Source organism: Paenibacillus litoralis (assembly GCF_046244365.1).
Classification (GTDB): domain Bacteria; phylum Bacillota; class Bacilli; order Paenibacillales; family NBRC-103111; genus Paenibacillus_V.
The window spans coordinates 4,400,168-4,457,838 of record NZ_CP176395.1; the positions used below are offsets into that span (position 1 = coordinate 4,400,168).

Consider the following 57,671-nt stretch of genomic DNA (forward strand, 5'->3'; position numbering starts at 1 on the left):
AGGTCACGTCCACATGCTGCTGCGCAGTACCGAAGGATCGATTTATCGCAGCGATTCATCAGATGGCGGAAGTACGTGGAGCGAGGCTTATGCGACGCCATATCCGAACAATAACAGTGGCATCGATCTGGTGCGGCTGTCGGACGCCAGTTTGGTACTTGTGCACAATCCTGTCCCTGGCAATTGGGCATCTCGATCGCCGCTGGTTGTTAGTCTGTCCGCAGACAACGGTGTGAACTGGCGCGAAATGCTGACGCTGGAGGGGGATCCTGGTGAATATTCGTACCCTGCCATTGTTGCGCAGAGGAACCGGCTATTCATCACATACACCTGGAATCGGGTGCAGATCGCTTTTTGGGAGCTTATACTCGAATAGATAACAGTTCGGCTGGGGTCATGCTATTTGTCGGTATGTACCTTTGGCAGCCATAGCTCCAAAAAGCTCTGTCGGACGACAAGAACATAGCCCGATTAAAACCCGCATAACTTGCGGGTTTTTGATTTTAAAGGGTCAAGTTCTTGTCGCGGACGAACGACAAGAACTTGACCCTTTTGTCGAAGTAAAGTGCGGGAGCAGAAGAGTACTAAAAATTCCTTGTAAGTGATTGCCAAGGTTTTTGTTGTTTTGCTTGATTACATATTCACAAAACCCGTATTTTATACAGATGTCAGAAAATCTAATATATCAATTGTTACATCTACATGTCCCGCTTGTGTCTCATGATGGCAAAGCACTTAACTATTTTGAAGTTACTAACTTTGGCTTCGAACTCTCTCCGACGACCATCGCTGAAGCTGAGAAGTCTCTAACAACCAATCCTGAAAAGTAGAGGTACTTATGTCCGAAAAAGTGTATTTTTTAACTATCTGCCTCCCGCTCGCAACGTTGTTACTCATCTTCGGTATGAGATATTTCTCAGCCATCCAACAGGCAAAGTATCGCTTCGCCAGTGATGAGGCCTACCGACAGATCGCGGAAAAAGCCGTTGCCGCCCAAACTCAGGCAGCGAACGCACTCTCTTCCCTCGACGCCACACTTGTTGACGTCAATAATCGATTGACAGTGATCGAGAAGGTATTGAAAGAAGTCGAATAAATTGATCAGTGGCCTGTACGATCAGAAGCCAATTGAATCTACCAACCAAAAGGAGCTACCAAATGAACGAAGTATCGTTGTTTCGACTATATTTACTCAGAGCTGTGTATCTTTTCATTGCCGTTGGTCTCGTTATTTTCCAATTTCCAGCGGTCATCCATCAAGCGATCTATCAGGATAAACCATGGGAGTTTATGGAAGGAGTAGTAGCTTGCATGCAGGTGGCCTTTGGGCTGCTGGTGATCATCGGAATCCGCTATCCGTTGCAGATGCTGCCTGTGCTTATGTGGGAAATGATTTGGAAGTCGATTTGGTTGTTAATTGTCGCGCTACCACTGTGGTTATCCGGCCAGATGGACGATTCAATCGTCGCGAATGTTTTTGCCTGCACCTTTGCGATTGTTATTCCAATTGCTATGCCTTGGTCTTACGTCTTTGCAAAGTACATAAGGACAGCAGGAGATCGTTGGACAAATACGACAGTACGGGGATCAGTTATGGTTAATCAGGAGAAGGCCACAACATTATAGCAGTGATATTCCAGAATGAATTAGAAAACGGAGCCCGCAATCCTGCGTGGCTCCGTTTAGGTAGTTCCTGAACTCGTTACAATGATTTCTGCGGAGCAGTCTCCTCCTCCGTCCATACGATACGGCCTGACAAATCAATGTACCTCTCTGTTGATTCCCCGATGCTTACCTCCGCCATACCGTCTTGAAAATTGTCCGCCCATGTATAGACAGCAGGGATTACAAGCGTCCCAAGCTTATTTACGTACCCCCAGTACTTTCCGAGTTTGACAGGAGCAAGGCCTTGGCGGAAATCATGGGCACTGTCGAAGATCGGTTCGATGACCATATCGCCGGATTTGTTAATGAAGCCCCATTTCGCTTCCCGGTCATTTTGCTGAACCTTCACCGCAGCCAGTCCCTCTGAAAAAGAGGACACATCCGAATATCGCGGCTCTATGACAAATGTCCCGGAAAGATCAATGAATCCCCACCTACCCTCAGGATCGGAAAATGCAGATGCTCCGGCAAGACCGTCCTGAAAATATTTGGCTTTCGAAAAGTTAGGGGGAATGACGGTCTTCCCCTGTTTGTCGATATAGCTGTAAGTCTCGCCATCTTTCGTTACAGGAGATAAGCCTTCAGAAAAGTACTGGCCAAATAAGAAATTCCCTTGATAAGAAGGAGAAACGACTTCGTTCCCCTCTCGATCGATAAATCCTAAACGCATAGTTCCTTGAAAATTGCCGGTTAATACAGCTGCAAGCCCTTCGTTAAAAGAGAAACCGTACGTATAACGTTTGGGAATAGCAGGTTTTCCCGATTTATCGATGTAAGATGTTACAATCTCGCTTCCTTGAACATTCGTAACCACCCCCAAGCCTTCGTGGAAGGAGGATGCCACAGTAAAGGTCGGATCAATGACACTTTTACCTGTTTTGTCTATGTATCCCTCCAGATTCCCGTCCGGGGTATCAACGGTCACAACAGCCAGACCTTCCGAGAACCCGTGAATGCTTCTATATTGCGGATCAATCACCCAATTACCGGATCTATCGATAAATCCGTATATCCCCTTATGACCGGCAGGCCATAGAGGCCGATTATCTTTTTCTAATCTAGATGAAGTCGCATCAAGCAGCCCCTTAATCGAAGTGGAAACCGAGCCGTCCGCAACCATAGCGATGGGAGTTTTTCCTTCCGCATTGGGCAGCCATGGATCAGCTTTTGCGTCCAACAACAGTTGAACCAATTCCTTGTCATCTAATCGTATCGCTTGATGCAGTGCCGAATCTCCTTTTCCGTTCCTTGAGTCGGGATCCGCTCCGGCTTTCAGCAACGCTCGTACGGCATTAGGATCACGGGCTTCAATCGCCCTCTCCAGCAGCGTCATGCCAAAACCGTCCTCATAGTGGGGGTACGCCCCCGAGTCCAGCAACTGTCGGATCAAAGCGTCACTCCGGCGAATGACCGCCCTTCTGAGCTTTCCCTCGGCTGACGAAGCAATCTCAACTGTTCTCGTGGTACCATTCCAATCCACTTCTCCTTTGACATTCTCGGTAACAAAGCGCAAAGGAACATAAGTTACCCCGTCGCGGATCGCAGGCGGAGCCGTGAGCTCAACCGATTGTCCGTTCACCTTGGCTTTCCGGCTTCCGATCGAAAGCTCCATTTCCACGGATTTGCCCTTCCCCAGAACCGTCCGGGTTTCGTCGATCCAGAAAATTTGCAAACCAAGCTTCTCGAAGAACGGACGAAAAGGAACATAAACGCTATCCTCCAGAAGCTGTGCCCGCGGATCAAGCGGCAGTGGCCTCCCGTCCATGAGAACCTGGATTGGTTCCTCACTTTTGGAATCCGCATATAGCGTTGAGACTGGCGAGCAAAGCGTAACCGTAAGGAGAGCGGTGAGCAAACACGTTTGAAATCGTCTATTTCTCATCACTATGGTTTTCCTCCCGCAGCATTTCCGAATATGGATGTCATCTGAAACAAATCGCTGTCCTTCAGCTTCCACTGGCCTTCATCCGTACGTACGACCTGATACCAATTCTCTTGCACCTGATCGAATATTTCCGCGAAGTCATAGCTTCGGTTGCGCTGTTTGGTTTTCACCATATAAGTTGAAGTCCCATATGCCTCGGCTTGTATTGAGGTAACATCGTTTTTCCACTGCTTTCGCATAAAATAAGGCGCCAAGGCGGGCGAACGCTCGACGATGGATAATCCGGATTCAGACAAGTCATGAGTAGCTTTATAATCGTCACCTTGTTCCAGATGCATCAGAAAACGCAGCACCGCCTGCTTGGCCAGCTGCTCCGGCCGCCCGACCCGAACCTCCCGATTCACGCCGTCCCATTCGACCTCAAGCTGCATCGCTTCCCCGACAAATCGCAAAGGCACATAGAGAGAATCTTCAAAGATCTGCGGTTCAGCAGGTAATGAAATTTCCATATCGTTAATAACTGCCAACGTACTGTCGACACTCAATCGGATTTCGGTCCCTTCCTTCCGGCCCGTGACCGATCGCTCCTGATCATTCCATTCCACTTGAAGTCCGAGCTTTTCGAATAGCGGGCGGAAAGGGACCAATAAATGACCTTCCCGGATTAGTGGCTTTCGTTCAAAACGCAGAGGCTCTCCCTCCACCGCAATGCCGATTTCCTTTTTGCCGATTTTAAAAAGTCCGATATCCTGCGTTTCGGCTAGAATACCTCCCTCGTTCACAACTGTTAAGCTGCTTGAGGTCTGATCCTTGTTGTTCCGAATGATTCGAAACAACTCGTTGCCCTCACGATCAAGCCCATAAAATTTACTTATTTATTTTTTTTAAGAAACCATACTTTAGTAGGTAGTGAGGCCTTACACAATTCGTTATGTTTAATCTATGTTCAGTGGAAGGAGAGTCAATGAAAGCAATTATACAAGAAATATATGGACCTGCTAGTGTGTTAAAACTAGTTGAAGTGAAAAAGCCTACGCCTAAAGACGATGAGGTGCTTGTGCATGTGAAGGCAACATCCCTTAATGCTCCGGATTGGCGTCTTCTAAGGGGTAAACCGATGATGATGCGCTTAAGTTCAGGGATCTTTCGCCCTAAGCACATCATAAAGGGCACAGATGTCTCTGGGATTGTTTCTAAGATGGGCAAGGGTGTGACGCGGTTTAAAGTTGGCGATGAAGTGTATGGAGATTTAGCGGATGCAGGGTTTGGCGCCTTTGCAGATTATGTCAGCGTCAAAGAAACACTATTGGTCCATAAACCAAAGCGCTTAAGTCACTTAGAAGCAGCGTCGCTACCTCTAACTTCCGTGACAGCCCTTCAAGGACTAAGGGATCTCGGAAAGTTGCAAAAAGGGGAGCGGGTTCTTATTGTCGGTGCTTCTGGTGGTGTAGGGAGTTATGCACTGCAGCTAGCTAAATATTTCGGCGGTTATGTGACGGCGGTGACAGGTACAAAGCATGTCAAACAAGCAAAAAATTTGGGAGCTGATGCCGTTATAAACTATTCGGTGGCGCCTCTTGACACCCTAAAAGCTCAATTTGATCTGATTATAGCCATAAATGGCTATAATAGTCTGTCAACGTATCGTAAGCTTTACTTGAATTCTTCGTAGGATATGCGAAAATATCGAATTATTATGGTTATCGTAAAATGACGTGGAATATAGGGATTACAACTTTTAATTTATGAATGGAGATTAATATGAATACACAAAATAAAGCACAAAATGCACTGGAAGACATCAAAGTCAGTTCGAAACTGAAGATTGCTACGCTGTGGGCGAGTTTTATGTTTCTCTATATTTATGTTGATTATTTCGCCTTATATATGCCGGGCAAAATAGAAGGTATTCTGGCAGGAAAAATATTTATATTTGACATTTCATATGTCTTTCTATTGATAGCACTGATTTCGGTAACAATTCCAGCTCTTATGATTTTCCTTTCTGTTGCCCTGCCGGCAAAAGTAAGTCGCTGGGCAAATATCATTATTGCCGCGGTGTATATTCCCTATACATTGTTTAATTTGACAGGAGAGGCTTGGGTGCACATGGTGTTTGGCGCTGTTGTAGAAGTCGCTCTTCTTTGTCTAATTATCTGGTATGCATGGAAATGGCCTTCTTCGTTGGCCAAATAGAAACAATAATAGCGGGTCTAAGGGGCCACTGAAAAAGTTCAAAAGTACGAAAACATGCAGGCTGTCGAGATTGTTTCGGCAGTCTTTTTTAATTGTTCAAAAGTTTCATTTTAAATATCAAATTACCCGCATCAGATCTCAAGGTAGACCACTAAATGTTCACGAATAATGGAGCGGTTGCCGCGGTAATCTGCCAGTTAGCTTAATCCATTTCCAGTTTAAGGTATCCCTGCCCCTCCCTCAACCGTTTTTTGTTCAGTCGCGGCTAAGGATGGTATGTTCTTGTCCTCCAAGAATGTCAACCATGGCCTGACGGCCACAACGTAAGAATTCAGAAACAAAATCAACTGTGGAGTATGTTGTCATGTTCTTGTCACCTGTGGGGCATGTTGTCGAGTTCTTGTCATTGACCCAAGACAAGAACATGACAACATAAATGAAAAGAGCCGCGATATACGCGACTCCTAATGTTATAATTTTCTTGTCATCCGACACTCACGTCTGCGGCTTTTGACCGAGATTCCAAGCCGTCATCCGCGCGCTGATAAGCTTCAGTCGGATAAAACGAATGCACGATATGTACGCTCCGAAGAAGCAATACATGGGCTACGCTTTCTCCGCAACGACTGCGGTCCCGTAAGCGACGATTTCGGACATCGTGTTGCCGATTTCCCCGGAATCGAAACGCATCATGATGATCGCATTGGCTCCCATCGCATGCGAGCGTGATTGAAAAAAGCATCCGGAGGAACGGCTTTCGCCGCTCTCCCGGATGCTTTTCCATACTTGGGCCTTTGTCAGGTCGTGCTTTCAACGTCGGCCCCATCGGACCACGTTTTTATTAACGCATTGGCATCCACCATCAACGCTGCTTTCGCGCCTTCGGAAATCGTCTCTTTATTGCCCGGCTTGCTCATCTTCTTCACGAACTGTTCCATCGCATCGGCTGCGTTTTTCCATTTGCCTTTGCTTTCATGCTTCCGGGCAGTCTTCAAGCTGTCGGCCAGCTTATCTCTCAGCGAATCGCTCAGATCGCCGGATGCCGCATACTGGTCGAGGAGACGCTCCATTGAAGCGATGCTAGTTTGAACCGTAATCGGGATAATCGTTTGCGATTCATTACCGGCAACATCCGCCGCCACAATCCGGATTTCGTGAGTACCCAGCCAGCCGGCCAAAGGCAACGGCGTTCCTGCGGCGTACGGAATACCGTCTATAGTGACCGTCGTTTCGGCGACCCCCGACCCAAAATCGGAAACTTGCAGCTCGAGTACGAACGCCACACTGTCCTGGAAAACGGTTCCGGCGGAGAGCGGCGCTCCATTGACGATAGTCGTCACTGTAGGTGCCTCCCGGTCGATTCGGACGGGGAGCGTCTTCGACGCTTCCCTATTGCCAGCTTGATCCGCAGACCGGTAACGCAATTCATACGTTCTGTCTACGCCAATGGCGAACGGCGCTGCGTACGGCTGCCAGCCGCCGCCGTCCAAGCTATATTCCGTCGAAGCGACGCCGGAAAGATCGTCTTGCGCGGACAAGGTCACCGTTACCGGATGTACGTACCATCCATGCAGGCCGTCCGGCTCGGAAGGCGCAACGAGAGCCGTCGTCTCCGGAGGCGCCGTATCGTTGCCCCGATCGATCGATTCTTGAAGCTCCCGGATCAACTGTTGAAGCTGCGGGAGGGTCGAATCGTAAACATACGGGAAATTGTTTAACACATCCTGAAGACGGCTCCGAATCGCGGCATCCCCTTTACCCGTTGTAAGCATGTCATTCGCTTGTTTGACGAGCGCCAAATAGCTGCCAAGAACGCCCGGTCCGTACACTTCGAATTCAAAAATCGAGTACCCGTAATCCGTCGCTCGCTTGATGCCTTCCATTTTGACATATCTTGCGTTTGCGGTCGGGAATGTGATCGTCTCCACGCCACCATGGCCATCGATCGTCCCATCGCCAGCCTTCACGTTCGTCCAGTGTTCGCCGTCGGCGGAAATATACAGCTTATAGGATTGGGCATATGCCGTCTCCCACTTGATGACGGCGCTGTTGATCGGCTGCTCGCTGCCAAGATCGACGGCGAACCAGGCATCGTCCGTGAACGGACTGGACCATCTCGTTCCCATATTGCCGTCGACCGCCTGATCCGGCGATAAATGAGGGGCTTCATTCGACGACGATTGCGCCGACTTGTGCAGAGCCAGATTGTCCCCGTCAAATTGGACCGCCTTGTTGAACACCATCACATTATCGACGACGCCTTTAAAAGCGTTCGCTTGGCTGCCGATTCGGGCGAGCGGCAAAACAAGGGTATCGATGCGTGGAGACGAGCCGTTTCGAACCCATAATTTTTCGACGTACTCATCGCCATTCACAAAGAGCGACACACCCTTGTTGTCTCCCGTCAGCAGCAAGTGCGTCCATTGCCCGGCGGGCACTTGGTATTGAAAGAGGCTGGTGTAATGCTCCTTCGTAAATCCAAGCAGCCCCGTATTCCCTTGCTTCAGCAGAAGCTTACCGGCGGGCGACTCCATCAGCACGGCGTCATCGGGATTGTCGGCATCCGGCTTGATCCACATCGATACGGTCCATCCGAAGCCTAACGATTGCAGCGGCGTTTGCAGATAGCTTTCTCCCCCGTTGAATCGCAGGCCTTTCCCATACTTCCCGTCCGTTATCGTCACTTGTCTGCCCGATCCGTCGAATCCGTTTCCGGAGGAATCGGCAAAGCCGTTCTCGAACAGGTACTTGAGTACGCTTCCGTCCGGATTACTCACTTGCAGCTTATGAGAAATGTTAGCGTTCGGCGCTTCTCCGACCGCGGCGGCCGTAGCGTTGTAGGACGCGTAGTTCCGGTCTTCCCTGGATCCCGACCACATTTTCTCGGAGAGCACCTGTACAGCCGGAAACATCCTGTCGTGAGAATCGTCCATCGACAATCCGCTTGCGTCCGATATATCGTTCCACAGCGCTAGCATGGCGCCTTTCAGCTTCGGATGCCCAGCCGGGATCGTCATATCGGAAAACATGTTCGGCTCCCAATTGTTGTACATATATTTGGTGTCCATGTAGTCCTTGTACAGCCTTGGAACGAGATACATGTAACTGTTCTCGGTGTTGATGATATCAAAACCTTGATCGATCGCTTGTTGCGCGTTTCCGTACGGCACATGCCAAATATTCATCGTCGACTGGGTGCTTATCGGCGTGACGCCGTTGTATTCCGCCAAACCGCCCCATATTTCCGGATGTTTACCCTTATCGTTAATGTGGTTTATAAGCGTATTCATATAGCCGCGGAAAACTTCTTTGTCGCTGCCCCAATATTCGTCCGTTCCGATATGAACGTCGGGACCGATAAAGGTCGGATTATCGCCGCCGATATATTCGTCGAACAAGCTTTTGACAAACTCGACGGTAGCCGGCTTCGTAATATCGAGATGAGGCCCCGTTCCCAACGTCGGATCGTATGCGGTAAACGCCCGCGAATGTCCCGGCGTATCAATCTCTGGCACGATATTGACGCCGTAGTCGATGCCAAGCCGAACAAGGTCGCGGAACTCCTCCTTCGTATAGAAGCCGTTCTTGCTCGTAAGGCCGGGGTACTGCGTGCTTTCCAAACGAAATGCGGAATTCGTCCCGTCTTTGAAAGGTGTCCCTACGTCGTCGTTCAGATGGATTTGCAGTTGATTCATTTTATACCAGGACAACAGCTTCACATAATCGCGCAAGAAATCAATCGTATAAAACTTTCTCGCCACGTCGATCATGAGGCCCCTGATTTCGTACTTGGGATAATCCCGCGAGGTCCCTTTGGGGATCCGCGCATGCTGCGCGTCTTGCTTCAACATTTGAAGCACCGACCGCGTCCCGAAAAATACGCCGACGGCATCCGCCGAGGCAATGGAGACATAATTGTCGGTATCGAGAAGATAGCCTTCCCTGCCGAGCTGCGATAACGTATCGTCCAAGGACAAATAAATATCGCCCGTGTGCGGAGCTCCGTACACGATTTCCGGGACAAAGCCTCCGATATCGTTCAAATCGTCTTTCGTTTGCTCCGCCGCCTTGCTCAAAGCCGACTGATTGGCGGGGTTTACGACGATTCTCGATCCGGATGTCAGAAGAAAATCGCCTGTCCGGCCATGCCATTCCCGAAGCGAAGGCACGACCATCGGTTCTTTGTTCAAATCCGCGGTTTGCGTATAGGCGCCTGGGACCATGACCGGTACGCTGCCGGTAATCCCCTTATCGCCCGGATCGGCTATGTTTTCAACTTGGAACAGCAGATTGACCTTCGTATCCACGAGCGGCGTATGGATGACGCCCGCTTTGTCGATCACGGGCTGCCTGTCGCTGCCGTAAACCGAAACCATATACCCTTGCGGCACATCGGGTAGCTCGATCTCGGTCTGTCCCTTTGCGATAGGCGGTATTTGGGTAATGCCTTTCACGATCTTGGGCAGGATGCCGGCATTGTATACTCCGAACTCGAAGAAGGAATAGCCATAGAAGATGCCGTCAACAGGTGCTCTTTGCACGCCTTGAAACTTCACGTACCGGGCTTGTACGTCATCGAAATCGGTCGCTTCCGTCCCGCCTTTGCAAGCGATTTCACCATCGCCTGCAAGAACGTTCACCCAATGCTCCGCATCGCTTGATACCAAGAGCTTATAGCGGCTGGCCGGTGTTTGCCATTTGATCGTAATCCGATTGATGACATACGCTTCGCCGAGATCCACATAGAACCACTCGTCGTCTGCCTTCGCGGATGACCACCTGGTGCTGCCGTTACCGTCCACGGCGTTGGCCGGGCCAAGCCAGTCCACTTCGTTACCCGAAGCATAGACCGCTTTATGAACCGACAGGTTGACACTAATCGGCGTATTCGTGTCGGCAGGCGGGATCTCGCCGCTGTAAACGGAATCATTTACCGACAAGGAAACGGGATGCGAATAATCCGCATTTGCCTGCGCCGCTGCGGCGACCTTCTGCGGCTTGGTGGCCGGGACAATAAGGGAAAGCAACAGGGCAACCGACAAAAGAATGGATAAGGGTCTTTTACTCATGTTCTCCTCCTTGGCTTGTTAGATCGATGCCGGCTTCTTGGTGCGCGTCCTCTCCTCTTCCATACTAGGGAACCTGTTCGGCCATTCAAAGCAACAGTTGATGACATTGGATATACTTTTGTTTACATGCCGCTTAGCAATACCTTTTGCGCATATAAAAAAGCCGCTAACAACGCGGCTTTAACGGTTTTTGAGCTTCTTTTCATTCTTGCACCTACCAGAACGTATTTGTCATGCCGCGCAATTCGCAGATTGCTTCCGCAAAGAAAAAATCGCCGTAAATCTGCGGCGCGTTCTGAATCATTCGGTCGATCGCCGACTTGCGGGTGTCTTTAATCATCTCGGTATACTCCTTTATTTCGCCTCCGAACAAGCTGCGCACGCCAGCTGTAATATTGCCGCCGAGCCCGCGGCTTAAGGTAGGATAGCTGTTTGGATCGTTTATATCACATACTAGGGTTTCTTTACCTTCCGTTCTCCACTCCGTTTGGGTTAGTCCTAATGGTTTCAACACTCGTTCATCAATGATTTCAGCAACCGTTTTTCCTGTTGCATTCTTAATAATCGCTGCAAGTACCTCAGGTTTTTTCCCTTCAAAAGAAGTACCCTCTTCATACTTACGTACTACGCTGCCATTTCCTAGAAATTGTAACCCTGTTGTTCTTGTAACAAGATGTCTTATTGTAGTGTTACCGAGAATATTATTGTCATAATTAGAAAGGTATTTACTAATTGGATCGTCTAGGCCTTTTATTGCATTATCGTTAATAGCTATTGCAGCGGCAAGCCCAACATAGGTAACCCGCGTTGAATTAACGTTAAACTGTGAAAATTCATCTACTTTTCTGGCGCCGTTATGGAATATGTGGTTTCCTGAATACCATTCATGAATGATTTCATCGTCTTTCATAACGTATACTGCTGCTGCTGATGCAGCAATGCGATCTTTTATTTGTTTAGTATACTGGTCTAGGTTGTTAAAGATATCCACGCGAATCACCCCAAAAAAAAGAATGTTTGTTCGCATTCCATGATAACACTTATTGGTAATATCTGAAAAGGGGCTGGGAGCTAAACTGCCCGTTACTTCAATGAACAAGAGGAGCTACATCACTGCAAGCTCCTCCACTATCGTGTTGTTGCGTTATCCTCTTCAGTTCCAAGTCCAAACACATCATGAATTGTGGCAACCGGTGTGAATCCGCTTTGTCCGTAAACTACGCCAAACTCCCCGAAAGTGCCGGGCAGTAGCGAAATCCACTGCAGGCCGGCACCGGACAAGGGTTCATCCAGTGCCCCATCATAAATCCACCATAAAATATTAGTACGAGTTTTTATATAACAAGCCAAATTTCGGGACAACAAAATGTATTGTATACTGAATATTGGTACCTCAATCTATATCGTTCGCTGTTTGTGGAAAGCACATCATTTTCTTGTCCATTTACGGAAAACATTATAACTTCTTGTCTTATGAAAAAGACAAGAAGTTATATCCATAAAAAAATAAAACCGCGCTCTGCGCGGCTTTAAATGGATATATGTTCTTGTCCTCCGACACGATGTCGCTGCTGCGAAATTCTGGTTTTTAGCGAATTTTCGAGCATTCAACAAACCGTAATTAACTCTTGATTTTATTAATGATATCTTGATAATATTGTTTACCGTATTCATTGTTAGACGCTTCTACTTTTTTATTAAAATATTCGATGGCCTCTTTTTTATATTGTTCCGGAATTTTTTCTAAATACAAATCCATAATCGTTTCAAAAGAACTTTCGGCTACTTTTTTGGGTGACATTTTTTTAATATTCATAATATATTCCCATTTTCTATCATAAATATCAAAATATTTTAATTTAGGCAGGAATATCGCAACATAAGGTCCAATGTTACTTTTATCTGAATTTTCCAGCATGAATTCGTAAATTTCCTTTGTTTCCGGAAGATCATATCTCTGAATCATATTCCCAATTGCTGAAACAAGCAGAACTACAAGCTTAGTATTATCCTTATGCCTAATATAGATATCAAGAAGGATTTTAGAAAACTTCGGATCATTAAATAAATCTTGATAATAAATTGAAACCTCTAACCTGGGCGTTTTCTCAAACTCTTTAACAGCAAGAAACAGCTCTTCTTCACTCAACTTATGCCAATCAGATATTTTCTCTTTTAATAGGCTGATATTTTCAATATTTTTTTTAGTGTCCATATTGTTCTATCATCACCATTTTCCTTTATACCGCAGTTCGGGTATTGCCGAAAGCGGAGATTTTCTGTATTACCGTCAGCCAAAGATTTCAACCGTCTATTGTGTCCACAATAACCATATCAATCGCAAGAAAGGTCTTAACTTATGTATTACTTACCACAATTATTTACATGGTATCTGGCCCCAATTGTACGACTTCTCGCAAAAGTTTTCAATTGCACGTTATAAAACGTAAAAGTTCATATTTCTGAGTTATCTACTGTAACTCAAAAATACGAACATGAAGTCAAAGAAGTGCCGATATGACTGAATTGTCACACGGCACAAAGTTCGGAGCTTTATGTTACTGCACAATTTTCCTGATCTTTTATTGTGAGTCGTCTTATCGTTCACCTGCGACAAGAACTTGCCCCATTAATCTAAAACCCGAAAGTTATGCGGGGGTGATTCGGGTTGTGGCTTGTCGTCCAACAGCGGATTTGGTGGCCTCTCCAGCTTGATCGTCATATACCGTGCCCACCGTAGAATCCAGATCCAGATCAATCGGGTTGCATTTCATCTAACCGCGGTAAAGCCCGTTATAGACCTCTAATTTTAGAAAAGTGTACAAAATATTCACACGACGGCGAAATCGCGTTTACCGAGAAGTCGAAAAATCAGCGGAGGATATACTTTCTGAGACTTTAACTAACTCCACAAAGTGACGTGTGGCCTTCGAAGCTTATTCCGATTACTTTGCGGGGAGCCCCGAAACATCAAAAAAACGGCCGGATGATCGATGATCACCGGACGTTTTTTTGCCATGCAAGGCGGACGTAAATAGTTATTCCCACATTTGCCGCAGCGCCCCGATATCCGCCGCCAGAGCGGCTCTCGCCTGTGCGGTAATTTGACTCTGATGCGCCGTGTTGTCCATATGCTTTAAGAAATCGTCCAAACTTTTAAGAGCCTGCGTTTTCTGGCCGGCGTACCAATGATGGACGGCTTGCATCATATTGTTGCGAAGCTGCGAAGCAATGGCGTGGCCCAGCTCGCCGGCTGCCTCGTAAGCGTCAATGAGCTTCGTGATGGAAGCGGGACTTGTCGTCACTTGAACGGTTACCGTTACCTGTATCCGGTTTCCGGCATGATCCTCCACCCATATGCCAATCGTATGGGTACCCAGCTGTCCTGCCCAAATTAGCGGCACCCCTTCCTGATACGCTTGACCGTCAACGGTCATCCCTTGCGAAGCAACGCCGGATAGTCCGTCAGTCGCCTGAAGAGAAAGGACGACAGGCCGGCTGTCTTCGATAACGGCCCCGTTCGACAAAGCTTCGCCTCCCGCCAGCAGCGTGAATGAAGGGACCGTTTTATCTACGGCGATCTCAAGGGTTTGCTCCGTCATACCAAACCACTTTTAAACAAAAACTGCTCGACACGCGCATAGAAGTGGCTAAAAATTTACTCGCCACAACCGAGCTTTCCGTTCAGGAAATTTTGGAACGCGTCGGTTACTCGCTGCATCGCAGTTTCGTCCACGTTTTCAAGCAGAAAACCGGATTCGCGCCTGTTGAATACAGAAGAAGCATGCAAACCGGAAAGAAGGGTTAAAGCAAATCGTGCTGACGATGATAATCTGAAAACTCGACAGGCTTTCAAAACCCAATCATAAAAAAAGTGCCGACTACCACTTGAACTGCATGGATATCTCCTATCATCGGCCATCTTGCCGGTCGGAGTACGCTCGACGTAATTGCTGAGGAATTCCTTCTTCCGAATCTCGTTCTATGGCAGGATAAGTAAATCTGCGGCGTATAGGCGTAGATGATGACTTTGGTGAAGTATATTAAATGTACAAAAAAACCGGTCCTTTCGTATGTGTAAAAGAGGGGCTGCTCAGTAGGTCAGTTTATGACCTTCTGGGACAGCCCCTTGTTATTTCGATTTAAACTCCATGTTCAAATTAACCGGAGCTCATGTACCCGTGCATAAGCTCGATTAACAGTTCGTGATCCTTCCAAGGGATATAATGCCATTTTCAATTCAAATGCCGGCAAATCCGTTCAATCGTCGCCGCATATTCCTCGTCGGTCAGAAATTTCTCCTTGCCCGCTCCCGCCGTCAGCTCGAACGGCCAACCCCAATTTTTCGAATGCTTATGTTTAGGCACGACGTGAAAATGGATATGCGAATCAATATCTCCGTACACCGCATAATTGATTTTCTCCGCTGCAAATTCCTTCTTTAATGCCGCCGCCACCTTCGCCACATCGCTCATATATTGATTGCGTTCCTCGTCGTCTAACTGGAATAGCTCGGTTTTGTGAGTATTCAACACCACCGTACAACGGCCATGATACTCTTGTTCGTTGTTCAAATATACCGTCGAAACCTGAAGTTTGCCTATTTCCTTCATATAGCCCTTATATGCTTCTGTACAATAGAAACAATTGTGAAGATCGCTCATATCGCTGCCCTCCTGAATATCCTTGTCTCCTTTGGGGTTTAGCCTGAAAAACAATCGCCGGAGCTTCATCGACGAAGCTCCGCGGATCGCTGCGGCTCCTGCGTTACAATCGCAATCCTCAATTCAGCGTTATGCCAAGCTCGTCAAAGTAGGCAACACCGCCTGAAACGTTAGGGTCGTTGTGTTCCAAAGAAATTTGAACTACATCGTCAGCATCGGCAGGCGCCGTAAAGCTGATCGTATACTGTCCCCATGAGGCGCTAAACTACCCCGTAATGCGCTTGACCGATCCCCCCTCCAGGCAAGAAGCCGTCCCATCCAACTGTTAACTGATCTCGCTCGCAGCGAGCGCGCGATCGAAGAGCTTGACCTCGCGTATACGTCCGGAGTAATGGCATTGCGGTCCTTTGCCCAGCACGAACGGGAAACCGCTCGCCGACAGCGCGGAGGCGCGGCCGGATTCGTCGCTTGCCTGCGGCGGAACCGCGACGGTAGACGCGAGCTCCCCGTCGATATAGAGCGAGAGCCGCTCCCGATCATACACGGCTGTCGCCCGGTGCCACCCGTCGGACAGGCTCGCATCCGCGGTCGCCAGCGGGTCATGCGTCAGGCTCCATACGTTGCCGCCCGGCAGCGTTCCGGCAAACAATTGCCCGTCGTACACCGCCATCGTCCAAACCCGGCGGTACAGGATATTGGGGTCCGGCTGCTCCAGCACGCCGATCAACTCCCATTCATGGCCGCCGCCGGCATAGCGGTACACATGGCCGCCCGGCAGCGTCCCGCCGTACAGCTTGCCGTTAAAGACAGAGATGCCCATGACCTCTTTCTCCTTGCCCATCAGGCCGAAATCGCTCCAGTCTTTTCCCTGCTCATACCGCAGCATTCGCGCCTCCGGCCAAATGCCCGTCAACAGCTCGTTATGGAAAACCGAGAAGCAGTAGACCTGATCGCATTTCGCCACGGCGCCGCTGTCGGCCCACGGCTCGTCAAGCGTTCTCGCCGATACGCCTTGCTTCTCGTTGCAGCCGATGAACAATTGGCCCCGGAACGGCGACAGTGTCATCGTCCGCGTCTTGCCTTCCGGCCCCGGAGAGCCGAGCGATTCGCAGGAACCGTCTTCACTGAATGCAAAAATACCGTGCGGGTAGAACGACATGGCGATCAGCTTGCCGTCATAGACGGTGAGCGCGCCGACGCTATCATTGTTCTCGACAGGCAACCGGCCGAACAGCGTCCATTTCTTGCCGCCTTCATACCGGTAAATGCTGCCGCCCCGCTCCTGATTGGGCGATTCGGGCAGCGCCGAGCCGGATGCCCGGTACTTCATCGTGCCGACATACAGCTTCCCGTTGTACTCCGCCATCGACCAGACCGAGTTGCTGTTGTCGGGAGTGCCACAATCGGTCCAGACGCCGTCCTTGCCGAGACGGTACACATGGCCGCGATTGTCGGAAGCGTCGTCGAACGTCCCTACGTACAAACTGTCCTTGTATACGCACATGGAACAGATATACCGGCAGTCGCCTGGACTCCCCCAATCTTTCCAACGGATCGGCGACCTTCCGCTGCTCCAGCCGAACTGCGCGTTGCGCAAGTTCGGCTGACTCGACGTTACCCCTGCCTGGCTGAGCACGGACAGATGCCATCCTTCCATCGCCGTTTCCGAATAGCGGCTCGCGAGTCCGCCGGGGAAAAATCCCCGCCCGTCGTTGACTTCGAACTCTAGCGACAAGGTGAACGGTCTACTTCCGTCGGTTTCCGGAATATCCGGCAGCTCCACCGCCGCCGAAACGCCGTCAAACACGGCCCCGTCTTCGTACGTCACATCGCCTTTGGCCGCGCCGTGCCGCCCCAGCCCGCTATAGTCTTCGCTATCCGTTCTTAGCGGCCAATATCCAATGAATCCGGCATTTTTCTCCTGACTCTGACTCATCCCAGTCCTCCATTTTCCGCCTCATGCTGCGGCAGGAGCGGCACGGCCGCAGTTTTGCGTTACGGACCGCCCCCTAGCCTCGCAATTCAGCAATCCTTCTAGCTTCCTTCGCCTATCCTTCCATTCCGCTATCCCTTCACGCCGCCGAACGCTATGCCTTGAATAAAATGCTTTTGCATCGCAATAAATACAATCAGAATAGGCAATGCGGCGCTTACCGATCCGGCCATCACTCCCGCATATTGGACAAAGTATTTGTCCTCCGACATCATTTTCAGCGCGAGCGGCAACGTATACAACTTAGGCGACCGCAAATAAATGAGCGCGCCTTCATAGTTGTTCCAATACCCGATAAAGTTGAAAATAATCATCGTGGCAATAACAGGCTTCGCCAGCGGCAGCATAATACGGGTAAAAATCCGAAAATGCCCCGCTCCGTCGATCTCCGCCGCTTCATTTAATTCCATTGGCAGTGTCGAGAAATATTGCTTGAACAAAAAGGTCCCGAACGGAGAACCCAAACAAGCGCCTAGCCAGATCGCCGCATGCGTGTTAACGAGTCCAAGCTCTTTGTAAATCATAAAGTTGGGAAGCATGACGACCTGCGAGGGGATCATCATCGTCGCCAGCAGCAGCAGGAAGATGATGTTCCGCCCCGGAAAATGCATTCTTGCGTAAGCATACCCCGCGAACGAACAGGTGATCAGCGCGCCGACCATGGCGATGACCGTCACTTTGATGCTGTTCCAGTAATAGAGCCACATGGAAGAACCGAGCACCGGCTTAATCCATACCGCCTTGTAGCCGTCCCAGTTTACCGGATTCGGAATCATGGAGAACGGGAATTCAAAAATGCTCCGCTCCGCCGTGAACGAGGCCGCCGTCATCCACAGGAACGGATATACCATGCCGAAACTGAATGCCAGCAAAATAAGCGTTCGCGTCAGCTTCCCGATCAGCAATCGTTTAGTCACGGTTTGTCACCTCCGCTAACGGCCTCAATAATGGACCCATTTTTTTTGTAGACGCCATTGCAGCAAGGTGAAAACAAACACGACAACGAATAATACCCAGGCCATCGCCGAAGCGTACCCCATCTGGCCGAACTCGAATGCGGCTTTATAGATGTAATATCCGATAACCGTGCTTGAGCTTCCCGGACCGCCGCCGGTCAAAATCTGAATGTGCGACCAAGCTTGAAACACCCCGATCACCGAAGTAATGACAACAAAGAAGGTCGTCGGCGAAATAAGCGGGAACGTAATATGCCAAAACTTGGAGAGCGGCTTGACACCGTCAATCTCCGCCGATTCGTAAATCTCTTTCGAAATCCCGACCAGTCCGGACAGAAACAAAATGACGTTTAGCCCAAGCCCCGACCAGGTCGTCATGAGTATAACCGCTGGCTTGACCCAAGCGCTGCTACCAAGCCATCCGGGAGGATCGTCAATCCCGAACATCCGAAGCATGCCGTTAATGATCCCTTCCCCAGGGTTCAGCAGCATTCCCCACACAAGCGCAATGATGACTGTGTTCGTTACATAAGGCAGGAACAACGCCGTGCGAATCGTTTTGCTGAAGAAAACGCTTTCGTTGATAATAAAGGCAATGATCAGCGCCAGCAAAATTTGCAAAGGAACGAACGCAGCGAAGTACAAAATATTGAGCATGGAATCGATAAACCAGCGATCGTCCAGCATCTTCTTGAAATTATCGAGACCGTTAAAGCTCATATTGTCCAGCCCGGTCGTAAAATCCCAATTGGTAAAGCTGACGATCAATGAGAAGCCGATCGAAAAAAACGTAAATATAAGGAACCCGGCCAAATTAGGCAAAATAAACAAATATCCCTCAACGGCCTTCTTTATCTTTCTCTTTGCCAGTACATGCCCGTTTCTCATGCCACCACCGCCGTTTTTGGAGGCAAGCCGTCAATCGCCTTGTATACGCGGATTTGAGGCGACTCCGCTTGACTTATTTTTTCGTTTCCGCTTCGTAAATTTTGAAGGTCGCGATTTTGGCGTTTTCAATCGTTTCGTCCAGCTTGGCTTCATTCGCGAACAATAGCGACAGATGCTTCTCCAATTCGATTTTCATTTTCGCCGCGTATGCGTACTTAATCGAGTTTTTGCCATAGATCGGCTTGATTTCCGGGTCCATCATTCTGCTGTAAAGGTCGTTCCGCTCTTTACCTTGCGTCAGCTTGCCGTTCTTATTGTTGAAATAACGCCAATTTTCCAGCAGCGTATTCTTGTCCAGCTTCCTGGACGCCGGCATCCGGTGAGCGACCTTGGAGGCAAGCTCGATCGATTTCGTGGCATGCCACTTGATAAAGGTATAAGCCGCATCGGGATTTTTCGTCAACTTGGATATCGAGTCGCCGACAACCGTTTCGAATGCTTGCTTTTTCGGCGAGCTTGCATCCCATCTTGGCATAGGCGCTAATGTGTGGTAGCCCGCAGCGTCTTCTTCTGCCGTCAATTGGCCGTACTCGACCGCCAAGTCCTGGAATATCGCGCCGTTCCGGCCGCCGATGCCCATCGAGTTGACGCCTTTGTAATAATCGTTTTGCCAATGCAGGTTTTTCGCCGTCAATTCGGCGGGACTTGCCATTGACTTATCCACATATACAGCCCGATACAGCATATCAACCGCTTTCTTGAAATTCGTCCAATCCGGATTGAACGAACCGTCCTCCTTCAGCATTTCCCAACCGCTGTACAAGGCAATCTTCTGGGCGGTTTCCGCCAAAGAGCCGGTTCCGAAATTCCAATCCTGAACGCCGTAGCGTATAATTTTTCCTTTGTCGTCGTACTTGGTCAGCTTCTTGGCGGTTTCAAAAAATTGTTCCCATGTCCAATCGCCGGAAGAAGGATCGGGCAAGCCTGCATCTGCAAAATGCTTTTTGTTGTACCAGACGCCATCCGGCGCTACAGCGCGCGGAATCCCGTACAGCTTGCTGCCGACAATAAACTGATTCGTGTAACCGCCAAATTCCGCGGCTAAATCCCAACCGTCTCTCTTGACGAAATCGTCAAGCGGCAAGTACAAGCTATCCGGGCTTGCACGCTCAATATTGTTGGTTCCCGTATAAATGACATCGACTTGCTCCCCGGCGATTGTCGCCATCTTGACGCTTGTATCGAAGTCGCTGCCCGAAACCAGCACGAGCTCAACCTCGATATTTGGATACAGCCTCTTCCATTCCGGATACGCCGCATCGAACTCGACTTGATCGTAGGCGGACGGCGTGTAATAGCGCAGCTTCACTTTCTTATTCGGATCAAGCGTGACTCCCGTCTGCGGCTTCTCCTTTTCATCGCCAGTCGGTGCTTGCGTCGACGCTGCACTTGGCGACACCGTTTGCCCCGATGCCGACGGCTTCGGGTCCCCGAAACTGCAGCCGGAAACAACGAGCAGGCAGACAAGCGAAAATATAACCGCCAGTTTGAAGCTTAACCATCTCTTCATATTCTGCATTCCCCCTAGCATAATGTGCACCTCTTTCGAGATACACCCTTATTATAGGAACAAGCGCCCCGTACAAAAATAAGCGCCGTTTAACAAATGGTCGAGTATTTTAACCGTTTTCGCCAGCGTTGCCGCCGTCTTTGCCATCGCCATCGTTCCCATTCGCAAGGCTCGCAGCCTTCGCCCGCATTCTGATCGTCACGGAAGTCCCCTCGTTCGCGGCGCTGGCGATCGCAAGCCCGTATTGGCTGCCGTACAGCATGGCAATCCGCTGCTGAATATTTTGCAGCCCGTATCCCCCGTTGCCGTAATCGCTCCCCATCGCTTCGGGCTTGGCAATATGCGCCTGCAGGCGCGCAAGCCGTTCATCATCCATGCCGATTCCGTCGTCCGACACCGTTATCCGCAATTCATCCCGCTCCACTGCCGCATCGATCGCAATCGTTCCTTTGCCGCTCCGCAGCTTGATCCCATGGTACAAGGCATTTTCCACAATCGGCTGCAGCGTGATTTTCGGGACGATACAGGTCAAAGCGGCAGCAGAAGTCTCGCACTTGAACTCGATCTTGTCCCGGTACCGGTGGCTCATAATTTTAATATACCGGTTCACATGCTCCAGCTCTTCCGCCAGCGTAATCGTTCGTCTGCCTTGACTCAAGCTGAGCCGGAAATATTCGGACAGCGTCGCCACCAGATCGGATACTTCGTTATCGCCGCCGATCTGGAAAGCCGCCTTCCATCGGATGACTTCAAGGGTGTTGTAAAGAAAATGCGGATTGATTTGCGACTGCAGCGTAATCAGCTCCGCTTCCTTCTGTTTTAATTCCGCTTCGTTCTTCTTGAGCCGGATTTCGTATACTTCCTTAATCAAAGTGTCGATCTTCGAAATCATTAAATAAACGTTGCTCCGCAATTGCTCGATTTCGTCTCCGGCTACGCGCGCCTGCTCGTAGTCGCCTACATACTGCTCGGCCAGACGGACCACCTGGTTGGTCAATTGATTGATCGGCTTGCCGATGCGCCCCGTATAACGGATGACGAAAATCCCGATGGACAATACGCTGGCGAGCAGGACGAGCAAGTCGTAGAGCCATATTTTTTCCATACTCTCTTTCGCGGACCTCAACGATCCTACATTGACAAGCTTCCATCCCGAAATACCGATGTCGGCATAACTGATAACCTCACTGTCCTGAGCGTCTCTAACCGCTTTCCCCTCATAGGCCAGAGGATCGATGTAGCTCGCCAGCCCCGGCTCCAGCAGTTCCCCGATCTTGTGCTTATTGGCGTGCGACATGATCCGGCTGCTGCTGTTGATAACGAAAAACTCGTTCCTTTCCGTCCGCATTCCGCTATATAGCTTCGCCAGTTCCTTCTCCTTGAGCGTAATAAAAATATAGCCGATGATGCGGCCGCTTCGCATATCCCCGATCTTTCTGCCGAATGTGATCAGATCGTCCTTATACTGATCCCGATACGTATCCTGCCAGGCGTTCTTCTCGATCGATTCCGGCGAAACTGCGGGGTACATAAACCTCTCGCTTCGTTTTTTTGACGTATAGAGCCGCTGCATGTCCGCATTATAAATATCGATGTACGCAATATCCGTCTTCTGATTCATCGCATTCGCAACGGTTTTATCAAGCGCGGGATATAACTCCGATGCCGGCACACCGCCGCCTAATGCGGAAATAAATGGATCGTCATAGTAAAAATAGTAGACCGTCCTTTCCAGATTGGCCGTATAGGAAGTCATTCTTTTCATCGTTTGCTGCGCATTGATCGTAATCACTTCAATCATTTTCTTCTCGACCAGCGACTGCGTGAAGCTGTAGGAAAGCATCATCAGCATGACTACGGGCGTCACAATACAGGCCATTAAGACAAAGGCCAGCTTCGTTTTCAAATGGATGCGCCCCAATATTCCGGAACGAAGCGCATAGGGCGGGATGTCGGCTGCGGGAGCGGCTGCGGAACGATTAATGGAATCAACCGCTTCGTTCAATTGATGAAACGGGGCAAGCAAGCGGTTAGCCGCGAACACGATTATTCCGGTAAAAAGCAAAAGACATAGAAGTGTGAAGAACGCCAGTTCCGTTCTATCTGTCAAAAATACTTGGAAGACGTCCTGATAAGGCGTCGCGATATAGAGCTTCCATCCGGTATAGCGGGATTCAATGGTAGAAACGACGAACGTTTCCTGCCGAAGGGAGCGGATTTCATGAACGCCTGAGGGCACCGCAAACGTTTCGGGCATCAATTGGCCAATCTGAGCAGGATCGTTGGCGGAAACAATCCGGTTCTCCCGATCTACAAGCATCATCATCTTCGTTTGCGCATCGGGATAAAAATTGGCAAACGTGCGCTCCTTCAGAAGCGCAACTACAAATCCGTTATATAAACCGTTGCTGTCATAGATGGCGCGGCTGAGGCTGATCAATTTGCGGCTGACGGCTTCGTTCTCCATCACGATGTACGCCCACTGAAACCGGCCGTCGCCCTGCTCAAGCAGAGTGCGGAACCCGGCTTCATCCAGCCGCACGTTTTCCCCGGAAATCTTATTGGAATACACCTGGCCCTGCTTCCCGACCACATACACCTGCTCTACATTGTCGGTGACGTTAGTAAACTGCTTGATGATTCGCGACAGCTCCGTCTTGTTGCGCACAATCGTATCGTCGTTTGCGGCCGTCTCCAGGTATTGGTTGAAATCTACACCCTCGAAGGCATTAATCGTTTCGCGTTCAATCCCCTGCAAGACAAAATCAATATTATCTACCGTTTGCTCGGCAATACTTTTATTCGTTTCCACGATGCCCGCATAGATGGTTGCCGATGCAATCCTGTAAGAAATCACCCCGATAATAATCAAGTTAAGCAGCAGTACGACAACGGAATATACAATGATTTTGTTACGGAGATTCATCGAGCGCATCTATGAAATCGCCTCACATTTCAAATAAATCGTCCATATAGCCAAGCACCAGCTTGCGATACTCTTTGGGCGTTACCCCGACCGCCTGTTTGAATACTTTGCTGAAGTACTTTGGATCGCTGTAACCGACCAAATCGCTGACCGCATATATTTTCAGACTGTAGTCGCCAAGAAACTCCTTCGCTTTGGCGATGCGGATTTCCGTCAAATAGTCGACAAAGTTTTTTCCCGTTTCTTTCTTGAACCATTTGCTGACATACATAGGGTGCATATACACTCGCTCAGCTGCCGTTTCCAATGTGATCTCTTCCGAATAGTGATTTTCCAGAAAAGCAATCAATTGATCCATCATTTTGTTTTTTGGTTGGTTCCCGTTCGCACTCAGCCGCCGAATGATTTCGGCATACATTTGGATCACGGAAGATTTCAGTTCCTCTACCGTTTCCATACAGCGCATGTCGAAAAAATTCTGCTCTTTCATCATCTCTTCATGGGCAAACAGCGGATGATATTTCTCTTTCAGCTTTGCGGCTACCTTCATAAACTGGGCATAGATGTCAATCGCCTCTTCTCTCGTCCGGATACCGGCAAAGGCCGCATCCACATACTCGCTCAGCTCCGTTTTGTCCACTTCCTGTATCAAAGCAAGGAGCCGTTCTGCATGAACCGGTATTCGTTTGTATTCCGAATTGGCATTTGCTTGGAATGAAAGGTACTCGTCCTCCGTAATCCGGCGGTTCTTCCCGTAAAAAAACTTCATCTTCGTTAGTTTCAGCGCATTATGGAAGGATTCCTGAATCCGGTAAGCGCTTTCGATTGTCGAACCTGCATATATCGTAATTTTGAGCTTCAACAATTCCGCCGTTTTCGCAATCAGCAGATCCGCAGCTTCGTTAAGGTGATGCGGGTTGTTGGATTCGTCGGCAACCAGTAACCCGCATCCCGCTTGATTCCAGTTAAAAAACGACACCTCGCTTGCGGGTTGGAACAATTCCTCGGCAATATTTTTCAATGCATACTGCAATAACTCCAAATCGTCCGTGCCATATTTCGTTAAAACCCGGTTCAGCTCATCGATTTCAATCAGCAGCACCGTATACGCGTTATGCCTGAGATTGACGCCTGCTTCCGTCGCCTGTTCAAACAAGTGCTTCATGATTTCCGGTTTTCCTTGTACCAGCTTCGTCACAAATCTCTCTCGAAGCAGCTTGAAAGCCTGCTTTTTCTTCATATCCTCTATAATCAGCAAATCGAATTCTTGCTTTACCTTGCCGAATACTTCTTTGAGCTTGTCTACATTGATCGGCTTTAACAAGTAACCCGAAGCTCCCGAGTCAATTGCCGCATTCGCATATTCAAATTCATTGTAACCGCTTAAAACCACAAATTTGACCGACTTGTTTTGCTTTCGTACGCTCTCCATCAATTCGATCCCTGTGCAGAATGGCATTCGAATGTCGGTCAATACGACGTGTGGCTGCAATTGTTCCACCATCGACAAGGCCTGTCTTCCGTCCTCCGCCTCACCCACAACCGTAAACCCCATCATATTCCAGTCGATGAACATCTTTAACCCGTCGCGAATCCATTCCTCGTCATCGGCTATTAGCACTTTGTACATGTGACCACCCCTTGCGCTAAATACTTCCATAATCGAAAACGGAAAAACCCGCTATCGTTCGCCGAAAGAAACAAATAGGCCAATCCCAGTGTAAACAAATAAGCTTCCAAAACCACTTCTAACGTGGGGATGGAAGCTTATTTGTTTGCTCATGTCGTTCCCTGTCCAAATGAGTCGATACTTTCTTTCTTAATTCTACATGGGCAGCGACGAATCCTTCTCGAATGCGTTATAGGAGAACTTTCCGTACTACCTCTACTATAATTCAAAAAAGTGCAGGAAAACAGCATGCATCTTCAATAAAAGGTGTAATAATTTAACCTGACTTTCAAAGACGATTCCGCACCGGTCATCATTGTGAAAATCCAAAAACTTTCCATCCTCTACTCGACCATGTCTCGTAATAATATACTCATCGCCATATTCGTAATCCCATTGTTTAACACACAAATGGTGGCTTAGCTCCAAAAATTCATTGTAAATTGCATCCCCGCCGAAGTTCAAACCCTGAACTGCGGAACCGGGTAAGGTGAAGTAAGCAGAGGTGGTCGGATTAAGCTACAATATCCGGTTATGCGTTTCACCTTGAGATAAGGCATAATATAAAACTTTCACATAGCGTTCTTTTTTACGAACTTCGTAAAAATCCGTCTCACCTAAGGTACGCTATCCTGCCTTTAGGTTAGCCAACTTCACTTTACTTCGACAAAAGGGTCAAGTTCTTGTCGTTCGTCCGCGACAAGAACTTGACCCTTTAAACGACAAGTCTTCGCTAAACTGTCCAATTGCTGAATGACATTGATTAGTGCACAATCGGATGAAAGTAAGCCTTGAGGTCGGATGGCTTTCGCTTGCCCATAATTTCCTCAAGAAGGTGGCAGTAGAACAAAAAAGGAAAGTGGCGGCGCAGGGACAGTATCCCTAACGCCGCCATTTATTCAATAAACACCATTTTTACTCAAGTGCGCTGTTCTCAAAATAAGCGGAAACATACTTTTGGGACAGCCCCTTCGAACTTGTTTCAAGCACCGGTCGTCCGATATTCAATGTTTGTCTTTCCCGTTTCCGTTGCCGTGGTCTTGGCTTTTATCCACTTGCTTCTCGTTTTTAGGAGAGTGTTCCTTCCTCGATTTCTCTGCCGCGTCCTTGTCATGATGCTTTTCCTTTGCGGACGTCTTCACTACTTCCTCTTTCTCTTGCTCGAGGTCAGGCGCAGGTGACGAGACTTCTTCGGCGTTCCCAACCGTTTTCTCCCCTGAGCCCGATGTCGGAGCTGGCGTCGTTTCTTTTTCCTCACTCTTGACGGGCGGAGTTTCCGACGGACCGGACTCTGAGGAATCGATTTTCTTCTCCAACTTGGACAGCTTTTTCTCCAGGTGAGCGAACGATTTTTCGATATTTTTCAACAAGGCCATCTGTGCTTTCGGATTTTGGACCTTTTCCAACACGGCGGTTAACGCTACAATATTATGCTGCAGATCCGTCTTCACCTTCAGGACTTGCTCAGGATTCTTCACTTTTTTCGCTAGCTCGGCTTCATTTTCGTCATCAGAAGGTACAATCGTCGGAGTTGGCGTAGGCATCTGTGAAGGCTCGGCTAACGGTGTTGCAGTAGATGCCGGCTGTGCGGATGGTGCAGTCGCATCAACCGGAGTCGGAGACACTGTCGGGGCTGCTGTTGCAGCTGCGGCAGTGCCCTTGTCGCCGGTAGCAATTTCTACTTTAACTATCGAACGATTCTGCGTATCCAGCGCTTTTTGCAATGTTTTAGCGGCTAACTCGTCTTTCCCCTTGGTCATAAGAGCCTGAGCTTCGGAAATCCGTTCTTGGGCGAAACCGGCCAGCAGCCTTGCTTCTTTGATATCATTTACCGTTAGGGCCAGTTGGATGCTCTCATAGGTCTTTTTAACAAAATATAGAATATCGCCCGGAAGCAAATCGGGGCTGTCTGCTTCAATTACTTGGGCTACCGGGGCTGCCACCGGGTCTTCGGACGCGAATGCGGTTCCTGTACCGAGCGTGGTAAGAAACATGGCAGTAACGATGCTTTTGGACAACAATTTGGTCATTTGTACGTTTTTCATGAATGATCACCTTTATTCTAGTAGTCTCGCTGCGAGCATAATAACGTATTCGAGAGTGTTCTAGACTTTATGGGTGTCCTTTTCATAGTTAGCTTCTGCCATTCTCGATAGCATAAGACGATCCACTGCGACTTTCCGATAATTCAAGAACTTACCCCGACTCCGAGAAAAACTCCGAGTCGCACCATCAAAGTCGATGGTTGGGTGAAATCATGATCGAGATGTTCCCCTTGAATCTGATCTAAAGAAAGCAATCTTAGCATTGATTTGAATTTAAATGTGCAAGAAACAAACTCATTCACAAGTTATGGAGCTGTCCGAAAAGTAGTTTCTTAACATAACACCTTAAAATATCAACACCCCAGAATGCAGATGTCTTTCAGCGTTCTAGGGCTTTTAATCTTGGTTGAATTTATCCAAAAGAAGACTTGTGCCTAGACTGCGCAATCGAACAAACCGCTCTTTGCCCGGCGGGCGTACCGCCAAAGAATTGCTTCATCGTCATGGCAGCGGCGATAGCGGCATCGATGTCCTCGCGAATCAAACCACGCCAGGCCTGCTTGTTTTCTTGTTCCACTCTCCACTCGCCGTAATGCTTGGCCTCACCCAGTTCCATCAACTGGTTCAATAACATGCTTTACTTGGACAACGTTGTAATGATGACTACAATGTTGGTTAATTTGTGTCATTCTACGACAACGTAGGTGGATTTGTGCATTTTTCATTGACACAAGTGTTCCTACATAAAAAATATAAAGCCTGATTTCCCAAGCTTTTTTTGAAAAGATAATGTAGGTACTTTTGTGTCATTACACACAACACAACCACCAACAAGACAAGAACTTGATCCCATTCCCCTCAAAAGCTATCGGCGAAAAATGCGAATGGAACAGCTGCTGCGCGGTGATTTGCTTGTTTCGTTTGGGGGTATTTACAGCGGACAACCTTATAGTGGTAAAATATAGATAAGAAATATTGGAGGTGAAGGTATATATGGCTGAGTACAAAGATAATAGGAAGTTGAACTTTCTATTACGGCATCCAGAATATCATAACACCTACAAAAATTCACCTTTCCCTTATCAAATATATAAAATTGAAGCGTTCAATAGTGAGGAAGAAAAAGGGAAGAAACTCCTCCATTTTATAGTTGATCGTCCCAGCCGCATCGCGGGGAATCCCCCTCCGCCGCTCAGGGTGCGAGTATCTTCCTCGGGAGGGCCATGCCAATGAGGGATGCTGCGGAAGGTCAGCAGAAGCACGGGCAGCAAGAACATATCGAGATGCTGCCGCTGTTCTCCACCACGGATAAGAACGGACGGATGACGATGCTCCGGCCGGGACGTCGCATCGGACGCGCGTCTCCGCTGATGCCGTGTCTGCTCACAGCCGCTGCACTGTGGGCGCTGACAGGCTCCATGCCATTCGGCGCACTGCTCGGCATGGCGCCGACACCGGCGATCAGCATGCTCCTCGGTCATCCGGTCACAGTGGGCGTCGCCGTTTTGCTGCTGTTCGTCGCGATCGGTACGACTGGCGGAGTGTACTCGCGAGCGATCGAGCAGTTCGGACAGACCAAGGTGGCCGGCCTGTTCGCAACGCTAGCGATAGCAGGAGGACTCGCAGCAGTTGCGGGAGTCCTCCTGCTCTGGACGCTGACAAGCGATCCGTCGCGCCCCTTCGACCTCGACGCCATAGCGACATCACCGACGATCCCGCCAGAGCTCGGCGTCGTCGTCGGAGCTAGCTTCGCCCTCTGGGCCGCCATCACACTCCTGCTGCTGCCCGGCTCTATCGCCCACGCCCGGCGGCGTCAGGCGGACATCGAGCGACTCCGCGTGGAGGGTTCGTCATGCACCGGGACGTTGACCGCCGTGAACTTTACTAACAGCTGGCTCTTTAATTTCCCGATATTCATAATTGAGGTAAATTATATCGTCGACGGTGCTCCTCGTGTCGTCTCAGCGCACATGCGCACCAGCGCCGACCGCGTTCCCATCGTCGGGTCGCGAATGATCGTGCTAACCGATGATCGTGGAACCATCCACATGGAGCTGGACCTGGCGAGTGGAGCGGCATTCGAGCCGGACGTGGAGAAGTATGCCCCGTCGGACGGTTGATTTTGGCGCCATTGGGCATAGAGAGCGACTTAACAATTTCTTCATCGCAATTGTCACATAAAGTTTTCCATATAAATAATCACCTCGTCCCTATTACTGACTGACCACATCTGTGATTACGGACGAATATAAAAGAAGTACCCCACTAGTTTCGCTGCTAGTGGGGTATTTGAAATTAAGCGCCTGTTGATTTGTTGCTTTATCAATCTATCACTTGTGTTGTTATTCTGCTGATTCTATCACTTACAATTGAAAAGTAATGAATAGTAGCTGCCGCTGCCGGTCCACTACCAAGGAAAAAATCAGCAACCAAGTCGCCGGGATTTGAACTATGCTGAACAATTCTCGTCATGATTTCTTCTGGCTTTTCGGTCGGATGTATTGTTTTGTTGTTGCCATTGACTCGGGGCACTATCCATATATCCGGTGCAGATCTAGTACTGATTTTCCTTACTCGATCTTTACCTCTAACTGCGAAAATTGTAAACTCATGTTGATACCAATATTGCCACCTCACCCCCATATTAACCATATCCCACACAATACAGTTCTTTATAACGAAACCAACTTTCTCATCCAAAGTGCCATAAACGGATACATTCGCCAGTCTATGCAAAGTGGCTTCCTGTATTTAAAATTCGATAAGCTTTGATGGAGCCATTGGAAAGTAAACCTTTGGTAGTTTCTATGTGAAAGTTTGTCATTTGCAATAACTTCAAATCTACGTTTTTTCGTTTTAGTCATCGAAGTTCCGCCAAATCCCAAATTGTAGGAAGGGTCGGCAATTATCAAATCCACCGATCATCCGCGATAAAATGAAGAATGCCGCTAATCATATACGACGGATACACAGATCGGATTGACCGTGGACCAACTTCATTTGCGGCCGGCGCACATGCCTCAGCTCTCAGACAAGTCATCCCCACTTCATGATGCAAATCATGTGGCAATACAACAAGAACCGCGTCCACGTGATACGGCAAGCTTTGCCCCATAGTATTCAGCTGCATGCTGCGCGCATTCTAGCACAATGTCGCAGGTCGCTGTCACCGACATTCGATTGGCAAGTTCTTCATCCCCCTTGGCATGTGCCCCCGCCATGTTACAGCATCCAAGAATACCTAATCGAAGCTTTTCCATTATCTTTTCTCTCCTATTAAGTATAGCGGCCTTTTCTCGCCCAAACATTCTGGCATAGAAACCCGCCACCGAGAAATAAAAGGCACAGTCCGTTCAACCTTTGATCGAACCGAGCAGCATCCCTTTGACGAAATATTTTTGCAAAAACGGGTAGACGAGCAAAATCGGAATGATTGCGACGACGACCGTCGCCATCTTGATCGTCTCCGGCGGCAGCTGCTGCAGCTCCGCCACGTTTACGCCCAGCTCGGTGCTGACGCTCGGCGTCACGATCATGTTGCGCAGCACGACCTGAATCGGCATCAGCGTGCGATCGGTCAAATACATGATTCCGCCGAAGTACGCGTTCCAGTGTGTCACCCCGTAAAACAGACCGAGGGTGGCGATAATCGGCATCGACAGAGGCAGCACGATACGGAACAGCGTCTGCACGTCACTACAGCCGTCCACCTTCGCTGCTTCCTCGATTTCTCCCGGCAAATTCTCGAAGTATGTCTTCATGATAAGCATGTTGAACGACGAGACTAAACCCGGGATAATTAGCGCCCATATCGTATTCAGCAAACCGGTCGCCCGCACGACAAGATACAGCGGAATGAGACCGCCAGAGAACAGCATCGTGAACACGATCCCGGCCAACACAATATTTCGTCCCGGCAAAAACTTTTTCGACAGCGGATACGCTAGAAACATCGTCACGAAAAGGTTTAGAAACGTTCCGATCACCGTGACCGTTATCGTCACCTTCAACGCGTTCGGAATCCGGTCGCTCTCGAAAATGTATCTGTAAGCTTCCAGCGTCATCTCGCCCGGCCAGATTACGAACCCCCCGTTGCGGAGCACCTCAACAATCGGCGTAATCGACATGATGAACACGTAATAAAGCGGGAACAGCGTCGCCAGGCCGAACAATGTCAGAGACGAGTAAATGAAAAAGTCAACAATGTAATCGGATTTCGTCTTTTTGAGTATGAATGACATGGTTCACCTCCTACCAAATTCCCGAGCCTCCGAGTTTTTTCGCGACCTTGTTGGCCCCGAGAACAAGAATGAAGCCAATGACCGATTTGAAGAAACCAACTGCCGCCGCAACGCTGAAATCCAGTTGCTCGATCCCTCGTCGGAATACCCAGGTGTCGATAATGTCTCCGACCTCGTAAACGCGGGCGTTCAGGAAGATGTAAACCTGCTCGAAGCCGGCGTCCAAAATGTGTCCGATGCGCAAAATGAGCAGCAGTACGAACACTTCGCGTATGCCCGGCAATGTAATATGCCACATCTGTCGCCATCGCCCGGCCCCGTCGACGACCGCCGCCTCGTAGAGCTCGCTGTTGATGGCAGACAGCGCGGCCAAGTAAATAATCGCTCCGAATCCGGTATTCTTCCAAATCTCGGTCAATAGCAGGAGCGGACGGAAAAAGTCTTTATCCGTCAACAAGTTAAGCGTCTGACCGGTCTGCTCCCTCCACCAGGAGGAGATCAGTCCTGCATCGGGCGCAAGGAACGAAAACACAAGCCCGTACACGATAATCCACGAAAGGAAATACGGTCCGTACGTTACCGACTGAATGACGCGCTTGAACCATTGCACCCGAATTTCATTCAAAATGAGCGCCAGCAACACGTCCGGAAGCATATTAAACAAAATCCGGTAAAGACTTAGCAGCAACGTATTTCTCAGCAAAATCGAGAAATCGGGCGACGAAAATACGGTGATGAAGTTTTCGAAGCCGGCCCAGTCGCTGTCCCAAATTCCTTTAACAAGATTGTACTTCTTGAAGGCGATCAAAAGACCGCCCATCGGTACATAGTGATAAACGACGTAGTAGAGGATGCCCGGCAGCATCATCAGATAAAACCAACGGTAGCGGACAAGCGCTCTTCCGATTAGGAAGAACCTTTGAGGCAAGATCGTATTTGTTCCAGGCGGACTGTTCCCCGATAGATGATTCGTTTTCACTGCTGCTCACCTCCTGCTGCGGCTTCATATACATTTTTTTTAATTGACGGCTAATGTTCTTCTACAAGCTGATGCAGTACGGAAGCAAAATCCGCAGCAACATCCGGTAGCAAAGGATGCCGAAGAAAGCGGCGCTCGAAGCGGACTGGAGTGCCGTGTCGGCTGAGCGCCGCCAAAAAAAGCGACTAATTAGTGCGAGGAGTGTAAGTTGTCAAATGCCCGAATCAAGTCATCCGCGTCATATACGAATCCGAAAATCAGCGCTACGCGCCACAGGCCGACTTCCTTATGCACTTCCCGCCGTGCGCTTTCCTTGTTCTCAATGGCCGTAACCGCCTGACGAACCGCCGAGCAAAGTATCCCGTGGCGGTTCATGTCCGCCATGCCGCCCGGCGAAAGCAGCAAACAGCCGTCGATAGCAAACCCGGTGTAAATCAGATGGTTGATGCCGTAATGCCTGCATAGCGCAAACAATTGCTTCGATGTTGCCGCTACGCCTTCACTGCCTTGCGGCTCCGCTTCCGGGAGGAAGCGGAGATTCGTTACACTTCTATCGTTGTCGGTACAGTTATGGATTCCCGGGAACACATTGTTCCTGCGGAATTCTTGAAGCTGATCATAGCTGTCGTCATGGTTGATCTGTTCGGACATCGGAGGCTCTTCGCCGGCGAGCCGAACGGCCTGCTTGAAGCCGGGATATCTGGAGTAGTAGTCCTTCCCTCCGACTACGTGAAAAAGCCGTATCCCCGCCCCGCGAACGGCAGCTAGTAGTCCGGGAAATATATCGCGGCTGATCGCGTACGATCTTGGAATGTACTCTACAGCCCGAAACGCACCCGGATATTGCCCAGCTTCGCCGCAATCCCATGCGTGCATCACAACGACGGCGGTACGGTTCGGATCAAGCGGAAGCTCTGTTTTATTCCATCCTCCGTATGCCTCAGCCGGCACTTCCCACTCAAGTTCAGCATCAAACTGTCGGTAGTAATGGACAGGAACTTGGATTATGCTCATGGCTCGCCTCCAGTGGTCATAACTCGTCTCCCTGTTTTGCAGGTATGCCTTCCATAAGAGCAACTTCATTCGAATTCAAAGCGCCAGCGAACAGTTCTATCTCCCGGATCGCGCCGGAGAAATGGCATTGCGGCCCTGTCCCGATCGTAAGCGGCACTCCGGCCAGCGCGGAGCTGTCGATACGCTGATGATCGCAAGCCGCCTCGGATACGAGCTGGCCGTCGACATACAGCGAGAGCAGCGTTTTGTCGTATGTCACGACTGCGCGATGCCACCCGTCGGTGAGAGAAGTATCGTGCGTTGCCAGCGGATCGCGACTCATACTCCACACTTTGCCGCTCGGCAATGTGCCAGCAAACAACTTGCCGTTGAACACCGCCATCGACCAAACGCGGCGATATCGAACATTCGGATCCGGTTCCTCGAGCACAGCAATCCGTTCCCAGTTCCGTTCACCGTTGTAGCGGAATACGTAACCTCCCGGCAGCGTGCCTCCGTACAGCTTGCCGTTAAACACCGAAACGCCCATCACTTCCAATTCGTCGTCCATCAGTCCGAAATCGCTCCATTCGGTACCGCCTTCGTAGCGCAACATCCTTGCTTCGTTCCAAATGCCCATCAGCAGTTGGTTGTGGAAAATCGAGAAGCAGTACACTTGTGAGCATTGCGGCACATTCCCGCAGTAGGTCCACGGCTCATCGAGCTTTCTCCGGTATACGCCACCCTTCTCATTACAACCGATATACAAATCACCTTGATACGGCGCCATATTAAATGTACGCGTCCGACCTTCCGGACCCGGTGCACCAAGAATCTCGCAGTTGCCATACTCATCGTAGGCGAACACTCCGTGGGGATAAAACGACATCGCAATGAGTCGGTCGTCGTACACCGTCAGCGCCCCGACGCTATCGTTATCCGGCACTGGCAGTTCGGCGAACAGTTCCCAAGTCCGACCGCCCGTATAGCGGTAAATGCGGCCGCCTGGCTCAAGGTTCGGCGACTCCGGGAGCGCCGAGCCGATCGCCCGGTAGCGCATCGTGCCAGCGTATAGTCGGCCTTTGAATTCGGCCAGCGCATATACCGCATTGCTGTCATCCGGGTGGCCGCAATCGATCCACGCGCTTGCAGCCTCATCCAGACGGAATACCCTCCCGCGATGATCTGCTGCATTATCGAACGTTCCGACATACAGATGCCCGTTGAACACGCACATGGCGCTAATCATACGTCCTTCTCCGGGACTGCCCCAGTCGCGCCACTTCTCTTCTCCGCGAGCCGTGCTCCAGCCAAACTGCAGGTTGCGCCAGTTGGGTTGGGTCGATGTGACACCGGCCTGGGTCAAAACCGACAAATGCCACCCCTCCATCCGTTTCTCCGAGTACACATTTGCCAAGCCCCCGGGTAAAAATCCTTTCCTGTCGTTTATCTGAAACTGCATCGATAAGCTGAAAGGCTGCTGGCCGTCCGTTTCCGCAAAAACCGGCAATGTCACAGCCGAACTGATGCCGTTAAATAGCGCGCCTTCGCCGCCGAAGACGATCTCGCTCGCTTCACCGTGTCTCCCATGGCCTGAAGCATCCCTACAGTCGGCACTCAGCGGCCAATAGCCGATACGCTGAACAGGCTTCCCTTTGTCTCCATTATGTGTTTTCTCCATTTGCTTCTCCTCCGGTTATCGTTTTTATTTCCACTATTTATTCGGAACGGATATTCATCTCGTCAACCCAGACCATCGAGCCGCCCGTTTCCTCATCCCAGACGGCTTTAGCGAATGACGCCTGCGCTTCGTACATTTTCGGTATAGGCGTCCTCCAGATCTTTCACTTTGTACTTGTTCCGCAATTCATCCAGATAAAGCGGCCATTTTTTTCCTGACTTGTCTTCAAAAAGCGCTCTCGCCAGTAATTCGTCGCGCCGTTTGTCCACACCGGCCAGATCAAAATTTGTCGGCGGAATGAGTGAAACTCCCCCGGTAAATATATGAGTCGGCTGGGCTTCAAGCCATTTGAGAATGCCGCGGTCGCGATCGGTATGCTTGTTGTCCATCAGGTCCAATCCGAACACTTCCGGCTGCCGTACTGCTTCCGTAAAAAAAGACCAGATTCGCAAAAAATCGCCGTTTTTGATAATGTCATTGGTGTATGCCTCGTAATCGGGCTTGATCGTATTGCCTTCGCGTATATAGTGCTTGCCCTCCTGACCAAATTGGGTGAGCAGAAATCCTTCCTCGCCCGCCAGCCACTCCAAAATCTCCACAGAACGTCGTACTTTTTCGGGGTTTCTCGTGGCAACAGACTTCGCAAACAGGAACGGACTTGACGGAGCTCCGTCAAACATGACCGGTCTATCGCCAAAAAGGGTGAACGGTCTCCAATCCGCCTTCGGATTGATTTGCTTCGACCGGTATTGAATGCCTTGCTTGTTGTTGTCCAATGCAAAATCAATGGAGTTGCCGACGACGACGCCGACCCGGCCCTGAATCGCCTTTTCGATATGCTGCGGATTCTTGTTCAAGTACCAGTCGGGATCGACAACCTGCATATCAATCGCTCTAGCGATATCATCCAACACCTGTTCCATTTTCGGCGAATACAAGCTCAAAATAAATCGATTTCCCTCGACAAAACCAGGAAACAGCAGACCGTGGTTGATTTCCTCCGGCCAATCATAACCGATGCTGGTTCCGCCTCCGGATGTGGTGAAGCCGTACGTGTCGTTTTTGCCGTTGCCATCCGGATCTTTGAAGGTGAACTGGTGCAGCACCTCCATATATTCCTTGTAATTGGTCGGCATTTTCAAGTTAAGCGCATCGAGCCAATCCTTGCGAATATAGTAAGAGCGGTAAACCTTTTTCCTGTACGGCAAAGGAGCGAGATAAAAACCACCTTCCACCTGATAGCGCTGCAGCACTTCTTTACTAACCCAATGCTTAAAATAGTTCGGCATCGTTTGTGGCGAGACGAAATCTGTCAAATCGGCGATTAGTCCGTTCTGGACCAATTGGACCCCGCCGTCGGGATTAGCATCCCGCCACATATCGGGCGGCGTGGAGGCAAGCAGCGCGTTTATCTTCGTATTGTAGTCGCTGCCGGCCGCCATGTACTCCACATGTAAATCAACGTTGAACTTCTCCTCGATCGTTTTTCGAACGAAGTCTTTGTCCGCACTTGGCAGAACGCTGTTGGGCGGTGCCGTAATGAACCAGTTAAGGCTGATCTTCTTACTTGCTTCGGCGTTGGTGCCGGTCGTGCCGTTTGTTTCGCTCGTACCAGGGGTTTCGCTCTGCGACGACCCATTGCTGCTGCAGGCGCTCAGTGCTAGCGTTGCCGCCATCGTCAGCGCGACCCCGCTTTTGCCAATTCGTAACGCTTTCATGTTTATCCCCCATTGATTTCAGATTCCGGTTGTCAAAACCGGTAACGCCATCGTGACATGGCCACGAAAACCGTTCAATTGTCACTTCGTCTTTCCGCAAGGCGACAAACGGATAAGCAGGACGACATAAAGATAACAGCCCTCTTTCTCAAGAGAAAGGGGCTGTTGAGTAACGCTTCACTCCTCCGAAGCGATATACCGGTTGCGAAACGCTCCCGGCGTCGTGCCGGTCGACTGCTTGAATATGCGGGTAAAATTGGTGACCGATGTGTAGCGCAGACGTTCGGCAATGACACGAATGGGCAGCTCCGAAGAAGACAACCATTCCTTCGCCCTGGTCATGCGAAGCTGGATGAGAAACTCGCTGAAGGACAGCCCCGTTTCCTCCTTGAACCATTTACTCAAAGTCGCCCGGGATACCCCCATTTGCTCGGCTAGTGACTGCAGGGATACATCCTCCTCCAACTGCTGTTGGAGAGCGGAGACGGCATGCTGAACGAGCTTTTTGCGGCGTGGAACGTGAAGCTCCTCAAGCTGATGCTGAATGCCGGTCAGCACCGTATCCCGCATCCACTGATGCAGTAGGGCCAGACTGTGCATACCGGACAACTGACCAAGAGCCTCTTCACCGATGATGCCGGACAACTCGATATCCGATGCAGCCAGCAGTCGCTCCAGTTCGCCGAGCAGATGGGTGAACAGAGCCAAAATCGTCGCCGAGCTGTGGATTGACTGACCGGCTTCCCGCACCAGCTCATCCAGACTTTCATACGCTTCCTCAAAACGCCCTTGGGCGACAGCGGCCGTAATCGCCTGCTCATGTATAATCAGACGACCGAGCGGGGCGTGCAAGGTGCTTTCGATGCTTTCCCGGGTAATGAGCGATTGCGGCCCTTTGGCCAGCCGATACGACATGAGCGATTGCGCTTCCTCATAGGAAAGCTGAACATGCTCAAGCCCTTTTCGCGGCCCGGCGATTGCAACCGACAGCGAGAACGGGAACTCTCGGTCTATTTGTTGGCAAAGCTGCTCGCCAAGCTGTTTAATTTTCGCAAAGGACACTTCCTTAGGCTCGTCAGCAGCCAATACAAAAACAACCTGTCCGGGCTTCGGCGAGATGCCGAGAATCGGATAGTGCGTCGCTCCTAGCTCCTCGATCCGCTTGCGCAGGGCATACACGATGAGGGAGCGGTCGGTTTCGCCATACATTTGCCTCAATTCGTGCCACTGATCGATTTCGGCGATGCAGACATAGATTAGTTCGCCTCGTAGCGGAGCGAGCTCCGCCTGCCGCACCTGATCGGGAATGTCCGGATCGGTCATCTTGCCGTGTAACAGTTGAAACAGTACCTGCTCCTTTACCAGTGGCATTTGCTCATCCAGCCGCACCATCAGTCGCTCATTGTTGTCGTGCAGCTGCTGAATGGTGAAGTCGAGACTGTCGATAATGTCGGGAGCCCGCTTGACGAAGAGGCCGGCATGTCCTTCCGAACGCGGTGAAAACTTATTCACCAGACGCTGCAGAGGGGAATATAGCCGATTCGATCCTACGATGGCGGCGCCGGCCCATATAATCGCCAGCCCTCCGGCAAGCAGCCAGGCGATTCGCTGCATATTGTGCGATTGCCGGGACAGTTCCTGGGTAGAGGCGATCGCCACATACTTCCATCCGTTGGCCGATGATTGCGTAGCTGTCATAATAAACGATTCCCCGTTCAGCTCGATCTGATCGGGCAATTCGCGGCTGGCCGTGACGAGGCCGACAATCTGGGCGGTCGGATCGGCCGCGCCGCCGCTTCTCCATGTTTGGCCGCTCACTACTGGACGATTGCGATCGTCCAGCACGAGCAGGATGCGCTGAAGCGGCGGGGCCATTCGCTCAATCATTTTGACAAGCAGATCCGATTTCAGATGAACGACCAGAACCCCTTTCGGCGCAGATGAGTTCAAAGGCACCGGACGAACAATCAGCAGATCATTCTGATTCGCAAACGTTTGCGGCGGAAGCCGGTAGGAGGTAATCGTGCCGTTCCATACCAGCCGGTTGATTTCGCTGAACGGATAATAGATTTCCCGCACGAGCCCGGTCGTTTGCGAATATACCGTATTCTGGGTTGGGAAAATAAGCGATATGTCGATAGGCAGATCAGAATTACCGACAAGATTGCGCAAAGTATCCATCAACTCCAGGGAAATGTCGAGCGTCTTCATCGAAACCCCGCGCTCCGCAGCCTCTAGCACGATCGGACTTGTCGCCAGTGAGATCGAAATTTCATCGATTCGGGACAAGTAATTGTTCAGTTGAGACTCAAAATTCTTCAGAATGCTTTGCTGATGCAAGTCGACTTCACGCTGCAGCGATTTGGAAAATATATAAGAGGAAATAAAACCGAGCAAAATGACGGGAACAGCGCTCACCATCATCGTAAAAGCGATCAGTTTGCTCTTGAACGAAAACCGCTTGCCTGACACGCTGTTCACCCCTTTTGTTTCATTTGAAAGCGATTTCACAAAAACAGAAGGACAAAAACTTACACTTCCGTCCCTTCTTCCCTGAGCTGGTCCGTGGTCGCCCTTGCTCCCATCATAACTTGCAAACAGGTTCGCTGGCAAGGGAGCGAAAATCGTTGGATCGGTTTGCGATCCTCGCCACTATTCACACTCTGTTATCCCGTTTGTTTTTAACAAATTACTGTTGTGCTGTCCGTTATGATCGTCGATTTCGCCAATATCACCATACCGTCCTGTGTAGCTGGGTTAATCCAGGAGAGCGCGCTAACATATTCTTGTAGGTAATGATTTTTTACCTATCCAATGCCCGAAGAAAATAAAGTTATAATATGCCTATCAATTTTCTGCAGGGAACGGTTGGAGACTGCTGGGCCAATCTTACCGTAGTTCTTTGATGGGAAGCTGCGTAGGATGTGGGCTAGTCCTCCCTCCGAATTAAGAGGCTTGTCGGGAATGGGATCATGTTCTTGTCATTTTCGGGAATGGGATAAAGCTCTTGTCATCACGATTTGACAAGAACTTTATCCCATTAAATCAAAAAGCCGCATTATATGCGACTTTCAATGAGATGATGTTCTTGTCAACCGACACCTGGGGAAATCTCTTTCTGAGTTTGGACAAGAACATATATCCATATAGAAAAAAACCGCGCAGCGCGCGGATCTTAATGAATGTATGTTCTTGTCTTCCGACACCCGATCCAATTCTGGATCGGCTACTGGTAAATATATGCCGGATGCAGGGGCGTCTTCCTGTATCGGATGCGTTTCGGAAGCCGGGCTTTGCCTAACTTGAAATTTATTCCCGTTGGGATCGTCAAAAACGAACTGAAGCCCACCGTCTTCTTCGTCCGCCAACGATTCCACATTGACACCGTTCCTCACCAACTTTTCGTACAACTCTTCGATCTGGTTGGTCTCGAAGCGGAGCACAAACATTTCATGACCGGTTAGCGCCCTTCCCGTTGTATGAAAATTGGATGTACGGCCCGGCTCAGTTGGATTCAGCATAAACATCGCACGGTTGCCCGGCAAAATGACATCCCCCCGAGTCGCTGGCAGATTGAATTGTTTTGCATACCATTCGCAGGTTGCTCCTACGTCCGCGGCAGGCAAATAAACGCAGTCGACGTATTCCGGGCCGGTGTATGCCTTAAATTCACCAACGGAATTCAATTGAGTATCATCCATACTTTAATCCCTTCCTTTTCCGAGAGTTAATTTTCAATCGATATGTAGGTGGGCCCATATTTCGCGTCAGCCTCCGGCAAGTTTAAAAGGGCACCTGGGAGGGTGCCCTTTCTGTATTTCTAGGCGCTTCTATTGACTTAAGTCAATGCAAGGGAAGCATTTTCCCAGATACAATTATGGTGTTCGAACCAGTAAGATCTTACTGAATTCTCTTCTTAATGCGGCTTAGCGACTCTGGAGTAATGCCGAGATAACTGGCAAGTTGATGTTGGGGTACCCGGTCGAAAAGAGAGGGGCGTTTCATTAGAAGTGTCTTGACGCGTTCTTCAGGCGAAGAAGCGATAAATGCAGCGAATTCCTCTTGAACCTGACTAAAGTTCTCTTCCATCATCCTGCGAGTCATGGATTCCAATTGAGGATATTTGTTGTACATATCCCTTTCCTTATCCAGATCGCCAACGACCATTACTGAATCATCTGCGCACACGAAAGTGTAATCGGAAGAGTTGTCTGGTTTGTGATGATTGAAAATTGCAATGGCTTGCTCTTCGGTGTAAAAATTAGACGTGACCTCTCTGCCATCCTCATCGATCGAGTATTGTCTTACGCAGCCTTTCAAGATGAAATAGCATGCGGCCGGGGTATCTCCTTGTTGAAAGAGAACGTCTCCTTTTGCAAATTTTTCTACACGGATTTCGTCCACTACGGATTGCTGATCTTCCTTGTTAAGAGAAGTCCATCTCGACATGTATTTGTTTAGAATGTCCTCCATTATCTCTTACCCTCATCTCTTTGTCTGTCGTTACTTTCCCTATCCATTTTCTAACACGGGGGGACCTCTTGTAAATGCCTTTGCAGTGAAATTACCGTTAGGAGGGATTAAGCCATGAGAGCCATGGTTCAAATTTCGTATGGTCCACCGGAAGTGATTGTTATGCAAGAAATCGCGAAACCGTCGCCTGGAAACAGGGAGCTTCTCATACGTATCCAAGCTGCCAAAGTAGGGCCGTCGGATTGCGCTTTTCGCAAGGGCAATCCGTTTATGATTAAACTGTTATACGGGCTGTCCAGGCCAAAATTTGCAATAGGAGGAACCGAATTAGCTGGAGTAATCGTAGAGGTCGGCAAGGAAGTACAGCATTTCAAGCCAGGGGATCGCGTCTTGGGTATGAGCGTCAAAAACTTCGGTGCTTTCGCCGAATATAAGTGTCTTTCCGAAGAGAGCCCACTTGCGGTTATACCGGACAATATTACCTTTGAAGAAGCCGTCGGTGTCTGTGACGGAGGCGCCACCGCATTGACGTTTCTACGAGATAAGGCACATTTGCGAGAAGGACAGAAAGTGCTAATTTATGGCGCCTCAGGGGCCGTTGGCATCTACGCTGTGCAATTGGCCAAATACTATGGCGCTGAAGTAACCGGTATTTGCTCTGGTGCCAACGAAAGTCTGGTAAGAAAAGCAGGTGCAGACTTCGTTATTGATTATACCCAGGAAGATTTCATGAAAGCAGACAAAGCTTATGATGTCATTTTTGATGCTGTAGGAAAATGCTCCTTCTCGGCATGCAATCGTGTGCTTAGGGCCAAGGGAATGTATCTGACTACCGCACCCAGATTGTCTACCCTGATGCAAATGATGTGGACATCTATGTTTAAAGGCAAAAGGGCTGTTTTTGCAACAGCCGGACTTATGCAAAACAAGGCGAATCTGAGATTTCTCATGGAACTCGCCAACAATGGAACACTGAAAGCTGTGATCGATCGTCGATATCCTTTGGAGCATCTGCCAGATGCCCACCAATATGTAGAGACCGAACGTAAAAAAGGTAACGTGATCATTCAGTTCTAAAGTCAGCCGTTACCCTTTCGTTCAATAACTTGCCCTACTTATGATACGGTTCAGCTTAACGGGTCTATCGGCGAAAAATCCGCCGCGGCGCCTTACCGCCAGCACTCTTGGCTTATTATCGGAACCGCCGCGGACAGATGGTCTACCGGATTGCACTAATCACCATTCATAAAAATTATCCTCGATCAGCATCTCGAATGAATCCGCTAATAACTTGATTTCCCCGGTATCATGATAACATATACAAACTTTTCCTTCCTGATCGATGAAGATCGGATCGCCGGACCCGTCCATCGAGATGACATAACCGGTTCTTAAAACCTCCGCGAAGGGAGACTCCTTGAATTGTTCACGGAACTCCAGCGTCAAATCGACAATCGTCTCCTTCCCGAGACTGGAGCCGTTAGAGAATGCATGAACCGCTAGACCTGCATACGCTCCCCCAAACATCCGGATAAAGCGCACGTAGTTCTCATGAAAGCTTACATTCAGCCTCTCCTGTGCCCCGGCAATTTCCTCTTAGCTCGACGGAATGCCTACTAGCGTGCGATTATCCTCCCGCTGAAGGAAAATCTATAATCTCTCCATTAACGCCTCGTTCATGGGGAGGCACCTCCATGGTCTTATTACGTTTCGCACCCTTTTGACAATAGCCATTGCTTCATAGCGGAAAATGCCTGCTTGCCGTCCTCTTCATAGATGACGGCCACCTCTTGCTTGTTGGCATAATTGAACCTTACATAGCCGCCCATTTGCCGGTAGAACAGTTTACAAACATATTCGTTCTCTACCGCCAGATCAGGCGGGAAAGCTTCTCGGCACATCTCGGCCAGCTTCGGCAGCGAGAGCCGAAGATCCGGCCCCGGCGGCAATCGTAGAAAGAGGTGGCTCCGAGTCTCCGACCACGGTTCATAATAATACGCTCCTTCTTGGCCGTTTCCGTACACCTGACGATAGATTTCGTCCAGCACCCTAGCGTACGTTCCTTCGTCTTCCTTCTCCTCCACCTGCAAGGAGAGCGCCGTCAAGTGCTCAGCATGCCTAGGCAGCCATAGTAGTTGAGCCGTCTGCGGATGCACCGCTAGGAAATCGCCGTCCACCGAGGTACCTATCGCGACGCACTGGCCGATTTGCTGTTGCGTAATCGGGCTATCCTCGTCATGCTCCCATAAATCGTACTCGGCAAAAGGCTTAAGCACCTCCGTGTCCGGCAAATAGACATTCATCCACCCTCTGTAAGTACCTGCGCCGAATCGCCGTAAAAACCGGAGGTAACCCGGCGGAAAAGCAGTGGCTTCTTCCTTCGCCGGCGCTTGGTTTCGGCCATCAGACAGCGGCTTTGGCTGAGATACAACATACATGAATACTCCTCCTAGGTAACTTATTGGAAGCTGCTCCATTTTTGATAACCCAGCTTTAATAAGGTTTCTTGTATTTCTTGGTCCTCTTTACGTTTGGAAGTTGCAAACTCCATCTCAGATAAAGAACCGGGAAGTTGTTGATGGATAAAGGAATCATAATCGATTGCCGTTTTGAAAATGCGGAGCTTGCGCACCGAAGGCAATCGCTCCATTCCCGTCAGGCGGGTCAAACCTTTGCAATTTGAAATGGATAGCTCCTCCAGCGCCTTCATCTCCCGGTCAAAGCCGATTTCATGCAGTTGGATTTGATCCTCGATCACAAGCCTCGTTAGCGCTCGGAAGTTCGTAATTGGGGTCAAATCATGAAAACCGCGGACTCGAGAGATCTCTAGATCGTCGATTTCATTCTCTTCGATTTCCCGAATATGTTCCCGTCCTCCAAGCAAAAGGCGAAGGTGCTTCAGCTTCTTCAGTCGGTTAATAAAATGTAACGGCGATTTGCTAATCAAATGCAGCGCGAGATAATTCAAGCCCTCTAGATCGCCTATCGCCTCCAGGTTTTTCACCTTGCCCCCGATATGCAATTGTTCCAAATGAGAGAACTCTTTCAAATATTGCAGGTGGAGGATCTTTTTATCCGAGATGATCGATAACTCTCTTAGAGATCGCAGCGAATCTATTCCCAAAATGTCCGAATTCTCCTTGTACGCGATTCTTTAACGAAAAACAAGCTTAAAACTAATAGGATTAACGACAACCAGGAAAAAATCGTATACGCCGTTTTAATAAACGGATATTTTTCTATCCATGATTGGCAAGTTCGATAAATGGCCTCAAGGATATCACGGAATCCGGTTCGAATGGACCAGATCGTATTATTACCACACCTCCTTTGAAAGACGACCTCGTGCGTGCGGGACATTTCCCTTGACGAAACCGATCGATCGGAGTAGAGTAACACCCGCAACATGCGCCTAACCTGTTTCTCGCGGAATACTAGTATTATAGACATCCTTGTAAAATGTGGCAAAAGGCGCTGGTCTCAAATCTTGAAGGATTATGTCGATAAACCCGGGACACCAACTCATCGTCCTTACTGGAAACAAAAAGGATCCCTCTTCTATTTATAGAAAGGGATCGAAAAAGGATTATCGTATAGATTGTCAAAATTAATTAATCATCGATCGCTTCCCATAAACATCCGAAATCAGTCGTTAGCCTTGCAATTCGCCCCGCCTTGTCATACCCGATGTAAGTCGGATAAAGACCGTCGCCGTAACCGCTGGAGAATACCGCCATATTCAAGCCGTCTCCCAAATCCTTCAGCTGAAAAGCACCATCGACGAACGGCTTCAAATGTTCATCGAAATTGTTACCCGGATAGACAGCGAACTTTCCGCAGGCAAAATGGGCGTCTCTGCCCGCCTCTCCAGATCCGCCGCCAGGCCAATGCTTGACCATGGCGTTTACACTGTCGTAGCCCCAACCTTCCGCTATTTCTTGCTCGCCTTCGGATGTTTGGAATGGTATCGGAGCCGTGCCGCGGGTCCGAGCTGTTGTTGGAGGGAATGCCAAAACTTGCTTTTTCACAGTAGGCCTGCAATAAATTGTTCCAACGGGCAGCCGTTTCCGGATTTTCTACTGTCGTAAGCAGCACATGCCAAAGATGGTCATCCCTCAAAAAGGCGATTTGCTCATCGGTCAAGTCCCAAAGTTTGGCGCCACTCTCCTCGTAAGCTTTTCCGCCGTAATGACCGGCAAACCAGCCTCTCCCAGCGGGAATCGCTTGGTGGTTACTATACAGCATCAGTCCCGCAATTTCCTCGATCGAGAGCCGAGAAGCAAGATCTTTTGCCCGTTCCTCAGCCGGCAACATCCAGTCTTCATAGGGCTTTAAGACGCCATCTTTACTTAAGTTTCTAAAAGAAAAGCCGTCTTGCTTCATGATTTTTACTCCGGAAGCAACGGAATAACCGAGGGTTGGCCCTCCATCGTTATGGACATACGCAATAGACAGCTCTTCAGCTGCTGACGTTTTCTTTGTGTTGGACATGGTACTTTTCCTCCAAATTCAACTGGTATCATCAATGGTCTATAACGTCACTTCAAAGACGCCTTCCACCGGATCGCTATCCTTATAGCCGGGACGTACTGAAATTGCCCGAATCCGCATCCTGCCATTAGTAACGCGAATAGGACCTGTATAAAGCTTCCAACTAGGATCTTCATCTAGAGAGTAAGCAATAGAAACTCCTTGGGTCGATGAATGGAGCATGACCATTGTCGGCTCAAAGAAAGTGCCTTCACTGGTTGCATCCAGTCCTGGAAGTTCATTATTGATAGGGACAAAAAATATCGCGACTATTTATTATCGATTTTCCGACTTTCAATTTTCTTTGTCATAGATGACGTCCAACGTATGCTTCTGAATTCAAACCCTATTATCAGTCAGCCACGGCTGCGGCTTACGTTTTATATTCATGCGGCAATCGGAATACTTTCTTGTCACTTGTCGGGAATCGGAGCATATTCTTGTCAATTGAATTTGACAAGAATATGCTCCGATAAAATAAAAAAGCCGCGAAATTCGCGGGAGTTAATCAGACTAGATTTTTGTCATTTTACAGTTGATCTTGTCGGATGACAAGAACTTGATCTCATTCCCGCTGCGTGCAGTAACTCAGCGGAATAAAAAAGCCTCTGCGTGCACACGCAGAGGCTTTTTTCCGTCTGTTAACTAATTAATACCTAATTAATACCCAATGCGAATAGCTCCAGTTTAACAGGAAAGCTATAACCCATTAACTCTAACAAAAGCTTACCATCCTCATCTAGTTCATTTACCAGCGTCTCAACATTCATTCGACCATTTTTAAGGTGATACTCAAAACCCTTCGTTATGAGAAACTTACCCAACTCTTTATTACGCCATCGCGGAATTACGAATAATCTTTCAACTGCACCAGTTTGCCAACACATAACGCTACCAACAAGTTCATCGCCTTCAAATGCAGAAATGGTATGTAACTCTGGTCCACCCATCATCCATTCCAACATATTTACACTTCTGTATACAACTCCTTGATAAAATTGATTTTCTAATTCGGTATATTTGATTCTTTCCTCTTTGGATTCCATCGGGTGGTATTTGACATCAACTCCAACAGGCGTTCTGACTTCAGATATGGGTTTTTCAAGTGAACGCTGTGCTTTATAATATGTTTGATAAGGGATAAAGCCCTTCTCTTTGCAAAAATCCCCGTCACCATAAAAGTCTCTCCACGCAACCAACTTTGTTTTCTTGTTTGGATTACGGAGCTTTTGACAGGTATTTATGAATGTAGGGTAAAGAGCCATTCTCACTTCATTCATACGATATGAAGCTAATTCATTAGTGGGCATTTCGATTTCGAATACATCATGATCATCAGCAATTCCATGTCGTAAGTATCCCACACAAATTAAATTACCGTCCTCATTGAATACGCAGCTCATCTTCTGATGCTCATAGTCTTTGTTGTATTTAAAAAGCACCCATGCCTTATGGCTTAACTTCATTACACTATCCTCTAGCTCTGAATTATACGGACGAACTTCCAGTGACATCCAAATACTCTCCTCTTTAAAGCATATATTTAGTATCCTTTTTTTCAATTACATGTAATATCTTATATACAGAATCAATACTAATCAATTTCCAGTCTATACTTTATTTTCCTAATAATATTTTTTTACTTCTAATGGTTTATTTTCTTTTGACACTCTCTCTATTTGTTGTAGTCCTGCTCCCCCTCAAAGGAAGAGTGTGAAACGATATTCTGCAGTAGACCGACTGCTTTTTCTGAAAACGCGGTTGATCCAAACAAAGCTGCCGTTTGCTCTAAGTGGGATATGATGGCTTGTATCATTTGAATATCGGATGCTGTCAGTATGAGCGTAGGCAGCACATAAGTTTTATCCTCGTATTGGTACCCCCGCCTTTTAGGATTATATACCAGTGGAGCACAAAGAGTATTCGTCAAATACTCGATATCCCTGCAGGCCTGTCGGACGGATATTTCAAAATGCTCCGACAAATGACCGCTATTAGGGTACTTTCCGAACCGCACTTGTTCATCAAACCATAGGATTCGATGCATATTGCCCATTCTGTTCACCACACATTCCATTCTTCTAAGGGGTATCGTCGTACTCTCTCGCGATTCTTCTTAGGCGCTCCTCTACATTGATCCGACTTTCACGGAAAATCCATTCTTGGAATACATCATTGTTCCAAAAGCGCCATAGTTTCAGGCTGGACACATCAAACGCGCCCTGCCTTGCATCCTCTAACGATTTGAGGAAAGGGCTATATAAAGGATCAGACTGCTGCCCGCTTATTTCAGCCACAGTACGCGAAGCCGCCAGATTATGTTTAGCCCATTCTCTTCCCGATTCTGTATGTGGAGAAGCAAGCTCCTGAAGAAATGCCCAGGCTAACTGGACATCTTGGCACTGCGCGGAAATGCAGTATCCATACACTTGAACAATGTTGCGCAGCGGCCCTTCTCCCATACGAGGAGGCATAACAACGCCAAACTGTTCCCGTTGCTCTTGCCCCATTGGTTTGATCGTCCAGTTCGCATCATAATACATGGCCATCTTATGATGTCTGAAGCAGGAGATCCATGTTTCCTTACCTACATCCTCATATGGCGTCACTTCGAGGGGGTGATACATCTCCAGATACCTTTGAATCGTTTCCACGGTTTCGGGGGAATCTAGATAGCCAGTTGCTCTCATTCCATCCTCAGATAAAAACGCGCCTCCGTTGCTCCACACAAGAGGTTCCACCGGAAGAAGCCTCGGGACCAAATAAGCCCCGTAGCGGATCACATCGCCGTCAACATCATAGCTGTTCAACATCCGGGCCTTATTCACAAACTCGTCCCAGGTCCAATTCTCCTTTGGATAAGTAACTCCCGCGTGGTCAAATAGAGTTTTGTTGTAGAAAACCCCTGTCACTTCCGCCATTACCGGAATGGCTCCAACTCGGCCTTGATCCTTAACTGCCTGAAGCACCGCCGGATAGAAGTCCAACAAGTCGAATGATCCATCTTCCAACAGAGGGGTGAGTTCATGAATGATCTTCCGATCGAGAAGGCTTCCGATGTTGCTGCCGTCCCACTCGATCAGATCAGGGGCATTGCCATCTTGGACACGCTGCTCCAGGATCTCTCTAGGCAGAGTTTCGATCTCAATAACCGTCCCACTGTGCTTCTCCTCGAACCGTTTCTTGGCCAATTCAAGCACCTTCTGTTTTTTATCGTCGCTCGCCGTGACCGATAATCTCATTTACATGCACTCCTTTTGTCTTACTGCCATAATCATACAATAACTGGTATGACATAAGGTGTCATGGTGAGTAAATTCTTTTTGGAAAGGAGTTATCTCAGCAGAAAATGAAACCAAGGATTTTGGTTTTCCAATATTTTTTCTGGCTCAACATTTAATAAATACGAGGCACTCCAAAGTCTGACTTCTAAAAATTGAACTAGATATTGGTTATTCAGTTCAGTTACAACGTCATAGGTGGATCCGTCGGGAATGAGATCAAGTTCTTGTCAAAATCGGGAATGGGATCAAGTTCTTGTCATTGGGTTTTGACAAGAACTTGATCCCATAAAATACAAAAGCCGCGATTTACGCGGCTATTAATGGGGCGATGTTCTTGTCACCCGACATGACAAGAACATAACAACATCGCGCTGGAAGGAGCTGATACCCTCTCAAGTCATTTAAATTGAAAGGCTGATTCAATCTAGCGGTTGTGTGTTTATGTTGTAAGTGTATCACTTTCTCAAAATCGTCATTTGTCGAATTTAAATACTCTGAAACATCAATTACATACTCTCCTGCAAAATGCCGTTCTTTTGGCCGCCTCCCATACCAACGGTAACAAAAAGGGGACGTGAAATGGCTCGATAACCATCAAAGGTAACATTTTCGGGAAAAACTTGATACAAAAGCTGCAAAGGTAACAAAAACAGGGCCGATTAGGGCTCATCTGCAATCAATGGTCGCTCGTTGTTAAATCCCCATCAGGTGTGGCTTGGAAGCAGTGCCATGATGTTCCTTAAATTGTTCCCGATTTTGTTACCTTTGAAAGATCCACTCTGATTTCCTCCTGTTTTTGTTACCTATGTTGTGCGATGATCCATTACCTTCCCGAAGATGTTACCTTTAGCACGCCCCTTTATTCCCCTTTTTGTTACCTTTGTGTAAAAAGAAAATAAAGTATTAGACTGGATGTTAGGATTCGAATAATAAGTATTAGACTGACTCCAATATAAAACCAGCGGGGGTCTTGGACTGGAAAATAAAGTCCTAGACTCACGCTGGTTTATTTAACAAACGTACCCGTTAGCTCAATGAACGGGTTTTTACAGCCTGCATTTACTTACCTCATTCAATACAAATTCAATTTTTTCAATAATCTCTTTATTATTTCTCGACTCGAAGACATAAATGGGATTTTCCCAGTCTGACTGCTCCTTGTTCGTCGAGTTATTTAGTACAAGCTTATATTTACCTTGGGGATTGAATCCAGGATACCAACCTAGATCCAGCGTTCGTTTATCTTCATACTCAAACTGCAGGAGGTCCTCTTTGAACTCCCACAAATGCTCATGATTCTCGTCGATAAAAGAGTCAGAATTCGCCTCAGTAAATTCATTAAAACTTACTCTCCAACCACTTGGAACTCGGAGCGGCACAAGTTTAAGTGTCATGTAGAGCCTCCTTGCCGTCGAACAATTTCAATAAATTCTCGTTCCCGTTAGCGTAGCGACCAATGCGTATTTGCTAACGTTGATCCTGTAACCTATTATCTTCATATCCCTTAATCAAATCCTCAATTAATATCCCGTTGATCTTTAGCCCGGAGATATTGCAATTCGTAATTTCGATGTCCGACAAGTCACAGTTTGTCATTACACTTCGGTTGAAGTCGCAACGGTCGAAACGTACCGGTTCCATCCTAGCGTTTGGGTTATAGGCAGGATGTTCAATAGGTGCCATTTTAGGACCGATGTTGTGGATGAATGCTCCACCAAGATTCGCCCCATCAATCTCTAATCCGCCTAAATTAGCATCGATAATCTTGGTTCCCGCAAGCGTTACTTCTTGAAAATAGAGAGGCTCTCCCTTAACGGTTACAAATCGTGAGCCGGAAAGGTCGGCGCAGTTTACCAATATCTTCTTTTGTCGATCTAAACAATCATTGATTTCCATTATGTCCGGTATTGAAGTGCCTTCATCGGTTAGTGTTCCTGTAATCGAGAGCGATTTCACACTAACAGTTGAACCCATTGCAGAGCCAATCCCAAATTGCCCTGCCACCTTACTGAAATCTCCTGATACACGGTAACGTTCTATCCCATCAACACTAACGGACACATAGTCGACTTCAATGTTCCATACTAGGTCTATCCATGTATTTTTCGGCACTTTTCCCGCATCTGCAATACTTTTTGCCTTACCTGTTCCGGGGTCGCACCAACGCAATTCTTCCTCATTGCGCTCCCAATTAAAAATGAGTTGCCCCCCATCATAGAGCAATCGGATGTTCGTAGAATCGGTCATCACTTCTGCTCGAATGACGACGGGGCTTTTATATTTTTGAGTAGTAACCGCATAACCTTTATCATAGGAACACCATATTTTGATTTCTTCATCTGTTTTTTCTATGCTGCAATTTTCCGCGGTAAGTTCATGGAGGTTTATTTTTGACAATACAACCACCTCTTTCCATTGATAGTACTAATTTTAATCAACATGTAATCCGCTGTAAATATTCACTTATGTCGGGCTTTCTGAGCATAACTGCCCGTTAGCTTAACGCCCACGCCAGTCTAATACTTTATTTTCTCAGTCTACAACTATATTTTTTTCAGTCTATAACTTTATTTTCTTCGGACATTAAGAGGGGATGGTCGTATGAGAAAAGAAGGGTTCTGGTCAGAGATGTTCCTGTCTACCCATCAGCATTATTTCGTAGATGGAAAATTGCTATGCGTAGCGTACGGTAAAAAAGACAACGCGGCCCTTCCCTTTCCATCCGACAAGCCGAAAAGCGAAAAATGCTGCACTCAATTGAAGTCGTAATAATGACAAAAAATTAAAAGGGTCTGTTTTCACTCCCGGTGAAAATGGACCCTTTCTAAATTCGTCCCCACCTCTCCCCTCACCTACAATGAAATTATCGAATACGACCACCTCAGCTCCGAACTCATCAAATGGGACATATTCGCCACTAAGGCGCATACGTTTCCGCTTTGCCCAACTGCTAAGTTAAGGGCTAGTTCAATAGCCCGTCCTAGATCAGAGCATATAGCTATCTAGGCTGACAGACTGTTACCATCTGCCACAGGTTGACGCATGATGTTGATTGCACCGACACGATCTCGATGCGCTGTATCGCCCGTTAACTAGCCAAGAATCCCACCCTTTTAAGGGTGTGGAGGTTCAAACCGGAGGAACGTCGGCAGTTGAACAAGAAGGTTATCCAAATGATTATGACCAAGAAGCCTATTATGGAAATCGGGAAAATCGAGGAGTCACGCAAGAAGCAAGATTAGCAAAAAAGTAGGCGCCCTGCTTGGGCGCCCATTTTATGCCTCCGGTTCTGCTGGAGGTTGCTCCTCCTCCAATCCCGCTCCGCTCGATCGGTTGCGTGCATGAAGCTCCTCGTACAATCCCACCAATTTCCCGGACAGCTCTCGCCGTAACTTTTCAATGTCCTCCTGGTATTCCGTCCGCAACTTGATGATTTCTCGCTCTCGTTCGATGTCCTTCTTTTCACTGAGCCACTCCAGCTCACGAGCATGTCTTTCAGTAAGGGATGCCATTTCCCGCTCCAGATCTGCGTATTTACGCTGAAGCGACTCATAATCAGACCTGATCTTCTCTCCTGCTTCGGCTGACTCTAGCTGCTTCTTCACAATCACCCGTAAATCAGTCTCATCCACTTCATGCTGCTCGATTAACCGACGCTTCTCCTCGGCTTCAATGTCTATCATTTGCATAAACGTTTCTGAGATGCCTTGGAGATGGCTTTCGAGATATTCAAGGAGTTTTCCGTAGCTAGGGTTACGTTCCTTCAGGAGATGTAACTTGTAAATGTGGATGACTTTTTAAACCATTCGTCCTCATTCTTTGTCTCAGTCGGCAGCCTTGTTACGGATGTGCGAGAGATCATAAATGTAAGCATCGTATGAGAATGGGGTTTATGCTGATTCGAGCAGCATAGGAGAAATAAACATAAAAACACCTCTACGTCGATTATAACGCTTGGCTACGACGAAGAGGTGGTAATTTGAGGTGGATTTTAGAATAACTTATTTTTCACGCTCTCTTGATCTGTTTCGTAAACCAGCAAGCCCGAACAAGCCAAGAAGCCCTAACCATCCCCAGTTGTTGCGATTGTCATTTGTTGCATAAGCTCTCGTGGTATTTCCGTAATTTGTACCATAGGCATTTGTATTCCCTGTTGTATTGTTCATACCCGTTGCAGTTGATGTTCCTTCCGCAAAAGCCGGTAATGAAAGGAACAGAATTAAAACGATGCTCATCATTACTGAAGATAGCTTTTTCATGTCATTTTTCCTCCATTTTTTATTTGTATTAGACTTCAACCAGCTCAGGTCTTTGAACATGGAGAGGCGGCGGTACTAACCAGCCTTTTTCCTTGCATAATTTAAGAATTTTCAAACCTAAAGCAGCCTTCGTTAAATGATATTTACCGAATAGTGCTCCAACATCTTCTCTTATGCACTTGCCCATGATTTGACTACATGCAACTAAACTTGCTGCAGTGTCTGCTCCGATAAGGGATGCAATTTCTTGGTCACTTATTCGAGCACCGACAGGAATATCAGTAAGTTTGGCTTCAGGTCTTACAGGGAGATCAGGGGTAGTCGCTATTCCGTTACTAACTATAATGGAATCACATTCCATAACTTCTAATTCTGCTTGGTTAATTAAATCATCCAAAATCTTCTTTAGTTCTTTATCGCCTGCATGGAAACTATAGGCTCTATACACGGACACACAACCTTTTGCTTTCATCGAGAAAGCCCACACATCAAAAACTTCTCCATAGTGTAGAGGCTCGTCTTTTGAATTGCCACTTAAAATACCCATCGATAACAACACCTCGTTAGTTAGTAGTCTGAGCGTTATGCAACCCCGCACCGCGTGCTGGGGAGTCGCTGCGCGGTGCGTAATTGTTATCGTCAGTCGTAGGTTATATTGCCCATAACTTTTTATGATATACATAAGGAATCCGTGACCATCTCGGCAGTATGCCGGTAGGTTTCAACCCGTTCCTTTCGGGCCCAAGGCGCAATGTGCTCGTCAAGCGGATTTACGAGCGCCTCGGTACGATTGGGTTGCACACGAGGTCAAAGCCTTAAACACGTACCGTGGTCGCCGATGCCCGTACGAACCGAAAGGCCCACAGACCTTAATATTTCGTATTGCCAATTGATAATCTTCTGCCATGCGCTAGATCGATTGCAGACGTATAAGATGTTTTTCCGCTTAGCAGTGATACCCTCCATGTTCCAGACTCGAAACTGCTCGAAGAGCGCTTCGCCTTCGTCATCGACAAATATCAAATACCAGGAAATTAATCGGTAAAGCTGAAGAAAGCTTTACAACCTTGTCAGTCTCCTCGCCGAAAAATGCTCCATCACGAGTGCAAAGTGCAATCGTTATTATGCCGAGAGTATAGGCGCCGTCAGGCTTCATGGAGCTTCAAAATATGACGATCGAAGGGATAGATGCGCATGAAACAAGCTATTTACTGAAAGATAATGCGTATAATATCGTCTCAGCTCATGATTTTCCTATTCTAAGAAATACTCCTGGAAACTTAGCATCTTATTCCGGATTTAAGAGCAAGATGGATCGCCGCATTCAGCGTTTTTTTGATAAGACTGCAACAAGTAAATGCATTTTGTTTGTTCGAACGGGAAGAATTGATAACGATATACTAGAGCTGCATTCGATTCTATCATCGATGGTGCGACATGATTTCAAGCTGCTGCTTATTGAATATACAGGCGTGACTGGCATCGTTGAACATTCTTGTAGTCTAGATAACGTAACGCTGCTGGAAATGCAAGGATATGATATCTGGCGTCACAATGACCACCTATGGCGAATAGTTTTGGAAGGTGTTTATTTAGCTCGATACTTGCCATAAGTAACAGTGACTAAGCCTAACCTACTTTTCATAATTTTTCACCTGACCATTTTTTGCTTAGTCTGGTCACAATTAGGGAAAATATGTATCCTTGATCGATAATCGATTACTGCCCGTTACTAATGAAAATGAATATGCACATATGTAATGGGTAACCGCATCTGATAATAAATATGCTCAACGATTTTACGAAAAAATGGGTGGCTCGTTAGGAAACTGGTTGAACTATTCAATATAATTGTAACTCACAACCGACCTCTGTCTTTGAGGTCATTTTTTATGCTTTATTTATTCGGAACTTTATGGATGTCTGTTGAACTATGCTGCCCGTTAGTTTAGCTCCGGTACTTGAGTCTAATTTATTTCCAGCTTATAGAGGTACCCGCCAACACCCTGGTTGACGGGTATTTGAAATTCACAAGCGCTTGGGAATTTGAATCCCCACTAGCTGAGGCTAGTAGGGATTTTTTTGTTAAATCAGAAAATCAACCATAGTCGTCCGATCGGCTGCTTACGTAGGTGCTGTTTTGACGCTTACCGAGTATCTACATAAAAGCAGGTGTTCAAAAATAAACTAAAGATATCCTACTCCTTGCGGAATAAGGATATCTTTAATTTCTGGAATGTTCATAAATGGGTGTACAAAATTCCTCGAATTTCGGAGACCATAGTTTACCGTCACTTAATGAAAAGGGAACAGGCTGCCAACCGCGGCGATCTGCTCCCAGGTTATTGCTATCGTGCCCGTTAATCCCTTTACGTCTATCATCGGCTGCCCGGATGATCAAACCGTTTTTTGTGATCGGAAGGAATAATTAGCTGTTTACGAAAACGTAGAGAAACCGTTCCCTCAAATATTCTTTTTTTCGTCAAGTTCCGTTTTCGTCGATCACCGATCCGTCAAGATGAACTTCATTTATGATTGGTGCAATGAATGTTGTAACGATGGTGGGACCGCCATCAGATCCAACCGTGAAACCATCTGGAGCTCCTGCAGCTGCTGTCAAAAAATAATTATGGTTTCTTCCAGATACCTTTTTATCGGCGCATAAAAATGTTGTTGTCACTGTGTTTGTTATAGTCGTAACAGGGGCAGATAGTATTTCAGTAATGTGTCCTGAATCAATTACGGTACATAGTCGAGTTCCCGTCAAAGGTGAATCACGCCAAATACTAAATTGCATTTGTTGGGAAGCAACTCCGATTAGGGGAACAACATCCCCTGTGACTGGGAAGCCGAAAGTCCAAACGATCGTAGCCTTCAGTTCCTCACGGTCATTAGGATTGATGCGTCGCAATCTTACTTCGACTGGTAATGTAATTTCAGGACCAAAGGTAGCGGGTGCTGTCGGTAACGGGGCTGATACAAGTGTAAACCCGGGTACCATTGGATCAGGTACTTCTACCGCGTCATACCATTTAAGTAATCGTTCCTTTTTTTTTCGGCGAGGACGAACACGACATTTTCTTTTTAGCAAACTAAACCACCTTCTTTCTTTTGAGTATTAACACACTATGATGTCCGGTAAGGTGGGGACTGTACAATTATCACGGTCAAAATGCCTAATCGAAATTTTGCACTACTGCCTGTTTAACGTACAAGACTAGTTCACTTTTGCAAACGCCGTGAAAAAACTTTATTTTCCCCGATCAGTCGCCATTGCATTATCCTGCCAGTTACTTCAACGGGAAAGGGAGCAGCTGCCGCGGCGATCTGCTCCCTGATATTTGCACTATCGTTCCCCGTTAGTTCAACGCTTCAGGAGCAGGTCGCCTCGGCGTCTACACCAGTAATTATCGTACCCGTACTCATTCTTCCTTAAGGTACATCGGAGGAACAGCAAATCGTTTTACTGTTAAAGCTTCTTTGAGATTGAATTCGTGCATATCTTTTTGTTCGTATTCAATTAAAATTTGTTCAAATATCCTGCTTATTAAAATGCAATCCCCTAATGCATCATGACGTTTAATATCGTTTGTTTCGATATGGTAATGCCTAACAAAATAATCAGTACTATATACATCAAATAGTTCGGGATGTATTTTTGCGAATAAAGCCTTAGTATCGATAACAGGATTCTCAAACAATGATAAATTACTCATTCGGCAATGTTTTTTAAGCATAGGAAGATCATATTCATAACCGGCTTGTGTGACCAATACCGCCGTTCCGCAAAAATCTAGAAACTGCCGATATACATCGGCAAATACTGGAGCATTGGTTAAGCTATCATTCGATATCCCAGTTAATTGCTGAACACTTTCCGGAATTAACTTCGGTGATTTAACTAAGGAACTGAACTTTCGTAATATTTTTCCATTTTGATACATAATGGCACCAAATTGGGTGATGTATTCCTTCTCAACAAAAATG

47 protein-coding genes and 2 pseudogenes (2 of these 49 running past the window's edge) are annotated in these 57,671 nt (G+C 48.1%); 9 read left to right on the forward strand and 40 right to left on the reverse strand.

Annotated elements, in window-relative coordinates; genetic code table 11:
• The 3 genes from ACKGJP_RS18320 to ACKGJP_RS18330 all read left to right on the forward strand — a co-directional run.
• Positions 1-376, forward strand: partial view of an exo-alpha-sialidase gene (locus ACKGJP_RS18320; protein WP_409340272.1) — the end only. The gene continues 599 nt to the left of window position 1, outside the view; the window shows 376 of its 975 coding nt (coding positions 600-975); its start codon lies beyond the left edge, outside the window; its stop codon occupies positions 374-376.
• Between the two features lie 462 nt (positions 377-838).
• Entirely contained in the window at positions 839-1,096 is a 258-nt protein-coding gene (locus tag ACKGJP_RS18325) for a hypothetical protein (RefSeq protein ID WP_409340273.1), read from the forward strand.
• A 62-nt stretch (positions 1,097-1,158) separates the two neighbouring features.
• Positions 1,159-1,626, forward strand: a complete 468-nt coding sequence (locus ACKGJP_RS18330; RefSeq protein WP_409340274.1) for a hypothetical protein — start codon at positions 1,159-1,161, stop codon at positions 1,624-1,626.
• Between the two features lie 76 nt (positions 1,627-1,702).
• Here ACKGJP_RS18330 and ACKGJP_RS18335 read toward each other — a convergent pair whose 3' ends face one another.
• Both ACKGJP_RS18335 and ACKGJP_RS18340 read right to left on the reverse strand, forming a co-directional pair.
• The gene (locus ACKGJP_RS18335; RefSeq protein ID WP_409347190.1) at positions 1,703-3,547 is read right to left on the reverse strand and encodes a WG repeat-containing protein; all 1,845 of its coding nucleotides are present in this window, start codon (positions 3,545-3,547) and stop codon (positions 1,703-1,705) included.
• 2 nt (positions 3,548-3,549) lie between these two features.
• The gene (locus tag ACKGJP_RS18340) at positions 3,550-4,386 is read right to left on the reverse strand and encodes a stalk domain-containing protein (RefSeq protein ID WP_409340275.1); all 837 of its coding nucleotides are present in this window, start codon (positions 4,384-4,386) and stop codon (positions 3,550-3,552) included.
• 128 nt (positions 4,387-4,514) lie between these two features.
• On the opposite strand from ACKGJP_RS18340, the gene ACKGJP_RS18345 reads away from it, so the two are divergent.
• Entirely contained in the window at positions 4,515-5,222 is a 708-nt protein-coding gene (locus ACKGJP_RS18345; RefSeq protein WP_409340276.1) for an NAD(P)-dependent alcohol dehydrogenase, read from the forward strand.
• Between the two features lie 89 nt (positions 5,223-5,311).
• Positions 5,312-5,746 carry a DUF6326 family protein gene (locus ACKGJP_RS18350; protein ID WP_045668857.1) on the forward strand — a complete coding sequence of 145 codons (435 nt, stop codon included), beginning with the start codon at positions 5,312-5,314 and terminating at the stop codon, positions 5,744-5,746.
• Positions 5,747-6,352: 606 nt separating this feature from the next.
• Here ACKGJP_RS18350 and ACKGJP_RS18355 read toward each other — a convergent pair.
• The 5 genes and pseudogenes from ACKGJP_RS18355 to ACKGJP_RS18375 all read right to left on the reverse strand — a co-directional run.
• Positions 6,353-6,469: pseudogene (locus ACKGJP_RS18355) on the reverse strand (heavy metal-binding domain-containing protein); the annotation flags it as partial.
• A gap of 74 nt (positions 6,470-6,543) precedes the next feature.
• Positions 6,544-10,815: a discoidin domain-containing protein gene (locus ACKGJP_RS18360; protein ID WP_409340277.1), complete on the reverse strand. Its 4,272-nt coding sequence runs from the start codon at positions 10,813-10,815 to the stop codon at positions 6,544-6,546.
• 214 nt (positions 10,816-11,029) lie between these two features.
• Positions 11,030-11,914, reverse strand: a complete 885-nt coding sequence (locus tag ACKGJP_RS18365) for a serine hydrolase (RefSeq protein WP_409340278.1) — start codon at positions 11,912-11,914, stop codon at positions 11,030-11,032.
• A 522-nt stretch (positions 11,915-12,436) separates the two neighbouring features.
• Positions 12,437-13,030 carry a hypothetical protein gene (locus ACKGJP_RS18370; protein WP_409340279.1) on the reverse strand — a complete coding sequence of 198 codons (594 nt, stop codon included), beginning with the start codon at positions 13,028-13,030 and terminating at the stop codon, positions 12,437-12,439.
• Positions 13,031-13,853: 823 nt separating this feature from the next.
• Positions 13,854-14,417 (reverse strand): FIMAH domain-containing protein, encoded by a 564-nt coding sequence (locus ACKGJP_RS18375; RefSeq protein WP_409340280.1) that lies wholly within the window; start codon positions 14,415-14,417, stop codon positions 13,854-13,856.
• Between ACKGJP_RS18375 and ACKGJP_RS18380 the strand changes: the two genes are divergently transcribed.
• Positions 14,369-14,623, forward strand: a complete 255-nt coding sequence (locus ACKGJP_RS18380) for a helix-turn-helix domain-containing protein (RefSeq protein ID WP_409340281.1) — start codon at positions 14,369-14,371, stop codon at positions 14,621-14,623. The two genes, ACKGJP_RS18375 and ACKGJP_RS18380, sit on opposite strands and share 49 nt — an antisense overlap.
• Before the next feature lie 427 nt (positions 14,624-15,050).
• Here the strand turns inward: ACKGJP_RS18380 and ACKGJP_RS18385 are convergent, their stop codons facing one another.
• The 9 genes from ACKGJP_RS18385 to ACKGJP_RS18425 all read right to left on the reverse strand — a co-directional run bounded on the left by ACKGJP_RS18385 (position 15,051) and on the right by ACKGJP_RS18425 (position 28,154).
• A complete protein-coding gene (locus ACKGJP_RS18385; protein ID WP_409340282.1) occupies positions 15,051-15,479 on the reverse strand; it encodes an HIT family protein in 429 nt (142 codons plus the stop codon).
• A gap of 325 nt (positions 15,480-15,804) precedes the next feature.
• A complete protein-coding gene (locus ACKGJP_RS18390) occupies positions 15,805-17,415 on the reverse strand; it encodes a LamG-like jellyroll fold domain-containing protein (protein ID WP_409340283.1) in 1,611 nt (536 codons plus the stop codon).
• A 128-nt stretch (positions 17,416-17,543) separates the two neighbouring features.
• Positions 17,544-18,389, reverse strand: a complete 846-nt coding sequence (locus ACKGJP_RS18395) for a carbohydrate ABC transporter permease (protein WP_409340284.1) — start codon at positions 18,387-18,389, stop codon at positions 17,544-17,546.
• A gap of 24 nt (positions 18,390-18,413) precedes the next feature.
• Positions 18,414-19,316, reverse strand: a complete 903-nt coding sequence (locus ACKGJP_RS18400) for a carbohydrate ABC transporter permease (RefSeq protein WP_409340285.1) — start codon at positions 19,314-19,316, stop codon at positions 18,414-18,416.
• Positions 19,317-19,389: 73 nt separating this feature from the next.
• Positions 19,390-20,886: an ABC transporter substrate-binding protein gene (locus tag ACKGJP_RS18405; RefSeq protein WP_409340286.1), complete on the reverse strand. Its 1,497-nt coding sequence runs from the start codon at positions 20,884-20,886 to the stop codon at positions 19,390-19,392.
• 109 nt (positions 20,887-20,995) lie between these two features.
• Complete coding sequence (locus ACKGJP_RS18410; protein ID WP_409340287.1) at positions 20,996-23,821, reverse strand: sensor histidine kinase; 2,826 nt, start codon at positions 23,819-23,821, stop codon at positions 20,996-20,998.
• 13 nt (positions 23,822-23,834) lie between these two features.
• Entirely contained in the window at positions 23,835-25,442 is a 1,608-nt protein-coding gene (locus tag ACKGJP_RS18415; protein WP_409340288.1) for a response regulator, read from the reverse strand.
• 1,043 nt (positions 25,443-26,485) lie between these two features.
• On the reverse strand, positions 26,486-27,526 hold the full coding sequence (locus ACKGJP_RS18420; RefSeq protein ID WP_409340289.1) for a DUF5667 domain-containing protein: 1,041 nt from the start codon (positions 27,524-27,526) through the stop codon (positions 26,486-26,488).
• Between the two features lie 412 nt (positions 27,527-27,938).
• The gene (locus ACKGJP_RS18425) at positions 27,939-28,154 is read right to left on the reverse strand and encodes a hypothetical protein (protein WP_409340290.1); all 216 of its coding nucleotides are present in this window, start codon (positions 28,152-28,154) and stop codon (positions 27,939-27,941) included.
• Positions 28,155-28,755: 601 nt separating this feature from the next.
• Between ACKGJP_RS18425 and ACKGJP_RS18430 the strand changes: the two genes are divergently transcribed.
• Entirely contained in the window at positions 28,756-29,646 is an 891-nt protein-coding gene (locus ACKGJP_RS18430) for a hypothetical protein (protein WP_409340291.1), read from the forward strand.
• A 202-nt stretch (positions 29,647-29,848) separates the two neighbouring features.
• On the opposite strand, the gene ACKGJP_RS18435 is transcribed toward ACKGJP_RS18430, so the two are convergent.
• The 9 genes from ACKGJP_RS18435 to ACKGJP_RS18475 all read right to left on the reverse strand — a co-directional run bounded on the left by ACKGJP_RS18435 (position 29,849) and on the right by ACKGJP_RS18475 (position 41,611).
• Positions 29,849-30,262 (reverse strand): DNA methyltransferase, encoded by a 414-nt coding sequence (locus ACKGJP_RS18435; RefSeq protein ID WP_409340292.1) that lies wholly within the window; start codon positions 30,260-30,262, stop codon positions 29,849-29,851.
• 617 nt (positions 30,263-30,879) lie between these two features.
• On the reverse strand, positions 30,880-31,767 hold the full coding sequence (locus tag ACKGJP_RS18440; protein WP_409340293.1) for a carbohydrate ABC transporter permease: 888 nt from the start codon (positions 31,765-31,767) through the stop codon (positions 30,880-30,882).
• A gap of 10 nt (positions 31,768-31,777) precedes the next feature.
• Positions 31,778-32,746 (reverse strand): ABC transporter permease, encoded by a 969-nt coding sequence (locus ACKGJP_RS18445; RefSeq protein WP_409340294.1) that lies wholly within the window; start codon positions 32,744-32,746, stop codon positions 31,778-31,780.
• A gap of 189 nt (positions 32,747-32,935) precedes the next feature.
• Positions 32,936-33,760, reverse strand: coding sequence for a hypothetical protein (locus tag ACKGJP_RS18450; protein WP_409340295.1), 825 nt, complete (start codon positions 33,758-33,760; stop codon positions 32,936-32,938).
• A gap of 16 nt (positions 33,761-33,776) precedes the next feature.
• Positions 33,777-35,420, reverse strand: a complete 1,644-nt coding sequence (locus ACKGJP_RS18455) for a LamG-like jellyroll fold domain-containing protein (protein ID WP_409340296.1) — start codon at positions 35,418-35,420, stop codon at positions 33,777-33,779.
• Positions 35,421-35,527: 107 nt separating this feature from the next.
• Positions 35,528-37,138, reverse strand: coding sequence for an extracellular solute-binding protein (locus tag ACKGJP_RS18460; RefSeq protein ID WP_409340297.1), 1,611 nt, complete (start codon positions 37,136-37,138; stop codon positions 35,528-35,530).
• A gap of 177 nt (positions 37,139-37,315) precedes the next feature.
• Positions 37,316-39,610, reverse strand: a complete 2,295-nt coding sequence (locus ACKGJP_RS18465; RefSeq protein WP_409340298.1) for a helix-turn-helix domain-containing protein — start codon at positions 39,608-39,610, stop codon at positions 37,316-37,318.
• A gap of 599 nt (positions 39,611-40,209) precedes the next feature.
• Positions 40,210-40,839 carry a VOC family protein gene (locus tag ACKGJP_RS18470; protein ID WP_409340299.1) on the reverse strand — a complete coding sequence of 210 codons (630 nt, stop codon included), beginning with the start codon at positions 40,837-40,839 and terminating at the stop codon, positions 40,210-40,212.
• 199 nt (positions 40,840-41,038) lie between these two features.
• A complete protein-coding gene (locus ACKGJP_RS18475) occupies positions 41,039-41,611 on the reverse strand; it encodes a Crp/Fnr family transcriptional regulator (RefSeq protein ID WP_409340300.1) in 573 nt (190 codons plus the stop codon).
• Positions 41,612-41,725: 114 nt separating this feature from the next.
• On the opposite strand from ACKGJP_RS18475, the gene ACKGJP_RS18480 reads away from it, so the two are divergent.
• The gene (locus tag ACKGJP_RS18480; RefSeq protein ID WP_409340301.1) at positions 41,726-42,688 is read left to right on the forward strand and encodes an NAD(P)-dependent alcohol dehydrogenase; all 963 of its coding nucleotides are present in this window, start codon (positions 41,726-41,728) and stop codon (positions 42,686-42,688) included.
• Positions 42,689-42,847: 159 nt separating this feature from the next.
• Here the strand turns inward: ACKGJP_RS18480 and ACKGJP_RS18485 are convergent, their stop codons facing one another.
• The 13 genes and pseudogenes from ACKGJP_RS18485 to ACKGJP_RS18545 all read right to left on the reverse strand — a co-directional run bounded on the left by ACKGJP_RS18485 (position 42,848) and on the right by ACKGJP_RS18545 (position 54,231).
• On the reverse strand, positions 42,848-43,201 hold the full coding sequence (locus tag ACKGJP_RS18485) for an SMI1/KNR4 family protein (protein ID WP_409347191.1): 354 nt from the start codon (positions 43,199-43,201) through the stop codon (positions 42,848-42,850).
• Positions 43,202-43,314: 113 nt separating this feature from the next.
• Positions 43,315-44,049 carry a hypothetical protein gene (locus ACKGJP_RS18490; RefSeq protein ID WP_409340302.1) on the reverse strand — a complete coding sequence of 245 codons (735 nt, stop codon included), beginning with the start codon at positions 44,047-44,049 and terminating at the stop codon, positions 43,315-43,317.
• Between the two features lie 20 nt (positions 44,050-44,069).
• The gene (locus ACKGJP_RS18495) at positions 44,070-44,642 is read right to left on the reverse strand and encodes a hypothetical protein (RefSeq protein WP_409340303.1); all 573 of its coding nucleotides are present in this window, start codon (positions 44,640-44,642) and stop codon (positions 44,070-44,072) included.
• Between the two features lie 580 nt (positions 44,643-45,222).
• Positions 45,223-45,348, reverse strand: a complete 126-nt coding sequence (locus tag ACKGJP_RS18500) for a DUF4241 domain-containing protein (RefSeq protein ID WP_409347192.1) — start codon at positions 45,346-45,348, stop codon at positions 45,223-45,225.
• A 24-nt stretch (positions 45,349-45,372) separates the two neighbouring features.
• Positions 45,373-46,102, reverse strand: a pseudogene (locus ACKGJP_RS18505) (hypothetical protein); the annotation flags it as partial.
• Between the two features lie 39 nt (positions 46,103-46,141).
• A complete protein-coding gene (locus tag ACKGJP_RS18510) occupies positions 46,142-46,414 on the reverse strand; it encodes a chitobiase/beta-hexosaminidase C-terminal domain-containing protein (RefSeq protein ID WP_409347193.1) in 273 nt (90 codons plus the stop codon).
• A gap of 383 nt (positions 46,415-46,797) precedes the next feature.
• Positions 46,798-47,655 (reverse strand): GNAT family N-acetyltransferase, encoded by an 858-nt coding sequence (locus ACKGJP_RS18515; protein ID WP_409340304.1) that lies wholly within the window; start codon positions 47,653-47,655, stop codon positions 46,798-46,800.
• 567 nt (positions 47,656-48,222) lie between these two features.
• Entirely contained in the window at positions 48,223-49,383 is a 1,161-nt protein-coding gene (locus ACKGJP_RS18520) for an ABC transporter substrate-binding protein (RefSeq protein WP_409340305.1), read from the reverse strand.
• A gap of 1,088 nt (positions 49,384-50,471) precedes the next feature.
• Entirely contained in the window at positions 50,472-50,819 is a 348-nt protein-coding gene (locus ACKGJP_RS18525; RefSeq protein ID WP_409340306.1) for a hypothetical protein, read from the reverse strand.
• A 73-nt stretch (positions 50,820-50,892) separates the two neighbouring features.
• Positions 50,893-51,822, reverse strand: coding sequence for a pentapeptide repeat-containing protein (locus ACKGJP_RS18530; protein ID WP_409340307.1), 930 nt, complete (start codon positions 51,820-51,822; stop codon positions 50,893-50,895).
• Positions 51,823-52,700: 878 nt separating this feature from the next.
• A complete protein-coding gene (locus tag ACKGJP_RS18535; RefSeq protein WP_409340308.1) occupies positions 52,701-53,108 on the reverse strand; it encodes a hypothetical protein in 408 nt (135 codons plus the stop codon).
• 318 nt (positions 53,109-53,426) lie between these two features.
• Complete coding sequence (locus ACKGJP_RS18540; protein ID WP_409340309.1) at positions 53,427-53,684, reverse strand: WGxxGxxG family protein; 258 nt, start codon at positions 53,682-53,684, stop codon at positions 53,427-53,429.
• A gap of 28 nt (positions 53,685-53,712) precedes the next feature.
• Complete coding sequence (locus ACKGJP_RS18545) at positions 53,713-54,231, reverse strand: DUF3231 family protein (protein ID WP_409340310.1); 519 nt, start codon at positions 54,229-54,231, stop codon at positions 53,713-53,715.
• A 622-nt stretch (positions 54,232-54,853) separates the two neighbouring features.
• On the opposite strand from ACKGJP_RS18545, the gene ACKGJP_RS18550 reads away from it, so the two are divergent.
• Positions 54,854-55,297, forward strand: a complete 444-nt coding sequence (locus ACKGJP_RS18550; protein ID WP_409340311.1) for a DUF1796 family putative cysteine peptidase — start codon at positions 54,854-54,856, stop codon at positions 55,295-55,297.
• 869 nt (positions 55,298-56,166) lie between these two features.
• Here ACKGJP_RS18550 and ACKGJP_RS18555 read toward each other — a convergent pair.
• Both ACKGJP_RS18555 and ACKGJP_RS18560 read right to left on the reverse strand, forming a co-directional pair.
• A complete protein-coding gene (locus ACKGJP_RS18555) occupies positions 56,167-56,775 on the reverse strand; it encodes a hypothetical protein (protein ID WP_409340312.1) in 609 nt (202 codons plus the stop codon).
• A 331-nt stretch (positions 56,776-57,106) separates the two neighbouring features.
• A protein-coding gene (locus tag ACKGJP_RS18560) for a PolC-type DNA polymerase III (protein WP_409340313.1) crosses the window boundary here: on the reverse strand, positions 57,107-57,671 show its 3' portion. The gene runs 98 nt beyond the window's last position; the window shows 565 of its 663 coding nt (coding positions 99-663); its start codon lies off the right edge, out of view — the gene reads right to left on this strand; it ends in the stop codon at positions 57,107-57,109.

Bases quoted from the DNA above. Each gene is read 5' to 3' on its own strand.
- ACKGJP_RS18325 (WP_409340273.1), top strand. From the start codon at position 839: ATGTCCGAAAAAGTGTATTTTTTAACTATCTGCCTCCCGCTCGCAACG.
- ACKGJP_RS18330 (WP_409340274.1), top strand. From the start codon at position 1,159: ATGAACGAAGTATCGTTGTTTCGACTATATTTACTCAGAGCTGTGTAT.
- ACKGJP_RS18335 (WP_409347190.1), bottom strand. From the start codon at position 3,547: ATGAGAAATAGACGATTTCAAACGTGTTTGCTCACCGCTCTCCTTACG.
- ACKGJP_RS18345 (WP_409340276.1), top strand. From the start codon at position 4,515: ATGAAAGCAATTATACAAGAAATATATGGACCTGCTAGTGTGTTAAAA.
- ACKGJP_RS18350 (WP_045668857.1), top strand. From the start codon at position 5,312: ATGAATACACAAAATAAAGCACAAAATGCACTGGAAGACATCAAAGTC.
- ACKGJP_RS18360 (WP_409340277.1), bottom strand. From the start codon at position 10,815: ATGAGTAAAAGACCCTTATCCATTCTTTTGTCGGTTGCCCTGTTGCTT.
- ACKGJP_RS18370 (WP_409340279.1), bottom strand. From the start codon at position 13,030: ATGGACACTAAAAAAAATATTGAAAATATCAGCCTATTAAAAGAGAAA.
- ACKGJP_RS18380 (WP_409340281.1), top strand. From the start codon at position 14,369: ATGAAGGGACCGTTTTATCTACGGCGATCTCAAGGGTTTGCTCCGTCA.
- ACKGJP_RS18375 (WP_409340280.1), bottom strand. From the start codon at position 14,417: ATGACGGAGCAAACCCTTGAGATCGCCGTAGATAAAACGGTCCCTTCA.
- ACKGJP_RS18385 (WP_409340282.1), bottom strand. From the start codon at position 15,479: ATGAGCGATCTTCACAATTGTTTCTATTGTACAGAAGCATATAAGGGC.
- ACKGJP_RS18390 (WP_409340283.1), bottom strand. From the start codon at position 17,415: ATGAGTCAGAGTCAGGAGAAAAATGCCGGATTCATTGGATATTGGCCG.
- ACKGJP_RS18400 (WP_409340285.1), bottom strand. From the start codon at position 19,316: ATGAGAAACGGGCATGTACTGGCAAAGAGAAAGATAAAGAAGGCCGTT.
- ACKGJP_RS18405 (WP_409340286.1), bottom strand. From the start codon at position 20,886: ATGAAGAGATGGTTAAGCTTCAAACTGGCGGTTATATTTTCGCTTGTC.
- ACKGJP_RS18410 (WP_409340287.1), bottom strand. From the start codon at position 23,821: ATGCGCTCGATGAATCTCCGTAACAAAATCATTGTATATTCCGTTGTC.
- ACKGJP_RS18415 (WP_409340288.1), bottom strand. From the start codon at position 25,442: ATGTACAAAGTGCTAATAGCCGATGACGAGGAATGGATTCGCGACGGG.
- ACKGJP_RS18420 (WP_409340289.1), bottom strand. From the start codon at position 27,526: ATGAAAAACGTACAAATGACCAAATTGTTGTCCAAAAGCATCGTTACT.
- ACKGJP_RS18430 (WP_409340291.1), top strand. From the start codon at position 28,756: ATGAGGGATGCTGCGGAAGGTCAGCAGAAGCACGGGCAGCAAGAACAT.
- ACKGJP_RS18440 (WP_409340293.1), bottom strand. From the start codon at position 31,767: ATGTCATTCATACTCAAAAAGACGAAATCCGATTACATTGTTGACTTT.
- ACKGJP_RS18450 (WP_409340295.1), bottom strand. From the start codon at position 33,760: ATGAGCATAATCCAAGTTCCTGTCCATTACTACCGACAGTTTGATGCT.
- ACKGJP_RS18455 (WP_409340296.1), bottom strand. From the start codon at position 35,420: ATGGAGAAAACACATAATGGAGACAAAGGGAAGCCTGTTCAGCGTATC.
- ACKGJP_RS18460 (WP_409340297.1), bottom strand. From the start codon at position 37,138: ATGAAAGCGTTACGAATTGGCAAAAGCGGGGTCGCGCTGACGATGGCG.
- ACKGJP_RS18470 (WP_409340299.1), bottom strand. From the start codon at position 40,839: ATGGATGATACTCAATTGAATTCCGTTGGTGAATTTAAGGCATACACC.
- ACKGJP_RS18475 (WP_409340300.1), bottom strand. From the start codon at position 41,611: ATGGAGGACATTCTAAACAAATACATGTCGAGATGGACTTCTCTTAAC.
- ACKGJP_RS18480 (WP_409340301.1), top strand. From the start codon at position 41,726: ATGAGAGCCATGGTTCAAATTTCGTATGGTCCACCGGAAGTGATTGTT.
- ACKGJP_RS18490 (WP_409340302.1), bottom strand. From the start codon at position 44,049: ATGTATGTTGTATCTCAGCCAAAGCCGCTGTCTGATGGCCGAAACCAA.
- ACKGJP_RS18500 (WP_409347192.1), bottom strand. From the start codon at position 45,348: ATGGCGGTATTCTCCAGCGGTTACGGCGACGGTCTTTATCCGACTTAC.
- ACKGJP_RS18515 (WP_409340304.1), bottom strand. From the start codon at position 47,655: ATGTCACTGGAAGTTCGTCCGTATAATTCAGAGCTAGAGGATAGTGTA.
- ACKGJP_RS18520 (WP_409340305.1), bottom strand. From the start codon at position 49,383: ATGAGATTATCGGTCACGGCGAGCGACGATAAAAAACAGAAGGTGCTT.
- ACKGJP_RS18525 (WP_409340306.1), bottom strand. From the start codon at position 50,819: ATGACACTTAAACTTGTGCCGCTCCGAGTTCCAAGTGGTTGGAGAGTA.
- ACKGJP_RS18535 (WP_409340308.1), bottom strand. From the start codon at position 53,108: ATGATAGACATTGAAGCCGAGGAGAAGCGTCGGTTAATCGAGCAGCAT.
- ACKGJP_RS18540 (WP_409340309.1), bottom strand. From the start codon at position 53,684: ATGAAAAAGCTATCTTCAGTAATGATGAGCATCGTTTTAATTCTGTTC.
- ACKGJP_RS18545 (WP_409340310.1), bottom strand. From the start codon at position 54,231: ATGGGTATTTTAAGTGGCAATTCAAAAGACGAGCCTCTACACTATGGA.
- ACKGJP_RS18550 (WP_409340311.1), top strand. From the start codon at position 54,854: ATGACGATCGAAGGGATAGATGCGCATGAAACAAGCTATTTACTGAAA.